This window comes from Firmicutes bacterium HGW-Firmicutes-1 (assembly GCA_002841625.1).
Lineage (GTDB): Bacteria > Bacillota > Clostridia > Lachnospirales > Vallitaleaceae > HGW-1.
The window spans coordinates 1-57,671 of the sequence record PHAG01000002.1; the positions used below are offsets into that span (position 1 = coordinate 1).

The following is a 57,671-nucleotide window of genomic DNA, read 5'->3' on the forward strand; positions in this document are numbered from 1 at the left end:
AACATCACATAACAATATATTGCCAACATTCATCAGCTTGAAGTGTTATAAAGTCGAAAGTACTTGATCTGATGAACGTCGGCAATACGCGAACGTTATGCGACAGTTCACACTAGGTTTTTATTACACACGATAGAGTTTATACAAGGAGAGAAATAAAATGGACAGAGCTGTAATTTGTATAGTCGAATATGACATAAAATATGCAAAAGAGATATCAAGTCTGATTATTCGCAATCTGAAGGAGGTCAATTCAAAGGATTATCCGATTTCAGAGATAGAAGCACTTGCAGAGAGATTTAGTGAAGTTAATATAGATAATTTACTTAGAGATAGAAAAGTGTTTGTGGCTGTTTGGAATGAAAAGGCAATAGGTACTCTAAGTGTTGTAAATAAACGGGGAGGAGAAGTTTTTGATTATATATTTCTAACAATTTTTGTTAATCCGGATTTTCATAGAAGAGGAATAGGTAAAAAATTAATGTACGAAGGCGAAACATATGTGAAGGGTCTTCAAGGAAAGACAATATCTATTCCTTCATCAATCACATCAAGTGAATTTTACGTACGAATGGGATACGAGTATATTGAGGGCATAAAAAAATTAGATGATAGTGGACATTATTGGATGGTAAAGAAAATTTAAAGATTTTCTATTGATTATTGTTGTGGCTGTTTCCGTGCGAACCATCGCATAACAAGTTGTTGCTAAAATTTATCAGTTTTAAGTTTTTGAAGGTCGGGAATTACATGAGCTGATAAACTTCGGCAACAACGAAGACGTTAAGTGACATTGCGCGTTAGTTCATAGTAAAGGTACAAGATTGAAGAAATGGAGATAAGGTATATGAATATTACAATTAGAGAATTTCAGAGTGAGGATATTAATTCAATTGTTTCCATTTGGAATGAAGTTATTGATGAAGGCAATAGTTTCTTTTGGAGAAGACATTTTTCTAATGACGAGATGCTACATATAATAAGTAGTCAAAAAGCAGTCTATTGCTCGATGTTTAATGAAGAAGTTATTGGATTCTATATTTTACATGACAACTTTCCTGATAGAGGGAATCACATATCAAATGCATTATATGCCATAAGAAAGAAATTTAGAGGGAATGGTATCGGTAAAATGTTAGGGGAACACTCTTTGAGAATTGCTAAAGAATGTGGTTACAAGGCGATGCAATTTAACTCTATTGTATCAACAAATACTGTTTCAATACATTTGTGGGAAAGTTTGGGATTTTCTCGTGTTGGGCATATATATAAAGCATTTACACTTGATGATATGGAAGCTGTTGACATTTACATATATTATAAATCCCTAAACTAAACATAAGAAATAATTTCTTGAAGATTAATTATTTTATGGCTGTTGGAAGTTTCCACGCGCAACATCACTTAACAATATATTGCCAACATTCATCAGCTTAAAGTAATACTAAGTCGGGAAGTTCTTAAGCTGATGACCGTCGGCAATACGCGAACGTTAGATGACATCCCTCCTCTAGAAAAGTAGAGCTGTATCAAATCTGCAACATCAATTGTTGATGTATAGAGCAAAGTTATATTTAATTAGTAAAATAGGATTGTTTATTGGAGGAAAAAATGAAAAAATCAGAAATTAAAGAAATTATTAACCGTTCTATTGACCAGAAAAATCTTTGCAGAATATTTTTCCGTTATGATTTACATTATTGGTATTATTTTCCGCTAATTTCGAATGATAAGTTATTATTTGGTGCGAAGGAAGATGACTTTATAATCGATGGATACTCAATTCGTCGTTTTGTAGATGTCACTAAAGTTCAGATTAAAGAAGATAAATGTGTTGAAATTCTACAAAGGGAAGGAATTGTCGATAGCATAAAAACACCAAACATAGATATATCAGACTGGGAAACGACTTTTTTGTCTTTAAAAATAATGAATAAAAATATTATTGTAGAAAAAGAAAGTCTTAATGATGATGAATGGGAATTTGTAATTGGAAGAATCGATAGGGTATATAAGAAATTCGTTTATGTTTATCATTTTGATGCAGATGGAATCTGGCAAGAGGAGCCATATAGAATTCCATATACAGAGATTACAAGTGTTTCTTTTGGAACAAGATATGTTGAAACTTTTTCAAAGTATCTTAATGAATTACCGAAGAAATCTATATAATATAAAATTTGAGTTTATTGGCATCTTCCGAGGGGGGACATCATCTAACAAGATGTTTCCGACATTCATTGGCATTATGATTCATTAGCTGGTAAGTGTATGAGCCAATGAACATCGGAAACACGCAAACGTTAGATGACATCCCCCCTCTAGAGAAAGGGCGTAGAAAATGCTGTTGATAGGTTTAAATATTTAATGAAGCAGCAATCTATTAGAATTTAAATTGATTACACTAAAATTTGTTTTGAAAGGGGTTTTACGGTGGACAATTGTTACGGACAATTTGGATGGAAGGAATTTTACAGAAATAGAAAAGATATACTTGCAGAATTTGATAAAATAAAGGAACTGACTATCAATAGACCGGTTCGTGTTGCGCATGGTCAAGCTGTTGAGGCATATATACGAAAATGGTTATCTGAATTTTTACCAAAAAAATATGGCGTCACATCTGGGTTTATTATTCCAGATTTATATGATGATAGTAAAAAGATATATCATTACGACATTATTATTTATAATGTCTTAGAGTCGCCAGTTTTGTGGAGTGAAGGGAATATTGATGATAGCGAACAAGGTAAATATCGGGCTATTCCTGCTAAATACGTAATGGCGGTTTACGAAGTAAAATCAAGGCTAACAAAAGAAAATGCTACCGAAGCTTTGGACAAACTTGATGAAGTTAAGGAGATTTACCATCAGCTTAATTCGAATTATAGTTGTGGAATAATATTTATTGACTTAATGAAAAGTGATAATTACAAAGATTCAATACTCAAGGAGCTCTTTAGAGGAAAAGATATTTATCACTTTACAGGTGGAATAATCCTTAGATTTGAGGGAGATAGTTCTTGTACAGGACTATTAACATTAATGCATAATGATTCAAATGAGAATATTCATAATATAAAGAATGAATGTAAACCACTAGCTAGAGTTATTGATGATTTGGAAATATATATGACTGAGGATAGAAAACTTAAACTTGAGAGTAAAAATTGTGGAGTGACCATAACGAAAACTGATGAAAAAAGTTGGAGTATTTCAAAAATCTACAGTGTAACGTATAGTGAAGAAAATTTATCGCTGTTTTTAAATTGGTCAAGGAATAATTTCACAGAATTTTGTAAGAGATTGCTTGCCAATTTAGAAGGTATTCCATTAATTCATAGTTCAAGTCTTTCATTTGGTACAATATTTGATAGTGTTGAGACTAAAATGGCTCAACCACAGTCTTTAGAACCAATAGATGGGTTCCCATATGTTAAACTTAACCTTTATAAAGGTGGAAAAAATGATGAGTTATATTGCTTCAATGATGACTACAATAATTCGTCATTAACAATTTGGATGAAGTTTGAGAATCATAGTCAAGTAGATGTGATATTATCAGATGATTCTTTTGAGAGCCAACTAGAATTAAAAGCTATGCAATACGGAGTTAAACAATTGAATTTTCATATAAATGTGCCTGCTGATTATGAAAATGTACATTCATTTATAGAGTCAAAAAAGCTAACGTTTAAGTATCGTACCGTTTATTACTTTAATGAAACTGAGAAAGAGTTCTATTCTGTTGAGGCCGAAATTAAGATTCACAAAAATGAAATAAGTATTTTATAGGAATTTGTTATTCAAATTTATAGTATTTCAAATAAAATTATTTCAGCGCTTTCATTAGCCAGTATGTTGAATTAGGGTTAAGTATTTTGAGCTAATGAACATGGAAAAGCAAATATTGTTTGTAAATTAATTACTATACAAAAAAGTACGAAATTGAAAGGGAGATCAAAAATGGTTTGATGCTAAATTTGAGTTGACTGGCAACTTCCGAGGGGGGACATCATCTAACAATATGTTCACAACATTCATTAGTATATAAGGTGACTAAGTTTCAAATGAATGAGCTGATGAACGTCGTGAACACGCAACCGTTATGTGACATTTTTATTAGTATATAAATTGAAAAATATTTTAGGAGGATTTAATATGAGCGAGATTAGTATTGGAGACATACTAAAAGTTTCTATTGTTACATACAAAGAAAGATGGAAGACACTACTATTGATAAGTTTAATTAGTACAATTATTTCTACTTCTACCGGGATATTTAGCATTATTATTACCTCAATAGGAATATCACTGCTACAAGTGTTGTTGTTACTTGTTAATCTAGTTATTATGGTAATTAGTGTATATTTTACATCTAGATTATTCGTAACTTTGATAATTGCTTCAAACAACTCACTAAGTAATGAAGATGTAATTATATTTCATAGTTATGAAGAGGCAAAGCATACAACTTGGAGGTATATTGGAATAACATTATTATTCGGATTGATGTTATTTATACCAATATTATTGATGATATTTGGAATATTTAATGGAAGTTTGATGGATATATCATTACCAATTAGAGGGATACTTGTTATTGTTGGGTTGTTGCCAGCAGTTTATTTAAGTACAACATTCTATTTCTCTATTTATGCAGCTGTTTTATACCCTAATGAAACAAGTGTTTTCTCATACAGTAAACAATTGGTAAAAGGTAATTTTTTTAAAGTGTTAATAATTACATTAATACCTATAGTAATTACAGTTCCAATAATTGCTTCAAGTTTTTACCAAAATATGAATGAAATAAGTGTTGGATTACAACTTATATATTCTCTTGTAAGAAGTATACATGGTATGCTGATTGCACCATTTACAGTGTTGATTTCTATAGTTGCTATGGAAAGATTGGAAAAAACAAAAGAGAATGGCCACTTCCATAAAAACGTCACATAACAGAGTGTTGCCAACATTCACTCTCTCTGGGGGAAGTCTTTGGGGTCAGAGTGAACATCGGCAACACCCGAAACGTTATGCGACAACTGGGCTATAATAAGAAAATGGAAAAGAGATCATTATTCTAGTTCTGATAGGGGGATAATATTTGAAATGAGTTCATTTAAAAGGAAGAAACATAATTACTGTAATAGATTTTTTGTTATAGGTATAATTTGTTTTTTATTTATTAATAGACCAACAATATCGATTGTTCAAGCCAATGGTGGACCTGTTGATGGTAATGGATTAATAGAAGGAGGAAATATTGAATTTATTGGGGTTGATGATATTAGTATCATTGAAGAAAATTTAGATATTGTTATTACTAGAGATTATGTAGATGTCAATGTAGAGTATATCTTATCTAATGAAGGGCAAGAAAGAGAAGTTGATTACATATTTCCAATATTGATTTGGCTAGAAGAACATGGAAACGGTTCGGCTTTTATCGATAATATAAGTATGAAAGATGGAGACAGCGAATTAGAATATAGCATAATAGAAACAGAAATAGATAATGACGAAACCGGAAAAAGATTTAATGATGATTATGGTAGTGCAAAAATACAGAATTTATATAGCCAATTATTTTTCAATGAAAAAGAAATGAAGAAGCTTATTATTTCATATAGAACGAAAGGAATGTTTTTAGATTGGGGCATATCAAATACTTTTTTTCTACACGATTTATCAGATAATTATTTTAGTTATGATTTATCTCCAGCATCTAATTGGGGGGATGGGCAAGCTGATTCATTTTTTCTAACTGTGGATTATTCTGACTTATTACAAGCTGAGGGTAATATAATAAATACAAACTTAACTAATTTTGAAGTTAATAACTTTGATGGAATATATACATATAAAGAAAAAGATTATGATTTCAAAAAGCATTCCATGATTGAAATAGAGTATAGTAATAAAATATATAGAGAAAAGAATTATATGCAAAAAACAAGGCTAGAACAAGATGCATTCAAAGAAGTAAAAGTATCTTCTACACTAGTTGCGCTCGGAGATTATAGTTATCAAAATACAAATTTATTTGACAATAATCTAGATTCTTGTTGGTCAGAGGGAGTAAAAGGTGTTGGAATAGGGGAAACAATAGAATTAACATTTGATCAAGGGATTTATTTGACGGGAGTTGCATTAGTTAATGGGAATATTAGAAATGAGGAGACATATACCAATAACAATAGGATCAAAGAGCTAAAAATAGAATTTATTGATGATTTAGGACAAGTTACATCAGTTAAAGACATTTTATTTGAAGACATAAGCTATAATAATATTGATAAAGATCATATTTACAATAATATGAAAGTAATACTGGATTATGGGGACGGTAGAAAAGTAGAACGTGAAAACACAATTATTAGATTAACTATTTTAGATGTATATGCTGGTAAGAAATATGATGATACATGCATTTCGGAAATACTTGCCTATGGATACTATTCAAATGAAAATGATAACTTTACAGATGTAAATAACTTAGCAAGTGATTTCGTGGAAGGCGAGGATTTGAAAGATAGTTTATCTGATAGTAACGAAATTGATAAATTACGAACGATGAATGAATATCTAGTAGATTATCAAAAAAGCCAAGATGAATTAGCAAATAGTTATAGTTCTGTTGATAAAAAACTAACAGTGGAGTCAAACGAGTATTTATTATTGGTGATTGGTCTAATTGTTATCTTAATTGTTATTATAGTTAGGGTTAAAAAACAATACGATAAAACTAATGGTTAATAATTTGATTTATGCAGATTCATTGCTTTCGTCGTCGCATAACAATATGTTCACAACATTCATCAGCCTAAAGTGTGGATAAATGAGAAGTAATTGATCTGATGAACGTCGTGAACACGCGAACGTTATGCGACATAATCTATTAGTATAAACTCAACTTATTTATACAATAAAATTTCTAAGGGGGAAAAAATGCAAACTAAATTTAATAAGAATTTAATGGTTATAGATGTTGTTAAGGAGTCGTTCAAGGTATATATTGAAAACTTTAATATGTTTTTTGGCATTAATGCAATAGGAGTAGTTATTATGTATTTTACAATAAACTTTACAAAACTTGGGCAGGTTTTCAATATAGTAGAATTAACCATTATTATTAATATAATTGGAATTGTGATTAGTTTGTTTGGTATGTACTATAATACAAGAATAAATATAACGCTTATTCTTGCGATAAAAAGTAGTTATAGTGAAAAACGAGTAGGTATTAAAGAAATTTTCATAAATGCAAAAGAATTTACGTGGGGTTATATTGGATTAGTATTATTAAGTGGATTAATTATATCTATACCGATGATTATTTTGATATTTGGATATTCTAAAGTAGAAATACTTCCATTTAAAGTTGCTATTATGATTATTTCAATAATTATAATACTTTATTTAATAGTGATATACGGATTTGCGCCGTTTACGAGAATATTAAGACCTGAAATTAATAACTGCTTTGCTTATAGCAAGAATCTAGTTAAGAATAATTTTTGGAAGGTATTAATTGTATTAATCATATTAATATTAGTTCAATCACCAATCTATATTCTTAGTATTATAGTAGATGAAAGCAAATTAGGTGGTATTGGCGGATTTATTTTTGCTAATTTAGGGTTATTGTTTAATTTGTTAATAGGTCCATTTACATATGGTTTGACAGTAATATCATATTTAATGCTTGACAAGGAGTAGTGATAACCGATGGTTTCCATAGATTACGTCGCATAAACCAGCTAATATATGTCAAGAAGTATTTTTGTAAGTAAATAAGCGCAATCCAATTAAACCTATAAATTAATAGGATTTTACAACCAAACATGATAGAATATTGTTAATTAACAATAGAAAAAAGCTCGTTTTTGGATAACATAGCAAAAATAATTCTGAGTAATTTATGGGCAGTAGCTATTAATGCAACTTTACTAGGCTTACCCTAACTAACTTTCTTAAGATAATACTCAGCTAGAATCGGATTGATTCTACCTTTTGGACGATTAGATACAGCAGCACAGGTGGCTTGATAGAGAGCTTGTCTCAAATAGGGAGTACCTCTTTTAGAAATCTTATTTCTAGAAGAATTATAAGAGCCTGACTGGAAAATAGAGGCATCTAGGCCTGCAAAAGCAGTAAGCTGTTTATCATTAGTAAACTTTTTAATGTCTCCAATTTCACTCAGAATTGTTATAGCAGTGAGCTCTCCAACACCGGGGATACTGATAAGTAGATGATATTCAGGGAGTGTCTGGGCGTAACTGACCATATGATCCCGTGCTTGATGTAAACCTTCTTGGAAGTCTAGTAATAGACGGATATATGTTTTTAAACATAAAGAGGTTGCATCTTGAGCAAGACATTCCCTTGAATAATTAAGGAGATCATCCAACTTAGCACGACACCAAGAATCCGAGTGTTTTGACTCCTTTAAAATACTTAAGAGATGATTAATAGGTGCCATAAGAATGAGCTTAGGATCAGGAAAATCATTAATAAGTTTCAGGGCGGTAGGGCAACAAGTTTTAGTGAAAACCTTTTTGAAGTTAGGGAAAACCAGTTCAAGTAAAGAAAGATATTTTAATTGCAGCTCACTATATGTATGATTAAGAGAAACCCATTGTCTAGAAAAGGTCTTAAGTTCTTCTAAGGCAGAAGAATTGGGAGAATAATAGGAGCAATCATTAGTATAATAGACTTTAGCAATACGTAGGGTATCAATGGGATCCGTCTTAATTTTACGAATAGATTTGGACTTAATATGGCTAGTTTGTAGAGGGTTAAGTACTACTACGTTATAACCAAGGTTATAGAAAGTGGTTACTAAAGGTTTGGAGTAGTTTCCCGTAGTCTCAAGAACAACATCTGGCTTAGAGCCGGAAGCAACCTCGAGATTAAAAAGAACAGATTGAGCCTTTTTAAATCCAGAAACAGAATGATCGAAACAAAAAGTGTTATCAAAAGTGTGATTCAAAGAAGTAAAGGGAGTAGCGAAGCTAGAAGCTTTAGAAACATCGATACAAAGACTAGAATTACGCATAAAAAACCTCCTTTTTGGATATATCTGGGTACGCTATTTACAATCTTACACAGGTTCGCGATGTAATACGGGGTCAAACCCCAACCAGCTTAATGGTGATAAGAAGATAAATAGGATTAAAATACTTTAGGCGACAGGATCAAAGTCCCAACAAGTTGTACATTTTTCACCCAGAAAGATTATGTATACATAAAAATTATAATATAAAGAACATCATATTTCTTGTCTAACATTAAACTGGTTATGAACCGATTATACGAACAAGTTGTTGCCAACATTCATAGCTTTAAGGTTGGACAAGTCCGAAGTTAGTGAGCTATGAACGTCGGCAACAACGCAAACGTTATGCGAAAGATTAACTCGATATTGGATATAAGAAAGTATATTTATATTTTTTTTTAATTATACGTACTGGCGGTTGTACTGCAATAAACCTCAGAATGAATAAATAACAATAGTTATGGAAAAATCAGATTTAAGGAAAGGGTAGTGATATCTATGCGCAATTATATACAACATCTCTATCGTGTTTTATTGGTATTCTTAATATTAAGTACCTTGTCGGGGTGTTCAAGGGTAGAACTATTGAATCATTTGGAAAGCAGAGACACAAAATACTTTCATGAAATGATGGATAAGATTTTTGAAACATTTGATACGGATGATAAAGAGGGGTTGAAGAATCTTTTCTCTGTCAATGTAAGAAATTATAGTCCGGACTTGGATGAGCAAATCGATTCCTTTTTTGAAGTATATAATAGTCCAACAGAGATTGAAGAGATAAGATACTCAACATCCGGTGGTGAACAGATTGAGTATGGAAAGCGACGTACAGAATTGTACAATTCCTACGATATAATAATCAAAGCGGGTGAGATTCGTTATTATATTGCAGTGGAGTTAGTTTCAAGAGATGATTTTGATCCTGACAACGAAGGAATCCAGACACTCAATATTGCTACCCAAGAGGCTCATGACAGTGAATATTTTGTGAACTATTATAGCAATGAGGATAGGGGTGGGGATAAACCGGGTTTATATTATCAGGATTCTACAGAAATGCGAGATGACATTAGATGGATTGAGGGAAGACCTTGGAGGTATACCGATTATGATAGAGAACTGACAACAGATGACCTTGTATCTGTTGTTGAAATAGATGATGATTTCAATAACTTGGTTTCAGTGTTGGGGGAACCGAATTGCTCTTGGGACAATTATGAGTATTACTATTATGAACTTGAAAACGGCTTATTCGCTGTATGCAAAGTAGAGGGTATAAATAATACTATTCGACCTAGGGTTGACGGGCGTGTTGCCAAGCCTGATGTTGTTGTGGCTATTTATATTGCAGATAAAGAAGAGAATATTGAAACCGTATGGATGGCGGATGATATTGTTCAAGTGCTTGGAAGTTATTATTCATATCATTCTGTTGATAGAGAGTTGACGGAGGAAGTTTTTACCACATTTGCATTACGCAGCAATAAGCTAAGTCAACTGAAAGATGATATTGGACTACCCAATATCGATGAACCAATGTATTGGCACTGTTTTTATGAAATTGCCGATCATCGTTATGTAGAATGCCAATTCTTAGGTGATGATATTAAGGAATTTTCGGTTGTAGATTCAGAGAATAAGATATATATAATCTGGGAAGATGAGGAAGCAGAGAACTAGAGATAGAATATTATATTCTTACACTGAGATAACTATACAATAAAAGATAATATGTGGGAATATTACCAAAGTTATCGTGATAGAGCATTATGGTTGATGGAATTGTATAATATTATAACTTAGGATAATAGTGAAGGAGCATAAATGTTATGTTAAGATGAGCTTCCGTTAATCCTTCGCATAACAGGTTGTTGCCAAAATTCACTGACATTAAGTGTATATAAGTCGGAAGCAATTGAGCCGATGAACTTCGGCAACAACGCAAACGTTAGGCGACAGAATCAATTAGTTCAAAACCGTATTCTTAATAATTTATGAAGCTAGATGAAGGGGATAAAATATGCATACATTTATATTTGTAGTTTTTATATTGATTTTGGTATCTTTAATATTCATATACGAACATAAAACAAAAATCAAAAAACTACGCATTCTAATCAAAAAACAGTATGGTAGAAAGCCTAACATAAAAAAATGTGACAGTTTTAAATTAGGGTATTATTGGAGAGAACATGCAGAGAAAGTAGCTGCTGATGAGAAGATAGATGACATTACGTGGAATGACTTAGAAATGGATAATGTATTTTGCAGAATTAATAATTGCAATTCTTTTGTGGGTGAACAAGTATTGTATTCCGCACTACATTGTATATCAAAAAGCAGTTCCTTTATAGAATTACTGGAATTAAAAATTTCTTTTTTTGCAGCTCACGATAAGGAAAGAGAAGATATTCAATTATTGTTATGTGGTCTTGGTAAAGGAAGTGGTAGTTATTTTCTGCCAAGTTTTATAGCCAAAATGGATGCTTTTAGAATATCGGGTATTTGGAAATATCGTTTAATGCAAATTATCCTTGCATCTTCAGCGCTTCCAGTAATTTTTTATAAAAACACGAACTTCTTATTTGTGACATTGTGTGTATTAATTACAAATATAGTGATTTATGCTATCAATAAAGTGAAGTATGAAGTGGACCTGGATATGCTTAATAGTATTATCAAAGTGGTAAATGTAGGATATCAAATTGCTGATACAAAAAAGTATTCATATGAGAATGAATTCCATGACTTAAAGAAAGAAGCTGCGATATTCAAAAAGTTATCGAGTAGGGTTAACATATTACTAAGAAAAAAACAAGCTAGTCTTTCCGGGGATGTCTTTGGTCTTATATTCGATTATCTTATAGGCGGGACTTTGTGGGACTTTATAAAATATGATCAAATAATACGAATTTTAGATGGAAAACAAAATGATTATACTGAATTATATAAAAAGATTGGAGAAGTTGATATGGCAATTACGCTTGCCTCATTTCGAGAGAGTCTTCCATTAGTTTGTACTCCAACTTTTTGGGGAAAACATATATTACAAGTAGAACAAATATTTCATCCGTTAATTGATGAGCCTATATGCAATACGGTAAACATAGACAAGAGTTGTATTATCACGGGTTCAAATGCATCTGGTAAATCAACTTTCATAAAAGCTATTGCAATAAATGTAATTTTAGCACAGAGCATACATACATGCATGGCGAAAAAGATGAACTTGCCCTATGCAAGAATTATTACTTCAATGGCGGTACGAGATGATTTGATGTCTGGAGAAAGTTACTACATTAAGGAAATTAAGTATTTAAATAGAATTGTTCAAAGTTTATCCGAAGAAAGATTGGTTATCTGTGCAATCGATGAGATTTTACGGGGTACAAATACAGAAGAAAGGATTGCAGCTTCTTCTTCAATATTAAAGTTCATAGACAAAAAGAACTGCATAGCAATCGTTGCATCCCATGACATTGAGTTAACACAAATCTTGGATAAAACATATGATAATTATCATTTTTGTGAGCAAATACAGGAAAAGGATATTGCTTTTGATTTCAAGATACATGATGGGGTGACCACTTCAAGAAATGCTATTAAGCTACTGGAATATGTAGGATTTCCTGATGAAATTATAATTGACGCAAAAAAGCCTTTTTTAGAAACAGAAAAAAAGAAGTAATTAATAAAACGAATAAGTTTTGGCTAGTGGACATTTCCATTGATTCCATCGCCTAACAATATGTTCACAACATTCATCAGCATGTAGGTGGACAAGATTGATAAGCTTATTGAGCTGATGAACGTCGTGAACACGCAAACGTTAGGCGACATTTTACACTGGGTTTACTAATTTTGTTAATTATATATGACCATACAAAGGAGTAATACTAAATGTTGGAACAAGTAATAATGGGTATATTATCAGATCAATTAACAAGTGTTGTAGCAAAAAAAATGACTCGTAGTGTTATTGAGGATTTAAGTACGATGGCCGAGGAAGAAATAGCTGCTACTAATGCAGATGAGAGAAGGGGAAATACTAAAAGTAAAAGTAGGTTTAATTTGTCGGATGAAGTTTTTGCAGACTCCATAAAAAAACTTAGCGATATTAGAGATGGGTTTATCACTAAAGCTAATATATCTTTTGGGATTTGCGTATTTTCTGGAGTTGTAGGCATAATTCTAATAATGATTAGTGTTATAATTTATTTGAATAATGGAACAGTAGGACTTGCAAGTATTTCAACTATCTCAGGTATAATATCAGAGTTCATTGCGGGTACTTTTCTAGTTATGTATAATTCAACAGAAAAAAGAGTAAAAGAAATAGGAAATGACTTACATAATATTGAAAAAGTTAATATTTCGTTTAGATTAATAAGTACGATTGATGATAAAGATAAAAAGGATATAATGCTTCATGAGCTGATAAAAAGCTTTAATGGTAGTATTTAGTAATGGGCAACTTCCTGTAAAACATCGCCTAACAAGATGTTTCAGAAATTCATCAGCTATAAGAGTAAACAGGTTTGAAGAAACTGAGCTGATGAACTTCCGAAACACGCAAACGTTAGGCGACAGAATCAATTAGCATCATATTTATATTTACACTATTTCCATTATTGAAATATTAGGAAGTTGAATTATGTTTGTAATATAGGCTTAATGCTAACAATATATGAAAGGAAGAAACATATGATGAAGATATTTATTGATTCGGACGGGTTTTTCTGGCCTGCTGATATTGAACCTGAATATATGAGTATACAACGTCAATTAATTTCTATTGAAAAAGAGCAAGGGTCTTTTATTGAGTTATTTGAACAATACTATCTAGGGTTTCGATCTGCTATGTTCATTTGTGAAGATAGTATAGAAAGTGAAAGCGAAGCAGAAGTAGCGCTACGAGAATGGCGAGAAGGATGTATACATAGTGCAATGAGTTATATGGAAAGTCATATAAAATCAGAAATATCTTTGCCAGTAGACTTCATGTGGATAGTTAGAGAGGCGATAGTAAGCGTGTTGAAAGAAGAATTTCCAGAAGTAGGTAGTATTAAACTTCGATTATCAATGAAGCCTCGATTATCAGCTAGATCTGCTGGTGAAAATATTATATTTCCCGCACTAATTAGAACTGTGTTAAATCATTGTAATCTAGTTATTATTAATTCGGTTTTTCAAGTTATGAACGAAGAAGGCCAATTAGTAGGGGAAGTAGATAATAAACAGAATGCTCGATTTATATTTCCTTATTTATTGTACTGCCATGATGACTTTTCCGTTAGAAATCTTCCGATAATTGGTGCTCATTCAGAAAATGCTCTACAAACTGCATTACTGTTTTCAAATATCCAGATGATATATATTTTTTCACATGAATATGCTCATATTCTTTTACAACACTTTGATGATAACAGATCGATTCTTGATAAAGAAAATGAGGCAGATGCTTTTGCTCTAAATGTCGTGCTTACATATATTGAAAAAGATTCTACATATTCAAAGCAGGATGTTTTAGCTGCTATTAGATGGCTTTTTAAGTATCAGCTCATTGAAGAAAGCATTGGGACTTTAGTTCGAGGAAAATCGTTAGATTTTTTTGAATCTGAGTTTGAGAAACGACGTGGTGATTTTCAATCAGAATTATTTTTAAAACATGATTTGAAAGGTAGTACATTATTTGAATCAATAGGCTTTTGCATGATTGTTGAGCTACAGGCTATTCTTTATGAGTTTGGTCCAAAACTTATTAATGAGATAATTGATGCTTTTAACAAATCAGAAAAAACAGGAGGAATTGAACCGTGGTGGGAAAAAATAACACAAAAGTAGTTTGCGTAAAAATTGAATTAGAACTTGAATCACTAGATAACATAAACAGTTTATTTAAGAGTAATGGTGATACAAATTCCATTCAATTCTGCGATAAAGAATTTGAACTCACACTATTATCAGCAGGTAATGAGTTATCCTTTGGAGGTGGGGTTACAGCCGAACTTCTCATGACATTTTCCATGGGTGTAGCTTCTGGAGTAGTGGGTAATTTTATATTTTCATATTTATGTAAGCAAGCCAAGAAGCTCTCGTTAAACAATCAGCGAACACTAATAAAAGAGGAAAAGATTACTCAAGTAATAGAAACAACAAAAGTCACTGAAACAAAAAAAATCAAAAAAACAAGAACCAAGAAAAAAGAAGTATCTATCGAAAAAAAGATCGGTTCAAATTAGTTACAGAACAGATTTCGCTGTATATGTTATCATTTTGGTTAATGGCTATTGGCAGTTTTCATTGATTCCGTCGCCTAACAAGATGTTTCAGAAATTCATCAGCGTTTAGTTTGATGAATTGTGAATATGTCGAGCTGATGAACTTCCGAAACACGCAAACGTTATATGACAGAATTGACTAGTTTATTAAGTTCGCTTGTATTATAAGGTAAGGTAAAGGAGAAATCATTATGATAAGGATTAGACATGCTAACATAACAGAAAAGTATAAGACATATGAATGGCTATGTTTGTCTGATACAGCGCATATGCATATGGGTGAACCAGATTATCCTAATAGTCCTATTCCAAGTTGGGAGCAATTTAAGGAAGATTTCGAGGACTTTTATTATGAAGAAGTAACCAGAGATAAAGGATCAGTTATGATAATTCTACATAATGATGAAGAGATAGGTTGCCTATGTTATGCCTGTTTTCATCTCAAACCACAGAAGGCAGAATTAGATATCTGGCTTAAAGGAAAAGAATATTGTGGAATTGGTTACGGTACAAACGCTTTAATAGCTTTATGTGAATACTTAGAATTGAATTATAATATCAAGGATTATATAATTAGGCCATCGATTAAAAACTATCGTGCAATTAGGGCATATGAAAAAGTTGGATTTAAGAAAGTACGAAAAGATGAGAAAGAAATAACTATTAATAATTATTTGCTCCATGAATATTTGGGTGAATAACATTATGTTCACAACATTCATCAGCATGAAATTGGACAAATTGGCAAGTTATTGAGCTGATGAACGTCGTGAACACGCAACCGTTAGATGACATCCCCCCTCTAGAGAAAAAGTGCGTAATCAAAAATATATCATCAATTGAGAATGTCTAGAGCGTTATTGGAAGTCTGATTATTACGGAGTAAATTTTTTTGTAACCATAATAACAAAGGGAGAATATTATGAAGACACCAGTGTTAGAAACGGCAAGGTTGATATTGCGACCGTTTTTTATAGAAGATGCACCGGCAGTATTTAGGTGTTGGGAAAGTGATCCTGAAGTGGCCCGATATATGTTTTGGACTAGTCATAATGACATTAAGAAAACAATTGAATGGGTAAAAAAAGAAATAAGTAGAATTGAATCCGATGATTGGTATATATGAGGAAGATGAATACAATAACTCCGGCTTAGGTTATGGGAGAGGAGGTAGTGGTAGTCTTGATGAAGATACAGGAGAAGTGTTGCTAACATTTTTCTATGACCTAGGGGTAAGTGAAAAAGAACTTTCGAAAACACATCACATGTTAGCCTCGAAAGAGAGTTTAGGAAATTTGTTAGCCAGTGCTGATAACGCAAAATTAATTGTGATGTTAGGCGACAAAGAGATTAAGAGTATTGAACTACTTGAGTAATAAAACAATTGCTGCAATTAGGGCATATGAAAAAGTTGGATTTAAGAAAGTACGAAAAGATGAGAAAGAAATAACTATTAATAATTATTTGCTCCATGAATATTTGGGTGATCCATCATATAACATTATGTTCACAACATTCATCAGCATGAAATTGGACAAATTGGCAAGTTATTGAGCTGATGAACGTCGTGAACACGCAACCGTTAGGCGACAGAATCAATTAGGTTTTTTATAAAATTTTTCTTGTTTTGATTTTGGTAAAAAAATATGGTTTATAAACAGTAATTATAAACCAATCAAAACTTATACCGAGAAGGAAATAATAAAGTGAAAAAGAATAAACTGGTAATTATCATTTTAATAATTGCGATATTGTTAATGATTGGTGGATGTAAAAAATTTGAAAGTGTAGATAATCCTAAGGACTTAACTACTTCACCGTCACCGACTTATACTACTACAGTACCTCCAACCCTCACTCAAGAAGAACTTTCCATGGAAGCCTACAAGAGATTTATGAAAAATGAAACGAAGGTATCATTTGACCGTTTTATGCCAAACGACTATATGGAGGAAGCTCTATACAAAAAGGGAAGTGAATATACACTTTCGGAAGTACTCGACATAGTTACTGCGTATTATTTTAAAAACTCTACAAATAAGAAAATTGAATATATAGATTACAGCTATATCGATTGTGGTGAGGATGGAGTGAATGAATTAGTTCTTCGTTTCAATGGTATGGACATTTATAATAAGGATGATGATAGTGCTCTTGTTTATATCATAAAGTATATCGACGAGAAAATATCTCTTTGTTATTATTACGAAACTTGGGCTAGAAGCGCTTCCACAATGAATGAATATGGATATTGTCAGTCTGGCGGTAGCAATGGAGCCAGCAATCACATGATAGAATATAGTCTAATTGACAAAGAGGGTAACTGGCAGTTTATTGTTTCTATTGAAAGTGAACTCGATATCAATCAGCTTGCTTGGTCGGACGAGTTGGGGCAGATTCCTAAAGTGGTGGAGACAAAGGAAATATCAGGCGAAATTGAGTTAGATACCATATGTTTTGATAATGATGAAAATACGGCTAATTCAGATGAGGGTGGCAATAAAGAGTGTTTCTACACATTTTATGTTTATGACGATAATTCGGAGCCAATCGAGGATGCGTACCTTTATACGAACAGCATATATAAAGAAATCTTCGATGAGGCATTGGTACCATTTATTACGCCAGACGAGGTTTTGAATATGATTTCTGAAAAAGAGGAAAAGGTGGGAGCTACAACTGAAGTTAAAGAAGGGACAGAAATGACATGGAAGACTTTGAATGGAAACATGTTTTCTGATTATGTGGGAAGATAGTTTATAATCCCGAATACGGCGCTTTGTGCCATGCAATTGGTCATGCTGGAGCCACTGGTCATTTACTAAATCCTTTAAATATAGATTTTTCAAAGTACTATATTAAGCACGATGACAGAGATTACACCGCTGAATGGTTATCAATACATATGCCACTTGACTATAAGAGAGAGAATATAACAATCATAGAATTGCAGAACGTCCTAAATAGTATGAGTGATTATGAATTTTCTTTGCAGTATAAGTGGATAAAGTGTTGCATGGATTATATGGTAACGATGTGACAATTTCAGCGATATAAATTTTCCGCTTAATACGTCGCATAACAATATGTTCACAACATTCATCAGCATGAAGCCGAACCAACTCATAGGTAGTTAAGCTGATGAACGTCGTGAACATGCGAGCGTTAACTGACATAATCTACTATAACTTTTTGGAGGAGGATATTTTTTGAAGAATTTAGTTCGATTAATAAGCTTTCTTTTAGTAATCGTTATGATTTCGGGATGTAGTAGAAGAAATAATGATGATAGTACTGGTGACAGATTTGAAGATTTAATAAAGGTATTAAGTGGTGATGTAGTAAGATATAACTCTTGCATTGAAATGAATTTTGGCATTGATAATGATGCTAAATATGAAGATTGCTGGATGGGGAAAATGCCAGATAGAGATAACTTAGGTAAAGAATTGTACTGGTATGGATTAGTGCCAGATGGTTCACAAGCGTATGATTATGCCAAATTAGAGGATATTTTAAATGCTGAAGTATTCCATGGCAAAAGTTTGTGCGATGTAATTGAAAAGGTAACTTGGTACTCATTAGATGGTTGCAGTATTGAGGAGAGGTTGCTTGATTATATCGAAGATAATGCAAAAGGACCTTTGAGGTCTGCACCAAAGTTTATTAAATAGATATAGATTATGGCATGCAATTTAAAATAGGAATTCGCATTCTTCTTATGTGTCGCAGTATTTGTCAGCCCCAAATAACTTATTTAAGGGTTAAGGCTATTGGCTGTTTCCGTGTGCAACGTCGTACAACATTGTACTCCCAACACCCCGCATGGAGTTCGATGGTAGGTAAATGGTAGTGAGCGGGGCATCGGGAGTACGTAGAACGTTATGTGACATTGTGCGCTAGGCAAATAATTCATTATGTGAAATTAGTAAAAAGCAATATAAGAGAAAAGGGGTATAAGTATGAAAAGACCACTAGAAAGAATATTATATATTGAATTAAAATCAGGATATTCAGATGATGGTCCTGCTTGGATTGGCATTGTTAAGTACTCTAAGAGTGGACAAACAATATATTTTAACAATAAGGGATTTCAACAAAGCGCAGACATTTCTTCAAATTATAAAGATATAGAAACAGGAGAAAGGTATTGGATTTCAGGAGTTAAAAAAAATGGAGAAGATAGGCACTGGGCTGGCTCAGGGAAAATTATGATAGATAGAGATATTGTTGATGAATATCTTCAAATTACCGGGCAGAAAAGTATTGATACAAAAAGGTTTGAATTAGTAAGTATTGAGCATGAGTATCCAATTGATAGAATAAATAAAATATTGAATAAGTTGTAAGTTATCTAGGAATATCAGGAGAGCTTTATATCATTCAATACAAGGATTATATTTATAGGGGGAATAATAATTTAAATCAAATTGGTATTAAGAAGCAATTAGTAACCTTTTTGCTAACGATGATTTCCGCGCACAACATCACATAACAATGTATTGCCAACATTCATCAATCTTGGAACGTTCTCAAATCATAAGTGAATGAGTTGATGAACATCGACAATACGCTACCGTTATGCGAAATATAATGTCTGTGAATCGAAAGGAGACAGAATGAGAAAAATAATATTGTTAATGCTAATCCTTGTTTTGTTTGTTATAGGATGTAATTCTAAGGAGGGTTTAAGTGAAGATCAAGGAATACGGGATGAGTTAGAATTTGCAAATTCACTTAATGAATTGGAAGTTAAGAAAGATAAGCTTAATCAAACAATAGCAGAACTTAATAAAAGTATTAATACTAAGAATGAAGAAATTGATACGTTGAAATTAGCTATATCAAATATGGAAATTGAATTGACTCAACAAGTTAAAAGTAATAAGAATACTAACCTTTTTGTGTTTGATTATACTAATGGTATGATTGGAATGGGTGAGAATCATAATGATACTAATACATATAATAACCTTAAGATAATAGGATATAATGATGTACATAGCTGGGGACATGATATTATTGATTTGTCTGATGATGAGACATCTACATTAGCAATAGAGGTAAGTGGTACTCTATATGATTTTAAGATAGAGATTATTGAGTGGAAGGAAGATTTAACTTCATATGAAGTTACGAAAGAAATCTGTTATTTTGAGGAAATAACAAATACAGATGTTTTGTTTAATTCAATATTGTCAGAAGGATTACCTTCTGAATTATTAACATGGAAAGATGTAGATGGTAAGTCTTTTTATTATTTAATCGGAGATACTGGATTAAGTGGTATGGCATTTCCGTATATAATTATAAGTGAAGTAGCAGATTTAGAGCCTTGGTGGGAAAGTAATGAGTGAAGAGGGGACAACATTATACTTCGCATAACACGCCAATTTCCGTCATGCCCGACGCGCATCGTTTTGGATGCTGAACGGGATGGCACGACGGAAACTGCGGGAACGTTAGGCGACATATATTACTTCGGTATAAAACCGAAATATTGAAGACTATAATATATTTATATAATTTTGTCTTCCAGATAAGATTCTCATAATTTCCACGCTAGATAATGTTTCATTTATGATGTAAAATGCAATGTAGGAGTCAATAATGAGCATTCTATAATTTTTTGATTTTAAATTATTATCAGACGGGATAGTACCAGCATGCGGAAACATCGAAAGTGAACCGATTGTTTCATCTATTTTTCCGATAAGACTAATTGCAGCTGATGGATTATCCATAGAAATATAATTAAGAATACCTTTGATGTCGTCTTGTGCTGCGGGGTAATAGACTATTTTTAAGCTTTTAGACATTATATTGACTCCTTAATGAGCTCATGAATTCATCATGAGAAATTGTCGGAGCATTATTAGATTTTTGAGCCTCAGCAACAGAAAGTTTATCATATAAGTCTAATTTTGCTTGAAGTTGTTCGAAATATGCTTGACTCATTACAACAAGATCACCTTTTCCATTTTTAGTAATGAAGATTGGTTCAGCATTTTTGTGGCAGGTTTCTGAAATTTCGTTAAAGTTATTACGAAGATCTGATATAGGAAGAATTTTTGGCATTTGCATCACCTCTATGATTTAATAATGATATAATTATATCATGTTAATGATATGAGGTAAATGGGAAATGTGACTAATAGGAAAATGTATGGTGACGGTAAGATATATTATCAAGGTGGACAAATGTTTATAACAGGTAAAGAGGATTTTACTATTGATACCGTAATAGACTATTATGATATTGAAATTAATGATTACGTAGAAGTTAATAATTTTATCGACAAAACATTTACAGCTGAATGGAATGAATTAGTAGTATTTAAAGAAAAAGAGTATGTTTATGGTGGTATTCACGAGATTATGGATTGGATTCCTGAAGAGCATGAAGATGAATATATTGCAATACTAGATAAAGATGATAAATTTACTGTCTTAAGTATTGATGATGTTTACAATATATATGAGGTTCAGTTGGAAGATGGTCAAGTAGGATGGATTGGAGGGCTTACTTATTATTTAGACTAAAACGACCGTTATAACTTCGCCGAACAAGTTGTTGCCAAAATTTATCAGCTTTTAGTATGTGAAGGATTTAAGTAGTTGAGCTGATAAACTTCAGCAACAACGAAGACGTTAGCTGAATTGTGTACTAGATTTAGAAGGGTATGTACAAGGTCTTGGATTTAGTATATTTAGATAAAACGAGGTATGAAGTTATGAATAGAAGATATATAATTTTAATCCTAATTATTTTATGTGCTACAGGATGCAAATCTAATAATAATAAAATGGATAACATGAAGTTTCAAAACGGAAGTGATGTTGACTTCTATAATATTGAAGAAAAGTATGATTCTATCTTGGTTGATTTGCCAGAAGATTGGCAAGTCAATAATGATTATAAGACGATTTTCAATATCATAGACGAAAAAGGAGATAAGAAGGGAGAAATTTGGGTATACGAGTATAAGAAAGATTTTGACCTTAAGGCACTGCAACCAAACCATAGTAGTATAACGAATGATGAAGAAATTGACTTGTCAATAGGTAAGGGGAGAGTATTAACACTTGATGCTGATAATGGAACAGCGGCATCAGGAATAACTGGTACGCATGATGAATACTTGGCATCAATATCAGTTGATGAAAAGGAAATATATTATATAAGTTTTAATAATAATGATGAGAATGAGATATCAAAAGAGATTTTTATGAGTATATTGAAGAGCATTAGATTAAAATAGATCATACAAGAACTGGGTTAATTGGCTACTTCAGTACACAACTTCAGCTAACAATATGTTTCCGAAATTCATCAGTTTGAAGTGTCATGTTGTCGGGAAATTGTGAGCTGATGAACATCGGCAATACGCAAACGTTAGGCGACATAACTGACTCGGTAACGAATAGATAATGTTATACAAGGAGGGTTTATGAAGAAAATAATGATAGTAATGTTATTGAGTGCTCTGATGACAGGTTGTAAGCAAGATGTTGAAAAAGTAACGGAATTAAATAATATTATCGAAACACAGAATAAAACAATTAATGAGCAAAAAAATTCTATAGTAGATTTGCAATCACGTCTAAAAAATGCCAAAAAGAGAATATCAGAATTTGAAACGATTACTAATAAAGAGAAGATTAACGAAACTCCAAAATCAATCTCTGATTATTACATTGCAACAAATGATGTTGCAGAGAAGTTTATTAAAGCTTATGTTGAAAATGATATTGATACCATGAAGCAATATGTTGCAGAATATATTTCAATTAACCAAGAAGAAATAATAATAGATTTGAAAGATTTAGAAATGTATGGTTTACCGCCTAAAGAAGTGAAAACGATACAAGTCCCCTTTTCATCTGAAGGAGATAAATATGTATTTGAAAGATTTGTTTATGATGAAATTAACAGTATTCAATATTATGAATATGGTTTAATTTATGACGAAAAATATGGGATTGAAGGTGATCTACGGTTGCGAATTAATGCGCAGGGAGTTGTGACTTATTTTGAAGTTTTAGAACGTGGCATATAGTCGCCAGTTACATCGCCTAACAGGTTATTGCTAACATTCATCAGCTTTTAGTTTCAGCGGTAGATAGCGTTTGAGCTATGAACGTCGGCAACAACGAAATCGTTATGTGACATAATTGCTTTCTGTACTGGTATTAACGAAAGTGTAATGTGCTTTGATTGTTTATATTATTGATAGACATGGCTACCTTCCTTTACGCACAGGAGGTTCCAACCGTATATCTATTATACAAGAAAATGGTGTGTAAGACTAATTTATGCACCTATGGAATTTAGTAGTTCAAACTGGAAGTTAGTATTTCACTGTACAAATTTTACTATATGCTTATTAGTTAATTTATAAGATCATTTATATCTAAGGAGGGTGACTTATGAAAATAGAATTAAAAAATGAAATGGAGACTTTGATAATTCCACTTTATGGAAAAGCAAAGATGAGTGAATTGGGAGTTTTTAAAGATCCATTTGCAGAAGAAGCTATTGCCAAACTCATCTATGATTACTCAAAACTTAAAATACAGGATAAAACACAAGTTATGCTTGCAATGCGTGCATCAATAATTGACGATTTCGCAAAAGCTTTTATTGGTAAAAATCGGAATAGCTTAGTTTTACACTTAGGTTGTGGACTCGATGCACGATTTATGCGTCTTGGAATTCAAACTGAAATATGGTACGACTTGGATTTTCCTGAAGTCATCAATATTAAAAAGCAATTATATAGTCAAACTGCAAATTATAGATATATTTCTTCTTCAGTTACAAATCTAGATTGGATAGATGGTATTAGAATGGTCGGAAATGAAGTGCTTATTATTGCTGAGGGGTTGTTTATGTATCTTTCTGAAAATGAGATTAAAGCACTATTAGAAGCTCTTAAATCGAAGTTTAAGAAGTATACAATTATTTTTGATGCGTATTCGAAATTAACAGTAAAAAGTTCTAAATATCATCCGTCCCTAAAAAAAACAGGCGCAAAAGTTAAATGGGGAGTTGATGATCCACGAGAAATTGAAGGTTATATCAAATCAATAAAGCATTTGAAAACGTTATATTTAACTGATAAAAAAGTAGTTGAAAGGATACCAAAGAAGTACCGCATAATGTTCAGGGTTGCAGGTTTCTTTAGAAGTGCAAGAGAGGCACACCGAGTAATTATTATGAAGGTGGACGAATAGTAAAAAATTCAAGTAAATTGGTGTGGTAGTTTAGACTAAATTGAATAAAGGGAAAGGTAATGATAAAGAGGGTTTAAGAAGGAATTTGAAAAATTGAAGCTTTAGCAAAGGGGTCACATGTTCCATCACATAACAAGATGTTTCCGACATTCATTGGTATTAAGATTGATTTGTTAGTACGTGTGTGACCCAATGAATATCGGAAACACGCAAACGTTATCCGCAATCTTCTGTATCTCAAGTATGGAGACATTTTTCAAGCATTCAACAAAGGGAGAGATCATGAGTTTTTTATTATATAAAACGAATTATAGACCTAGTGAAGTTAAAGAAATTTTACAAAAAGAACTAAAAACAAGCCTTTTCTTTAATTGGAATGTACATACTTACATTGGAAAGGTGACAGAAAAAAGATTCTATTATTCTTTTCATTGAGCATATATTAGAAATTCGTTTGAAAAAGTACTTAAAGGAAAAATATTTGAGCACAATGGAATGACTTATATAAAAGTAAAATTTACTAGTGGATTACTGAACTCACAATCAATACTAATAGTTCATTTTATTATGGGATTTTTTATTATGATTGATTATTTGGTGAATGGCTTGAGTATCACATTTGTTGGAGCTTTTCTTAGATTAATTTTTAGTGGTTTTATTTTTTCGGGATTTATTATAATATCAGGTAGTATAGTATCGATTATACCAATATCGAATGCTAATAGAAAAAGATTAATCATCTTAGTAGAGGAAAAATTGTCAGCAGAGAAAGTGTGACAAACAGTTAGACTGCTTATAACAAATTTGTTAGTTTACTTAAGTTTTATAGTTTTATGGTCTTTAAAAAAGTTGAAGTTTGTTATTATTACGCTTGTTCTTGTACCACTAGTAGGATATATATGTTTTTCGCTAGTTTTGAACTATTATAGTACATTTACACTGGTTGTTTCCGTGTACAACGTCCTACTTGAAGAAGGATATAAGCACTTTATAATTTAGGAACTCAATTTTATCATAGGAGATGAATTAATGAAGTCTAATAATCTCAATAGTAGTACTGAGTATATAGTAAAATTAATAGAACAGAATTATTCGGATTTTTATATAGAGATGGCTAAATTAAAAGGTTGTGAATATAAAAAAGGTAATAGTTATAATTGGGTTAGAGGTAATGAAGGAAGTTGGCCAACTGGTATTTTTGATATCAGACTACAAATAGATAGTATTAATAATACAATTAACGATATGGTAACGAGAATGAAAGCAGGATTGTTGCCTAATACAATAATGACAGGTCCATCTAGTATACCTGATAATTATGATAGATATTTTAATGAGTTTGGCTTGATTAGGAAGTATGAGGCTGCTGGTATGGCGATGAATATACCAAATACTAAATTAGAATATTTAAATGATGATAATGATTTAGAAATATGTATTTTAGAAGATGAAGAATTACTATTTAATTGGTGTAAGATAGTAGGTATAGAGTTATTTAGTAAACCTGATAAAAAGTCTATAGAAGATTTTTGCGATTTAATTAGATTGACATTTTCAATTGATAAATTCAGATGTTTTGTTGCTAAGTATAAAGGCAGGATAATAGCTACATCTTTCTTATATTTAAATAAAGGTATTGCTGGTATTTATTTTGTAGCTACAGATAAAGCATATAGAAATAAGGGTGTAGGTAAGCTAATTACTTTGGCTCCATTAATATTTGCTCAAGAAAGAGGTTATAGGATTGTAATATTGCAAGCAAGTCCATTAGGTGAAGTAATTTATAAGAAGATAGGATTTAAAGAATATTGTAGATTGGGAAGATATCAATTAGATTAATGGCAAATGTAAGACGGTTAAGTGCTTACTTCATATAACAATATGTTGCCAAAATTCATCAGCTTCAAGATTGATTTGTTGGTAAAGTACATGAGCTGATGAACTTCGGCAACAACGCAATCATTATATGACATTGCACACTAGTATTTGTATGAGTTAATAGAATTTTGGAATGAAGCCCCTTATTTGATGAAGATTAAAAAAATCAAATTGATAAGAATATTACTATTATCAATTGTCATTTTATTATTTGTTGGATTCTTGATTGGGGTAATTGCTGGTGAAATCATATGATAATGTTTAGGTGTATAGGAAGTAATCAATTAATTACTGAATTGTTTTTTTACTCATCAACTAAGCAACTGAAAGTAAAATCAATTTCGTTTGGTATATTTTTTATTATATTTTCTATTTTTATGCTAGCAATTTTAGTTGGCAAATTAAATTGATATGGCAGTTTCCGTGAGCAAACAATCATCAGCTTGAAGTGTTTTAAAGTCAAAAGTACTTGACCTGATGAACTTCGGCAATACGCGAACGTTGTACGACATTACACACTAGAAAAAGAGCGAAAAAATTTTCTGGTTGAGTTAGTTTTGAAAGAACTATATTGAGATTAAAGGAGTAAATTTTCTATGAGCATTGAAATTTATTATTTTTCAGGAACTGGAAATTCGCTTTCTGTGGCAAGGGATATCGCTGAAAAAACAAAAGGGACTTTGATATCAATTTCATCAGTCGTTGATAAGCAAAGTATAAAAACTGAATCAGATACTATTGGGATTGTATTTCCCTGTTATTTGGCACAGCTCTATGGGATACCTTTGATTGTAGAGAAATTTATCAAAAAGCTAGAAAACATTAACTTAAAATATATCTTTGCAGTTTGTACTTGTGGAGGCTTTGAGAATGTTAATGCGCTCCCAACATTGAAAAATCTCAGTAGAATAATTAAATCAATGGGGGGTGAACTTACAGCTGAATTTTCAATAAAACTGCCGATGAATAATTTAGGTTATCCTTCTAGATTAATAAATCAAAATCAAGAAAAAATGTTCAAAGAATCTAAGGAGAAAATTGACGTTATTTTCAATGTTATAATCAACAGGAAAAAGAATAAATATAAAAAAATAAAGGCGCTATTTAATGGGCTGATGGTTCCAATATATTTAGTCTTGCAGAATTTTTATATAAGTCACCTCAAAAAAATGTCGCAGGAGCCAAAAGATACAAATCTAGATTTTCGCCAAATGATACTATTAAGTGATAAAAGTATTTACGTAGATGATAAATGTAATGGTTGTACAACATGTGCAAAAGTTTGTCCGGCTCATAACATTGAAATGATTGAGAACAAACCAGTTTGGCAGCACCACTGCGAGATGTGTCTTGCATGTGATGAATGGTGCCCAACAAAGGCTATTCATCATTGGTGTAAACATGAAGGAAAAGATTACCATCACCCCAATGTAAAAATCTCAGATATGTTAAGACAAAGCCAAGATAGATGAGCTTTTATATAGGGTTTAGGGCTATCGGCAATTACCGTGTGTAACGTCGTACAACAAGATGTTTCAGAAATTCATCCTGAAGGATTTTCGTCAACATATTTTGTTGACAACTTTGAAGTATTTGAAAAAGTTTATGGTATAGCCGAGAGTGGAAAGGTTTCAATGAGCATTTCTGGACTGATATATGCTGTATCCGTAGACAAGCATATTACTAATAGAATTACATTTCTGAATATTTCATTAAGAAATGACTAATTTATGATGCTCGGAAGTTACCGCGCTGCGCGTCATATAACAAGACGTTTACGACATTCATCAGACTTTAGGCAGACTAGGTTTGAAGTGTGAGATCTGATGAACGTTGTAAACACACGAACGTTAACTGACATAATCTACTAGAGGTTGGTAGTTTATAACTTTATGAAGGAGGATATTTTTTGAAGAATTTAGTTCGCTTAATAAGTTTTCTTTTAGTAATCGTTATGATTTCGGGATGTAGTAGAAGAAATAATGATGATAGTACTGGTGACAGATTTAAAGTATATATAGGGGATACGACGGACTTATCTAGTGAATATGTTATTAGAGACAAACCTATCTTTACAGATAATGATATTGAGTATTATGATTGGGATAATCAGAAAATAGTGTTTAAGGATGAGTATTTAGAACAATTAGATGTTCCTTTTGTAGAAGAGAAAAGATATATTGGAGGTTCAAGGCTGTTGGGAACTAGTTCGATAGATAAGTTTTATGTTTATGTAGATGACGAATTAATATATGATGGTTGTTTTGCTCAATCAATGTTATCTTCATTTTTACCGCAGGGTGCTATTATTTCTGATATTAATGATGGTGTATATATTAAATTTGTTAATCTATGTGGTGACCAACTTGATAAAAGATATGATGAGCGAATTTTAAAGTTATTGGAAAAGAAGGCGTTAATTAAAGAATAACGATATATTCAGTAGATTACGTCAGTTAACAAGTTGTTGTCCACATTCATCAGTTTGAATAATATGAAGGTCTGAAGTACTTGAGCTGATGAACATCGGCAACAACGCGAACGTTATATGACATTGCACACTAGGTTAAAAACAACTTTATGATTATCATATTTTCATAGGGGGTATACATGAAGGATTATAACGAGTATTCAAAGATTGCCTACAATAACAAAGCAGATAATTATGATGATACACCTGAAGGTAAATTTACTAAAAAGTTTAAAGATTTATTGTGTAAGATTATAGTTCTGGAGAAAGGCATAAATATTTTAGATGTTGCTTGTGGTAACGGAACTTTATTGAAAATGCTATCAGCTAAGAATGAAATTCATGGATATGGTATCGATATATCTGATAAGATGGTTAGTAATGCAAAGAAGAATTGTAGAGATATGGTATTTAAAGTGGCCGGTTGTGAAGAGATACCCTTTGAAAGTGATTTTTTTGAATCAATGACAGTTTGTGCTGCATATCATCATTTTCCAGATACCGATTCTTTTGCAAGGGAAGCAGCAAGAGTATTAAAGAAGAATGGCTATTTATACATAGCTGAGATTTATCTCCCGGCTGTTATAAGGGTTTTATGTAATCCATTTGTCAAATTATCGAAGGAAGGTGACGTCAAGTTTTATTCGCCGAAAGAAATAGTGAGCAATTTTGAGATGCATGGATTTCAATGTAGTAAGGTAGTGAGAAGAGAAAATGTACAAATCGTTTGTATGCAGAAGAAATATAGAAGCTAACAAGGAGTTTATAGGTAGCTTCCGTGTGCAACATCAATAACAGGTTGTTGCCAACATTCATAGCCTGAAGGTTGTTTGAGTAGGAAGCAATTGAGCTATGAACGTCGGCAACAACGAACACGTTATGTGACATCCACCCTCTAGTTGTGAAAAAGGGTGTTATAGATGAAAAGTAATATTAAGGAGGAGATTATTTGAGGAGAAAGGTAAGACTAATATTATTATTGATAAGTTTGCTGTTTATTATATCTAGTTGTAAGAACAAAACAGAAAAGGATAGTATTGAAAAGATTAAAGATGATTACGAAATTTTAAAAGAAAAACTAGAAAATGCTGAAACGGAAAACAAAAGTCTCAAAGTACAATTAAATGATCTAATTCAGAAAACGAATTTGAATCATACTTCTTCTAACACAGAATACGAGATTCAATATGCGATTAAGAAGAGTGAGATTCTGGGAGGATTTGATGAAATTATTTTATGCCAAAATTATATACAAGAAAATGGTATAATATCAATAATTAATTCTTATAATAACATCTTTAATCCTCAACAAGTCAAAGCTAATGATATGATTGATGGATACAAGGTAAAGGAAGTAAAGATTAGTGATGATGGACAAGAGGAAGTTAGTTTTGAGGGCAGTTGTATTCTAACTGGAGAATTAATAATAAATGAAGTGGGAGGAAGTTACTTCAGTTTATTATGTGATAACACTGAAATTTCAAGAAGTATACCCATTTCAACATCATGGATAGATATGAATATTTTTTATGATAGAGCACATGTGTTTTTTCATTTAGCTAATGATGATAAAGTTATTGAAGAGATTGGCGTAGATAGAAAGAATAAAATGCTTGAATACCAGGATGGAGGATCAACAATTACATATAAAATCACAGCAACCTTTAAAAATTTTTACTATGCTTTTAAACCTAATACGGATTTAGGAAGTAGAATAGAATTAGTTGAGATACTGGCTATTGAGGAATTAAACCAATGAGATATTTACAGACGGATGACTGTAGAAAGCTTCTGAGGGTGGACATCACATAACTATATATTGCCAACATTCATCAGCATTGATTGGAAGTAATTGAGCTGATTGAACGTAGGCAATACGCGAACGTTATAAGAACCCCTCTTTGTAGAAATGATGATTATTATAATACATTTATTAAATGCATATTATGGCGGAGAATATGAACGGTGATTATACAGTAAGAATGATAAGAAAAGAAGAGCTAAGAGACTTGCTTGTAACTTGTACAGGCATTTAGAAAATGGAGATTTAGAATTAGAAGATAGTAAATCTTTATATGATCTTTGGGATAAAACTGAATGATTAGAGGTGATTGGAAGAGATGAAGAATAGAATAATATTATTACTAATTCCAGTAGTTTTGATTTTATTGATTTTAGTTTTTATTAAATTAAACGCAGATAAAGAAGATAAATTTGAAGAGTTAGTGGGATTACAGGTGATAAATGAAAGTGGTTCCTATGATTCAGAGGCCGAAAAGAAATCGAATTTTATTATAGTTTTAACTAATCAAAGTTTCCTTAAACCTGAGATGGAGTTTAGCGTTTATGTTGACGGAATTAAAATAATCACCCAAAATTGCAAGGTAGAAGGTCAGCATCAATCATATAATTATTATTATTTTTTAGAAGGTAAACATGAGATTAAAGTTAAGACAGCAGATGGGACTGAATTAGTTAGAATTATTGATTTGAATGCTAAAATGCCAATATGGAATATATTTACCTACTGGAATAGTGAGAAGGATGGGGCTAGTTTGATGTGCGATAAGATGGAAACACCCTTTATATGGGACTAGAACTTTCGCGCCATCCATCATATAACAATATGTTTGCAACATTCATCAGCATAAGACTGATCAACTGGAAAGTGTGCGAACTGATAACGTAGTAAACACGCAAACGTTATACGACATCAAAAGTTGGGCTGAAGGGCATTCGACAAACATTGTTTAAAATGACAGAGTAGAAATGTGTCATAAAATATTAGCCTTTTAGAATGGGGAATTTTTAGTCAAGGTAGTTGCACTCAGAGGATTAAGGAGGCGATGATATGTTTGAATTGGTATTAATGATTTTTTTAGGAGCACTATTTGATTATATAGGATGGCAAATCTGGAAAAAGGAACACATAACGCTCATACATAGTTATCATTATACAAAGGTTAAAGATAAAGATAAAAAACCATATACAAAAGCAATGGGTAAAGCGGTTATTACAATGGGAACTGGAATGATATTGACAGGTCTAATAGATTTTATAACAGGGACTTCATATGGTTGGATTTTCTTTGGAATATTCTTTTTGTTGGGTTTCATTATGATGCTTATTGCTCAGAAGAAATATAATGGTGGGTTATTTTAATAAATTATTATGTTGCTTTACCTTTCGCGTTTGACTTCGTATAACACGGCGTTACCAACATCGCCAGCCTTGAGGTAACCGTAATCAGGAGAAATGTTGGGGCTATGTGACGTTGGCAACGCCCAGAAAGTTATACGAAATAATCTGTTAGCGATATGTTGGTAGGTATATGGTAGAATTATATGCAAACTTATTGAATTGAAGGTAGCCAAAGCTTCCACAGATTACTTCGTATAACAATATGTTTCCAACATTCATTGGCATTAAGTAAGAAATTATTAATTAAAAAGGAGTGAAAGAGCATGAAATTGAAACATACAAAGTTACAATGGGCGATGGAAGGTATAACATTTATAATTTTAATAGTTATGTTTATCTACGTTATAACTATGTGGGGTAATATACCCGAAAAAATTCCAGGACATTACAATATCGCTGGAGAAGTTGATAGATGGGGGAATAAAAGTGAAATTTTGATTTATCCAATTATTAGTCTGGTCTTATATACTTTATTAGTAATAGCAGCTCGCTTTCCTGCTATTTGTAATGTTCCAATTAGAATAACGGATGACAATAGAGAGTTTGTTTATAAAAATATCAAAAGTATGGTTATATTCCTTAAAATGGAGCTGATGATTATGTTTTTGTATATGATGATATCGGGTTTGAAGATGCTATTATTAGGAAAATGGTTTATTCCAATATTTATAATTACTCAATTATGCACACTAACTTACTATCTTATTAAAATGTACAGAGGGAATAAAGACCTTCAAAAATATAAAGAATGAGATTCGTATAATTATTGAACTATTTTTCGTATGCAAAATCACTAAACAGTGTATTGTAAGCATTAATCAGCATAGAGGTTTTAGTTGGGAAGAACATGAGTTAATGAACATCGGAAACACGCAAATGTTAGGTGAAATTCTGTACTAGTGCAGAATGAAATATTAAGAACAATTTTTTCATATTGAGGGAGGGAAAAAAATGAGTAGGTTTCAGTTTATTGCAAGTGATAGTCCATTAAAAGATGTAAAAAATCCATATATAGAGTTTTTATCAATTAATATGGCATTAGCTAGAGGAATCCAATTGGATGATTATATATTAGATGATCCCGATATTGATAGAGATGATGTGAAGAGGATGTTCATTTGCGATTCTGAAGAACATATGCATGAAATTGAAATAAAACAAGAAGAATCACCATCATATGCAGAAAAATATACACAAAAAAAGTATGCGTCTGAATTGAGATGGATATATTCAGAGGAAAGAGCATTGCAGTTGTTAGATTATATAAAGGAACATCTCAAAGATTCAAATGAAGTTGAATTGTGGGATACATGGATGGATGATGAACAGTTAGCTACAATTCCCCACTGTACTTTTGAAAACTTATCGTTAGAAGATATCAAAAATATTTATGGGGGAAATTTTTTCAAACCAGAATACATAGTAATAAGATTAGGCAATAGTTAATTATAAACCAATAAGGAATGATACAGCTGGTAGTATACTTCCGTACACAACTTCACCTAACAAGATATTATCAACATTCATCAGTTTGTAGTGTAGTGAAATTTAAGTGGATTGTTCTGATGAACGTCGGCAACACGCAAACGTTGTGTGACATTGAATAGTAGTAATTTAAAATGGAGGTTTACATATGTATATTGGTATTCTAGGTTTTGGTATAGTAGGATTCTTGTTCTGCTTATTTGTGATGTATAGAACAAACCATGGGATTCCTGGTATACAAAAGTATGACCCAAAGTTTAGGCTTCTTGATATGAGATTTCGATACAATAGTAACATTGTATATGATACATTTGAGCGTATAGGTATAGAGGGAAGAAAAGCATACGAGAATTATTTATTGCTTGATTTTTGCTTTATCACTTGTTTTCTTATTGTGATGATAGCAATCACGTTAAAGGTTACAACAGATATGGTCATTAGAAACCTCCTTATAGCTTTTGCTATATCACGTGCCATATATGATGTGCTGGAAAATACAATTTTGATTATTTTATTGAATAGGTATCCCAATCAAAGCAACTTAATGGCAAAATTTTGTTCATTGGCTACTACATTAAAATTTATTTCACTGTATCTATGGATAGCAGGTATTATTATTATTTTACTAATAAGTTACTTTAAATGACAAACAGAATATAAATATTTATTATGTTTGGTTTCTTGCATTCACAAGGAAATGACCATCGGCAGTTTCCGTATTTATCACCTAACAAGATGTTTGCGACATTCACCTACTTAAAGGGTTATTAATCGGCAAACGATTGAGCTGATGAACATCGTAAACACGAAAACGTTAGATGAAATCCCCCTCTAGTAAAATTAGCAATTTATATGTGCATTATTAAGTTTAATTTATTGGTAATAAAAGGGAGAAGTTATGATAGCATGGATAGATAATAACAAAGAATGGATATTTAGTGGTATTGGGATAGCAATAATTAGTTCTCTATATTTTTTTCTAAGGAGGCTGTTTAATTTTATGAATAAAGATAAATCAAATGCAAATAAACATGAACCTGATAGTATAAATTCTGGAGTGATAGTTGGTGATAACACCAACATATCAGGAAATGTTGCGGGTCGTGATATCATTATAAATAACAACTATCATCAAAGAGAAATTGATGAGCTTGTAAGAATATTAGATTTACGAACAGAACGAATAAATAATAATTTATCAATGCATTTTAAATATGCTGAGATAAAAATCTATCTAGATGAATTTAACATTCTACATAAGTCTCATATAGAATCACTCAAAAAAGGCGATTTTATTTATGCTCATGAATTATTAACTCAAATTCATGATTTATCATACAGATTAGAGTCAGATGAATTCTGGAGCCGACATCGAATAGAAACTCCATTTTTGCTCTACAGCTTACGCCCGGATTCATTTACGCGTGGAGAATTAATATGTGCATATATTGTTGGTGATATGAGAAAGTATTCAGATAAATACTTAGGTACTGAACTTAGTGATCATAATGCAAGCAAGAATAATAAGGATATAATAATGATATATAAGAAGATAACTCAAAGTGTTTAATGAGTATTATAACAACCAATGATTGTGTAGTTTGGTAAACATAAACTTACATAAACGCTTTAAATTAGGGGGACATCACCTAACAGGCTGTTGCCAATATTCATCAGCTTTGAGTGCAACGATGATAGGAGAGCTGAGCGGATGAACTTCGGCAACAACGCGAACGTTAGACGACAGAAAAAGGCTATAACATTAAATCGAAAATGGGAAGGGGACACAAATAAGATGGATTTTATTTTTAAGGACATCAATGTTGATGAATTGGATTTAATAAAACCATTATGGGATAAGTTGAATCAATTACACTTGCAAGATTCGAAGTATTTTAAAGAACATTATAAAACAAATACATTTGAGAAGAGATGCAAGAAGTTTTTGCAGATGGGCAAAAAAGATATTAGAATTGAGATTGTCGAAGACGATAATGCTGTAATTATAGGATATTGTATTTCAACTGTGGAGAAAGAAAAAGGTGAGATTGAATCGTTATTTATTGAAGAAGAATGTAGGAAGAATAAATTAGGTAATAAGTTAATTACTAATGCAATTGAATGGCTAAAGGAAAGAAGATGTAATAAGATTTTAGTATCGGTAGCGGATGGACATGAAGACGTTTTTAATTTTTATATGAAGCAAGGATTTTATCCAAGATTGACCTATTTAGAACTAAAAGAATAAGTTACAATTTAATAATAAAGGGAGGCAAAAACATGTTAGAATTATTTCCGGAACCTATTTTAAATTTACCAAAGGCAGATATACCAATAAAAGGAATTGATGCATATCTATCACAAGCTAAAGATCATCAAGTTATATTTATGAATTTTAGTGAAGATGTTGATTTACCCGAGCATTCACATGAATCCCAATGGGGAGTAGTACTTGAAGGTAAGATAGATTTAATAATTAATGGTATAAAGAATTCGTATACAAAAGGTGATAGGTATTTTATTCCACAAGGAGTAAAGCATTGTGGAAGAATATATGCTGGGTATGCAGATATAACATTCTTTGACCAGAAGGATAGATACAAAGTTAAGGTGAAGTAACATAAATACCATTTGATAGGAGATTTTTATGAATTATTATATAATTTCAGGAACCTCGAGAGGTTTGGGTGAAGCAATAGCAAGAAAATTGTTAAAGGAAGATAATTATTTGATATGTATATCTAGGACTACAAATAATAATCTTGTAAAAACGTCGAAAGAGAAAGGTTACAAGTTATGTTATATTGAATTTGATTTGTCTAGAGTAGATAAACTCGATGAAATAATGACACGGATTTTTGAAAATATTAAATTAGATGATGCTGAAAAAATTTGCTTGATTAATAATGCTGGAACAGTAGCACCAATTAAAACTATAGATGATAGTAGTACATCAGAAATTATCAGCAGCTTCAATGTTAATACTTTAGCTCCAATAGTGTTGACTTCTAATTTTATCGCGATGTTAAAAGAGTTTAGGTGTGAAAAGAGAATAGTCAATATTTCTTCGGGAGCAGGGAAGAAACCTTACGATGGTTGGAGCTGTTATTGTAGTACTAAAGCAGCGTTGGATATGTTTACAAGATGTGTTGCCATTGAGCAAGAAAAGGAAGAATTCCCAGTAAAAATAATATCATTTGCACCTGGAATAATTGATACCGACATGCAAAATGAAATAAGACAGGCAAGTATTAAACATTTTTCACAATTAGAAAGGTTTATTGGGTTAAAAGAGAATGGATCTTTAATGTCAGTAGATTTTGTGGCAGATAAAGCAATTGATTTGTTAGATAATATAAAATTTATTCAAGGTGGAGTGATTGATATTAGGGATAAATAATAAAACGATCACCCAGAACTGCGTATAACAGGTTGTTGCCAAAATTATTAGCATGAAGTATGACAAAGTTAGGAGTACATGAGCTGATAACTTCGGCAACAACGAAGACGTTATATGATATAATTTATTTGTTTTATAAATAAGGTTTACTATATTCATCATGAACTTTAGAAAATTATTAATCCGATTACTTGTAAAAATATTTCGATTATTTCTATTATAGTATTAGTACTTTTGTATATGAAATTATAAGTGAGATTCAAGAAGGTATTTATATAAATGATGAATTGATTTTAGAATATGGTTGGATGGTTAGCCCCTCTAGATCGAGAGGCGGGGTAGAGATTCATTAAAGGAGAAGTAATGGCAAATTCCGTAATCTACATTTGAGCAGTTGATTTTGGATAGACCTGCGATAATGAATAAGTGTCGTGGTTGTTTATTAGATGACTAGGCTAAAGGGATTTGATTGAGACTATCTATGGCATGAAAACTAATTGTGACATTACAGGATATAATGACGCTATTTTAGTATGATTTGAGGACAGATATGTTTGGGAGGAGAAGAATGTTAGAGAAGATTAAGAAGATTTTTAGAACTAAGTGGGAGATAATATATATCACTCAAAATCAAAGCAAGTATTTTCAAGTTATAGGTAGGCTATCAGATAATCATATTGAACACAAAACTGCATTTGATGCTTCAACAATTAATCCAGGTAGAGGAATGGGTAGATCAACAAGAACTTATACAATCCTTGTTAGGGTTGAAGAAGCTTATAAAGCTAGTAACATACTTAATGAGATAAGGCATTAGTAAATCCAGGCATGATAATGGATGTATTTGGAAATTTCCGCACCATCAATCATATAACAATTGTTTCCGACATTCACCAGCTTTACGCTGGCGAGAAGTTAGTGTCATTGAGCTGATGAACATCGTCAATACGCGAGCGTTATGTGACAATGGGCACTATTATAAAGAGAGGTAATTATGAAATTATTAGTAATGTATCATTCGGGTGTTGGAAATACAAAACTGATTGCGGAAATGTTAAACAATAGGCTCAAACAATCATTTGTAACTGAGATAATGGCAATTGAGAAAATACAAGATAAATTTTTCTTAGACAATTATGATGGATATATAATTGGATTTCCTACACATCATACGCACCCATCTATCAGTATTATAGAATTTATAAACAGTATGATGACGTTATGTAAAAGAAAACCAGCATATATTTTTACTACGTGTGGGTGGTACTCAGCCAATACTTTAAGAATATTTGCTAAAATATGCGCAGTGAAAAACATAATCCCTGTATTACATCAATCTTACAGATGTGCTGCAACTGATGGCACCTTGCTTGTGCCATGGATAAAAGTATTATTTACATTTGAAAAGAATTTAGAGAAAAAAGTTGAAATTGAAGCAGAGAAAATTAAAGATGTGTTCAATAACAAACAATATAATGTGAATTTACCACAATTTAAATTGATTAGCATTATTAATTATCCCAATAAGAAAATGGGACAATTAATAACATTTAATATTTTTTTACATAAAGATAATTGTACTAAATGCGGCAAATGTATAAAAAATTGTAATATGAATGCTATGAAATTTGATGAAGATAAGTATCCTTTATTTGATAAGGGAAAATGCGAAAAATGCTATAGATGTATACACCACTGTCCTAATAAGGCATTATCCTTAAGTAGGAGAAAAGTTCCCAAAAAACAATTGACACAAGACTTCTTTGATTTTAACAAAAGAAAATGATCAAAATTTTTGTATTAGGTTTATGCTAACAATTATGGCTAATAGTAATTTCCGTGCCCAACATCAGCTAACAAGTTGTTGGCAACAATCATCATCTTTTTAATGATTTGTAAAATGCTGATAACCGTTGAAAACAAGTCTTTAAAGCTTGTTGACCTGTACTTTGCCACAGGTCATCCTGCGGAAAGAGAGATAAACAACCTCGATTTATGGGAAAACGAGGAATGGGTAAAGGGTGTTTTTGATAAATTAGAAGATTTCGAGGAAAGGATTGGCTCTTGATTTCACAAAAAGTTTTGAGCATTAATAAGAAGAATTAATCGAAGGAGGGAATAAATAAATGAAGCAATCAATTGTGCACATAGCCTTAGTTGTAAATGATTATGACGAGGCAATAGAATTTTATACGAAAAAGTTGAATTTTACTTTAATAGAGGATACTTATCAACCAGAGCAAGACAAACGTTGGGTTGTAGTATCTCCCCCTGGATCTATAGGTACAACTTTACTATTAGCTAAAGCATCAAAAACTGAGCAAGAATCTTTTGTTGGGAATCAGACTGGAGGAAGAGTGTTTTTGTTTCTCAATTCTGATGATTTCTGGAGGGATTACAATGATATGATTGCAAACGGAGTAGAGTTTGTAAGAGACCCTAAACAAGAATCATATGGTATGGTAGCTGTATTCAAAGATTTATATGGAAATCTATGGGACTTGCTTGAGTTAAATAAAGATCATCCTATTTCCAAACGAATATTATAATTTGTTCTGCTGATGAATGTGTCAATACGCGAGCGTTAGGTGACATTGCGTACTACTAAAAAAGCACAAATTTAAATTGTTTTTTATTGGGAGAGGTAATTATGAGTATTTTAGAGACTGAAAGATTAATTTTAAGGCGATTTGTACAAGAAGATTTGGAGGATTTTTATGAATATTGTAAAAATCCTAGTGTTGGTCCGAATGCAGGCTGGAAACCTCACAACAACAAAGAAGAATCAGCTCAAATACTAGAAGGTTTTATTACTGGTAATGAGGTGTTGGCACTCATTGATAAAGAGAAGAATAAAGTAATTGGTTCAATCGGATTACATAATGATGATATGAGAACAACAGCTAAAGTTAAGATGGTTGGTTTTGTACTTTCAAAAGAATATTGGGGAAAAGGTATTATGACAGAAGCTGTGAAACGAATTATGGAATATGCCTTTTTGGAACTAAAGCTTGAATTATTATCAATAGACCATTATTCATTCAATACTAGATCAAGACGAGTTATTGAGAAATGCGGGTTTAAGTATGAAGGTACATATAGATATGCTAGAGAAATATATGATGGAACTGTGAATGATATTGTATGTTATTCCATAACGAAAGATGAGTGGTACGAATTAGTGAGTAGAAATAATCTATAACCTTAAGTTATGGCTATTGGCAGTTCCGTACGCAACATCAGCTAACAATATGTTGTCTAAATTCAACATTCATAGCACTAATGATAACTTAACGTAAGTATTTAAGCTATGAACGTCGGGCAATATCAACAAAGAGCATAAATGATTTTTGGTATGGTATTAAACTTTTAATTAAAAAAAACATAGAGGTAGATAGATATAAATTGAAAGAAAGTATAAGTATATTTAATTTACTGCAAAAATCTACAATAGGTATCAGTGTAGTCGGATTCCTAATAGGATTAATAAGTATGCTTCATAATTTAACTGAGCCATCAAGTGTTGGACCATCTATGGCAGTTGCATTGATAATTGTATTTTATAGTACAATCTTATGCTTAGTAATTTTAAGTCCAGCGAAATATATTCTTTCTAAAATTGAAAGAAGAATCAATAATAATACATAATGCTTTACAGTACGACGTCAGCTAACAAAATGTTCATAACATTCATCAACTTTGTATTAGTTTCTAAGAGAAGTGAATGAGTTGATGAACATCGTGAATACACGAACGGTATGCGGAATAATACTGCTTTTTTTTACACTTACATTATTTAAAATAGGGGAGGGTCACTATGGCGAAAATATTGGTGTTTATTTATGATGGAATGGCAGATTTTGAGACTTCACTATTAACTCATCTACTCGGTGCAGATTGTGGAAAGGAATTACTAGTTGTATCTAATGATGTAGGGATTGTTAAAAGTAAATCGGGAATGTTATTTGTACCTCATATAGAATTAAAGAAGGTAATTACCGATGAAGTAGATGGAATAATAATACCAGGAGGCTGGCTTGCCAACCTTGATGAGAAATTGATAGATATTATTAGAGAATTACATGATGAAAATAAACTTATTGCAGCAATATGTGCAGCTCCATGGATTTTAGCTAAAGCAGGAGTTTTGTATAATAGAAAATATACAACTTCAATTGTAGAATGGCAAGATAAGCATCTGGAATTTTTTGGAATAGATGATCCATTTCCTAGGGAGTGTTATGTTGAAGGCAGAGTAATAAGGGATGGCAATATTATCACAGCAAAAGGGATGGCATTTATTGATTTTACTATTGAAGTATGTGATTACTTTGGTCTTTTCAAAGATGAAACAGAAAAGAAGGAATTTGAAAATGATATAAAGGGTTATTAATTGGCTATTTCCGTAGATAATATATGTCAAGAAAAATATTCGCAAATAAAAATGCGTAATTCAAGTATACCTACAAATATAGGTTTAGATTATCAATTCATTTTTGATAAAGATAAATCCATTAGTTATGTACTAGCAAAAAGATTTGTAGATGAAGGGGTTAGTCAATTAGTTTAGAAGCAGACTGAAAGGATAAAAACATGAAATTTAGATGGATGTTAATTGTTTTATTTTTAATAGTATTTACGGCTTGTAATCGAGATGAAATAAAGTCTAAGAGTGTTACTGAAAGTAAATTTAATTTAGTAGAAGCTAAAGATATTCTTCGCGAGACATATAAATCCATCAATGTAATGACAAATAATGAATTAGAAACTAAGCCAGAAATTAAAGTTAAATCATATGAAGAATTTATGGATACGTTTGACTTTTCATTGTTTGATGAAAGCGTTAAAAGAAGCTATATATTTGAAACTATAGTAGATTTTGGTAATGACGGAAATCCTGTCAAAGATGAAGATGGTTTTTTGGTGTATGGAGAAGGCAATATAATTAGCTATATTCCATCGATTTTTGACAAAGGAGTAGTTATTGAAAAGGCGTTTATTCGAGATGTTGATTATGGAACGAAGTATTCAAGTATGAATTTTCAGGAACTTGTAATTATTGAAACGAGGGATGAATCAATTGACTTGATGGCATCAGGATTTAACAGAATTAATAGATTTAAAATGAACACAGATGGGAAATGGATACTGTATGCAGTTGAGGGCACAACGTCTTTTGTATGGGAAAGATAATTGCGATTTTCATTGATTACGTCATATAACAAGGTGTTGCCGACATCCATCAGTATCAAGTATAACGTTTATAACAGAATTTTAATATTTAGAGGGAGAAGATAAGATGAAACTGATTAGAATAATTATTTTACTTATTTTTAGTATATGCCTTATTGGAGGATGTCAGGGGTCGAACGAAGATATAGTCAAAGTAGATAAAGTATTGGTTGGAGAAAGTGAACATTGGAAAGCGAGCTATAAGGCAAAAGGTTTCTTAGAATTTTATGAGCAGGATGAATCATTACAGACAAAGTATGACGGGAGTGATGAGTTAACAATCGAATACAAGGGTACATTAGAAGAACTTAATTCGATGAAAAAGTTAAAAGTTGAATCTCCTTCGGGAAGTACTTCTACTTTTGAATATGGCTTAGATGAAGCACCATATAGTGTGATATTTGAATATAAGGGTGACCTGAATCCCCGAATTATACAAAAAATATCACAAGGGAAAAAGATTGAGTTTGTAATAATGTGGGACGGAACAAATGGAAGTACTGAAATAATTCAAGTTAAGTAGATTTACTGTGGTAAGATAATGGTAATTTCCGTGCTTTATATCAGATAACAGGTTGTTGCCAACATTCATCAGCTTAAGTGCAACAAAATGGAAGTAATTGAAGCTGATGAACATTGGCATTTGGAGTAGCCCCCGACATTCAGCATCATAGATAGGCCTCCACCTTGGAAACAAAGGGGGTGTTTACAAGAGATAGCATATATTAATTTATTTTGTTATAATAAAGATTGAGTTTATTGGAGGACGATTATGAAACTAAAAACAATAAAAAAGAATGATGTAGAAATCGCGGTTGTAAGTAGTAGCGCAATATTGATAACTGATGTTCAAACTGCAATGGATTTTATAGCAACCGTAAACTTTGAAGCAGGTTGTGATCATATAGTTTTGAATAAGTCAGCACTATGTGAGGAATTTTTTTCTTTGAGAACCCGTATCGCAGGGGATATTTTGCAAAAATTAGTTAATTATCGGATTAAAATTGCAATTGTAGGGGACTTTTCTATATATTCAAGTAAGAGCTTGCATGATTTTATCTATGAGTGCAACAAAGGAAAGGACATATTTTTTATGCCAAATGAAGAAGAAGCTATTGAAAAGTTGAGCAGGTTTAGGTGTAATATTTTTATATAGAACAGTATTTGCAAATTAAAATTGTATAGACTAATTAACAATGTAGTAAGGAGGATGATTACATGAAAAGATGGATTTATAAAGTCATTGAATTTGATCCAAAGAAGTCATTTATGGGAGGTAAGGTTGATTGTAATAACATAGAACAAAGACTAAATGAACTAGGTCGACAAGGTTGGGAAGTGATTAGTAATTTTACTACTAACGAGGGATATGGGAATACAAAGAAGTTAGTATATACGTTAAAAAGGGAAGAAATGATAAATGACGAGGTATAGAAATAATATTTGTAGCCACTTATAAATATGCAATTAGATATCAGGAGGAAACATTAATGAGTGATGCAAGAATCATAGGTTTTGATAAACAATTATTAATTCAAACGGGTATTCATTTTTCTACATTATTGATTTGTGTGGCTTTAACTGGGATTTTAATATATTGCTTAATATTATTTATAAAACTTGCGAGACGTGGAATAGTTGCATTAGATATATATATCGATCAAAATAAAATTAAAAACAAGGTCTAAAGCGCTTTTAAGCTAGATTAGAACACGACTACGAAGTGATATTTTTTTGTAACTACAATTACGGGTATTATGAGGGTTCCATTTATATGAAGTAAACGAACAAGTTAATAGAGGAGTTGATATTTAATGAATAGAAAAGATGTAGTGCTACGATATGAAACTGTATCAGACTACAGTACGGTTGAAGAACTGACAAGAGAAGCATTTTGGAATCACCATGTTCCTGGATGTGATGAACACTATCTATTACACATCATCAGAAAGGCTGATTCATTTATTCGCGAATTGGATATTGTTGCAGAGGTGAATGGGAAAATCGTTGGTAATATAGTTTATACCAAAGCAAAAATAGTTGATGATAATGGTGATTACCACAATGTGATTTCTTTTGGTCCCATTTCTGTTTTACCTGCTTTTCAGGGAAAAGGAATTGGAAGTATTTTGATAGAACATACAAAGACAGTGGCAAGAGAGCTTGGTTACACAGCAATACTTATTTACGGTGACCCAGACTATTACAGCAGATTTGGATTTACTGCAGCAGAAAACTATAAAATTGGGACATCTGACAATATGTATGCAGTTCCACTACAGGCACTTGAATTATATCCTGGAGCCTTGTCTAACATAAGTGGCCGTTTCTTAGAAGATGAAATTTATGACATAGATGAAGTGGAAGCTAAGGAATTTGATAAAGGATTTTTACCTAAAGAGCTACTCAGTGACCTTCCAACACAAATAAGATTTCGTCATTTGGTGGAAATGAGGACCACAAGATGATGATAATAAACGCTATTGGCAACTTCCGTGTATAACATTAAGGTGTAAGTACGTGGAGATTTGGAGGGAAACGAATGACTAACTATATTATAAGAGCTATTAAATCAACCGAAATATATCTTCTCAAGAATTTTTTATATGAAGCAATTTTTCAAAGAGATGAAACGAATTTTTTGCCCAAAGATGTAATAAATGAACCTGAATTAAAGGTGTTTATTGAAGATTTTGGGAAGACAGATGATTTTTGTCTTGTTGCTGACGTTAAGGGAGAAGTTGTTGGAGCAGTATGGACAAGGATTTTATCAGGGGAAATTAAAGGATTTGGTAATCTTGATGGATATACTCCAGAATTCGCAATTTCTTTATACAGAGAATATCGAAATAAGGGCATTGGTACCGCACTTATGAAAAAGATGTTACAACTTTTAAAAGAACAGGGATATAAGAGAACATCTTTAGCAGTTCAAAAAGATAACTATGCTGTTAGAATGTATCAAAATGTTGGTTTTGAAATAATAGAAGAATTGAAAGAGGAATACCTTATGGTTTGCGATTTGAATTAACGTAAAGGCAATGAACTTGTGGCTATTGGTACCTTTCCGTACGAAACATCATATAACAACATGCCAATATTCATCAGCACTAAAGGCCAATGAAGTACCGAGAAATTATGTTGATAAACGTGATATATACATTTATTATAAATCTCTAAATTAGCAAGTGATATAATTGTTGTATCTATCTTTAATCACAAATTTCTTAATCTAGTATTAAACTGTTTAGTATGATAAAAAAACCGGGGGGTTATAGCATGGTAGTCAAGTCTTTGGATGATGTTATGTCTTATTTTGAATTTGTATTTTTTGCTTATATAGTGTTGTTGATAATTGTAAGCTTGAATTTTTATAAAGCACTATATATTAGAAAGAATTTTACTGTTGGTAATTCTATTGGAAAGTTAATTCAAAAACTTGACTTAGTTATTGGTGTTTTTTGTGGTGTAGCAATGTTTGCAGGTTTAATATTTCAAGGAGTATTGGCAGACAATAATGCATTAGGGTATAATGCTTGGTTTAATAGACTTTTAGGTATATCGATTGTAAGCTTTATTATTTTTGCATTAAATGTAATTGTAGTTTTGAGAGAAAGACAGGAGGAAGTATCTTAAAAAAGGTTGAAGCAAAAGTATGATGATTTAACGTTATCAGCATTTTTTTATGGGCATTGTTGATTTCCATGCTTAATATCACGTTAGATGACATCCACCTTAGTAAAAGAACAGTAGAATATATTTTGAATGAAGGAGGTAATACCATGATAGAGGTGGAGATAGGTAGAGCTAAATTTGAAGATATAGAACTTATAAATGAGCTTTTCGAAATTGTTCTTATCGATACGTTTCAACTAAATGGAATTTCAGATTTAATAGATACATTCAACAAAGAAATAAATGATAAGAGGCAATGCTTGAATCAAGATTTTGAAAGTGGGGGTAAAAGCCGGTATTTTCTGATAGCAAAGTATAAGGATATAATTGTAGGGTCAGTAGAATATGGACCAGCGAATGAATTGATAGTTTCATGTACCAATGGTGAATTAAAAGAGCTAATGGAGATTGGAACAGTCTTTGTGCATCCAGATTATCAGAGGATGGGGATTGGCCGCAGGATGCTCAATGCAATCATTATGGAATTAGAAAAAAATGGCATTGAAGAATTTTGTTTGGATAGTGGATACAAAAGCGCACAGAAAATATGGATAAATAAGTTTGGTTATCCACATTATTTTTTGAAGGATTATTGGGGTAAAAATGTAGATCATATGGTTTGGAGGATACAGATAAAAGAAGTATTAATCTTATAAGGAGTCTAAATAGTAAATGAATAAAAAAATTTCATTAATACATTCATAAAAATTAGTTAATGTGTTGTACTCAATGGAAAGTAGTCAGATAACACACTTTTGAATAAGTAAGAGGAAAAAGGAGTGGGTGATTCATGAGGAGAATAAGAATAATATACTTTATCGTAATTTGTGCCATCATATTAGTAGGATTAATATCGCGACAGATATCATATGTCCCATTATTTATAGGCGATATATTATGGGCAATAATGATGTTTTTCATAATAAGATTTATTTTCATTAAGTCTAAGTTGAAAGCTTTGTTTTTAATAAGCTTGATGATATGTTACATGGTTGAGATTAGCCAGTTATACCAAGCAGAATGGTTTAATGCTATTCGAATTACGATGCCAGGGCGATTAATATTAGGACAGGGATTTTTATGGAGTGATATTATTTCGTATACTATTGGTATAAGTATTGCAGCTTTTATTGAATCTTTTAAATTTAAACGATTTGTTGAAAAGTACACGAGATGATGAACAACGTAAACAACAAATGAAATTTTTTACATAATTAGTTTGTGGTTTTCAGATAAAATGAATTGGGTTCCACAATTAATAATAATATGGTGGTTGAATAGTTGCAACGCTCATAATAGATAAATGATAGGGGGATTGAGTATGGGTTTATAAGAAATTGTTTTGGGGATTTATTTTTTTGTTTGACTTTAGGTTATTTGGGTTTGATATCTTACCTGATTTTATTGCATATATTTTATTCGTTCAGGGGCTGAGTATTTTAGCTGAAAGAAGTAAGAATTTTATAGGGGGGAAGCCAGCCTCAGAAGTTAACCTTGGATTTAAGATAGATGTTTAAGTATTAATGTAATGATGTAGATTATGCTTGTTTACTAGTTATTATTAATAAAAAGAGGAGAGAAATTATTATGAACTTAGAAGCAATAAGATTAAACTGTGCGATGGAACAGAAAAGAGGGCTACATTTTATATTGACTTCAGTCATTATTTGGTGTTCTATTACAATAATACATATGACTGATATGCCAATATCTTCAAAGAATTTATTCACATTTTGTTCTACAACAACATTGTTACCAGTATCATTTATGATATCAAAGATAATTGGAGTTAGATTTAGTAATAAAGACAATCCATTGAATCATTTAGGATTTATTCTCTCAATGAATCAAATGTTATACTTGTTAATTGCAATGTGGGTATATGCTGCTGTACCAGAAAAGTTGGTAATGGTATTAGCAATGATTTTTGGTGCACATTTATTACCATTTGGATGGTTATACAAATCTATGAGTTATAAAGTGGCAGCAATAATGATACCAATATTTTCTTTGGTTATCGGGAATACATATGAAACATATAAACTTGGGGTTATGATGATTATCATTGAGGTTGTTTTTAGTATTGTACTTATTATAGAAGTCAAAAAAGAGCATGGAGTAAATAGCAGGCTTGAATAAGCATGGCACCCCTGTATTGCATTATAAAGAAATTTAATATGATTTGGAGGAGAACGCAAATGGATACTAGATCTATTTCAACGGCTTACAATTTGGTAGCAGAAGAATACGCTCAGAAGTTTTTAGATGAGTTAGAGAGGAAAAACATGGATAAAGTTGTTCTCGATTGGTTTGCTACCCAAATACCAAATAATGAAGTAGTATTAGAAATTGGTACTGGGCCAGGTGAGGTCTCAGGTTATTTAGATAATTTGGGAATTAAGTGTATTGGAACAGATATTTCACCTGTAATGATTGAGAATGCCAAAAGAAATTTCCCTTATATTATGTTTGAAGTACAGGATTTTTTTGATATTACATATCCAGAAAACACATTTTATGGAGTAGTAGGATTTTATGCCATTGTAAACTATCACCCAGATGATTTGTTGCCAATCTTTAAAAATATAAAGAGAGTATTAAAAGAAAATGGGTTATTTTTATTTACATTTCATGTTTTTGAAGGTGAAAGAAAGACATATGTTGAGAAGTTTTTAGAGAAAGAAGGTAGTAAATTAACCTTTTATTATTATGAAGTTGATGAAATTAAAAATATAGTAGAAAATTTAGGGTTTGAAATAGTAGACATTATAATTAGATACCCATATGAAGGATTTGAATTTCCAAGTAAAAGATCATATTTTATATTAAGGAATAGCCAATCGTTTTAATTACATGAAAAAATTCAAAAACGTCATATAAACAATATGTAGCCAATGTTATGGGAAAAACAAGGGAGAATTAATCAAATAAACAATAAAATAGCAGGCTTAATTTTATTATTATTTATGTCAACATCTTTTTATACCATGATTACATTTGAAAGGATGATTTAATGCCATTTACATTTGCCCACCCCTTAGCAGTTTTGCCGTTAGGTAAAAAGAAAAACAAGTATTTTGATTTTACTGCATTAATTATAGGATCAATGGCTCCAGATTTTGAATATTTCATTCATTTTAAGCCCTATCAAATGTATGGACATACTTTATTGGGACAGTTGTTTTACAACATGCCATTAGTTATAATCATTGCGTTTATTTATCATTATATCTTAAAGGAATCAATAATTATAAATCTACCTAATCCATATAGTACATATTATAATTATTTGATTAAGAAGAGATGGACAATATTCTCTAAAAGAGCGTTTATTATGTTTGTGTATTCTGCTTTAATAGGAATGTTCACACATTTGATTTGGGATAGCTTTACACATATAGAAGGCTATTTTGTAACTAAAATAGTAATCCTTTCTAAAAGTATTACTTTGATTAATTACAAAATTCCAATCTATAAGATATTACAACATGGAAGTACAGTCATTGGGTTGACGATAATAGTATTTTGTTTATGGAAAATTAAAGAGATAAATCCCATAAATAACTTAGATAATATAAGTAAAGTTTCAAAAGCAAGGTTTTGGATTGGTTTTATTGTAATAAGCATCTTTATTGAAATTATTGCAATATTTTTGCTGAAGGATTTTTCTATAGGTAGTGTGATTGTAGGGTTTATAAGTAGTGGATTCATAGGTATTACTTTGAATTCCTTGATAAATAAAAGAATCAGGTAAGAAGTGATTGATATAAACCTGAGTTTGCATTAGTTAATATTATAATTAAATGGAATGGAGAGAAAAATTATGGCTTGGTGTCAACGCTGTGAATATGAATATGAAGAATATGTAAAGAAGTGTACTGAATGTGGAGATGAATTGGTAAGTAATTTAACAGAGGACAATAAAAAAACACAAAATAATTACGAGTATTCAATACTAATGAATGTGGCTAATACAATGGAAGCTGATTTGATTATTTCTCAACTTGAGGCATATAGCATTCCATCATACAAGGGTTATCAATCAAGTGGGGGATATTTGAACATTGCAGCAGGATTTAATTATCAAGGAACAGATATTTTCGTGCCAAAAGTATTTTTAGATGAGGCAAGGGAGATCGTGACTGAGAATCAATCTAATATCATTGAAGATATGAATGCCGAAGAGGTTAAAGAACTTGAAGAATTTGAGAGAGAGTTTAATGATAAAAGAAATAGTAGAGTAAGTTTATTCTTTATAATAGTAGTTGTAATTCCAATACTACTTGCGTTGTTATATAATTTGTTAGAATTTGTTTGAATAGATTAACAAATAAATATGGAGTATGTTATAGAAAGTGTAGATTTAAGTGATTTAATTATTTATAAAATGAGGTGATTGATTATGAAGATTGTTGTAGTTGCAGGTGGATTAAGCCCTGAGAGAGATGTGTCACTTTCATCAGGCAGTCTTATTGCCAATGCACTTAGAGAAGCAGGACATTATGTGTTTTTGATTGATGTATATGAGGGTGTTTTGATAGATGAAAGTTCTATCGATCATTTATTTGAAGATAAGTCGGGTTCTCCGTATACACATGTAGTTCCAGAAGTAGCGCCTAACTTAGATGAAGTGAAATGCAGAAATAATAATGGAGATTCACTTATTGGACCTAATGTATTAAAAATATGTCAAGTTGCAGATATTGCTTTCCTAGCTTTACATGGTGCAATGGGTGAAAATGGCCAGATACAAGCTACTTTTGATGTTTTAGGAATTAAGTATACTGGAACAGGCTACATGGGAAGCCTTTTAGCAATGGATAAGGATATAAGCAAGAGACTGATGTGTCAAGCTGAGATTCTAACTGCGGAATGGTGTGTTTTTGAAGAAAGTACAATGACTCAAGCACAAATTATTAATACAATTGGATTACCATGTGTAGTAAAACCATGTAGCTGTGGATCAAGTATTGGTATATCAATGGTAGATTCATATGATGAATTAGAAACAGCTATTTTGATTGCTAAAAAAGTGGAAGCCAAAATACTTATTGAATAAAGAATTATTGGAAGAGAATTCTCCATTGGAATTTTAGATGGAAAGGCTTTGCCAGTTATTGAGATCATTCCTAAATCTGGATTTTATGATTATAAGAACAAATATCAATCAAATTACACCGCAGAAATCTGTCCAGCGAAGTTATCGGATTATGATACTGAAAGAGTGCAAAATCTTGCATTAAAAGTGCATGAAACATTATATTTAGAAACATATTCTCGAATTGATTTCTTACTAGATGAAAATGGAAATTTCTATTGCCTTGAGGCAAATACTCTGCCAGGAATGACACCAACTAGTCTAATACCACAAGAAGCACTTGTTTCTGGTATTTCATATGTAGAATTATGTAATCAAATAGTTCAATTAGGACTTCAAAAGTAATTTATAAATACTGACACCATTTACATTTGTTTTATGTGAAAGGAAAAAATACAAATGAATAATATATCAAATATTGAGGTTAAAATGGATTATTTTCATGTTGATGTTTTTACTGAAGAAGTATTATCAGGGAATGGGCTAATAGTTGTTTTTTGTAATCAGGAATTAGAAGATCATCTTATGTTAAACTTAGCTAAAGAGTTTAAACAATTTGAAACAATATTTCTAAGAAGAAAAGAAGATCATATCTTTTGTGCTAGGATTTTTACAGTAGATGAAGAATTGGATTTTGCAGGACATCCGATCTTAGGAGCGGCAGCCACAATACATAGTCATTTTTTCGAAAATAAAGAAGATCTTGTAGTAACTTTTCAATTAAATAACAAAACGGTATTAACTACCTCCAAGAAAAAGTCGAATTGCTATAATGTCCAGATGAATCAAGGGAAACCACAATTTATTTGCAATTTACTTGAGGAAGATAATGGGAAATATGTACAGGCATTGAATTTGTCAGAAGAGAATTTAAGTAAAGAATTTCCGCTAGAAGTTATATCAACTGGATTACCATATTTGTTAGTACCATTAAGATCCGGAATAGAAAATGCAAAGATAATTTGTTCCAATTTTGAAGTGATGCTAGAGGAAGTAAATGCCAAGTTTGCATATGTATTTGATGTCAATAATATGGAGGGAAGAACTTGGGATAATCAGGGAAAAGTTGAAGATGTTGCAACAGGAAGTGCAGCAGGACCAGTAGGTGCATATTTATATAAGCACAGTATAGCAAATGCCAACAAGGAGATTATAATAAATCAAGGGAGATTTGTTGGAAGACCTAGTAAAATTAAGGTTTATAAGAGTGCATGTGGAGAAGAAATTATAGTAGAGGGAGATGTAGCGATATTGGCAAAGGGAATCATTTTACCATTTTAAAGTGGTATAGATGTAGAAAGGTCATTCACATGAAGAAAAAAGGATTAAGAATAAGTATTTGTATAATTGTAATTGTTTGTATACTTGGAACCCTTGAGTTTTCAGGTATTATTTGGCATACAGAATACTTTGCTCGAACTTATAAAATCAAAGGTTTAGATGTTTCTCACTATCAAAATACGATTGATTGGGATAAAGTCTCCAAAGAATATAAGTTTATATTTTTAAAAGCGACGGAAGGAGAAGACTTTATTGATAGAACATTTGACGATAATTGGGAGGGTGCTAAAGATAACGGCTTCTTAGTTGGAGCCTATCATTTTTTTGTAACTTCTAGTTCTGGAGAAGATCAAGCAAACAATTTTATTAGAACTGTACCAGTTGAAACGGGTTCTTTACCAGCTGTAATAGATATTGAAGTAAGCAAAAATGAGGATAAAGAAATGGTTAGAGAAAATCTAACAGTTATGATAAATATGATCGCAGAAAAATATGGAAGTACGCCTATTTTATACGTAACATATGCAACATATGATGCATTTATCATGGGATACTTCGATGAATCTAAAATATGGATAAGAGATATTTTGAGGACACCCAAATTAGAAGATGGACGAGAATGGGTATTTTGGCAATATTCTAATAGAGGCAGAATACAAGGTATCGATACGTATGTAGATATAAATGTTTTCTATGGTAACGAGGATGAGTTGATTGAATTAACGAATTAAGTAATTGAGTAAAAAGAAATCAGAATTCTATTTAGCATAAGGAGAGTATAATGAATGAAGTAATAAAAACCATACTTGGATTGAAAACAACAAGAAAATCAGATTTTAGCAATAGAATAATTGAAGATGAAAAAATAGAATTAATCAAACAGGCAATTATTAGAACGTCAAATGCCTCTAATAGACAATCGTATTCAATTATTGTTTTAGACGAGGAAAAAGCAAGGGAAGCCTCATTACCGGGTAATAGAGTATTTGTATTTTGTATAGATTTTTTAAGACTACATAAGTGTGCTGAACAATTAAAGTGTGAATTAGATAGTCAATACTTTATGCAATATACAACAGCTTTAATCGACATAAGTTTATTAATACAATCAACGGTTATTGCTGCACAATCACTGGGGATAGATACTTTAATTACCAATGAAATATATCAAAATAAATTGGACACTATTTCTCCTATACTCAATATTCCAGAAGCGTATGTTTTTCCAATGATTGCTGTCTGTATGGGTTATTCAAAAACAGAAAAGAAAGTAGAAAAAGGCAGAATCGATAGTAAATATATATTCTTTGATAATGAATACGGAAAATGTTCAATCGACGATATTAAAAGAATTATTAATGAAACAGATTCGGAAGAAAGAAACATAGGTCTAATTCAAAAATGGAATGAAATGGGATATAATCATTACTATGAATGGTTTTTCAATAAGTGGTCACAAACAATTGGTACAAAAAGCGAAAGTGAAGCATTAGAAAAGACATTGAAAGCACATAAGATATTATAATGTGAATAGCTTTAAACATCTATCAATTTTTAGCGCGTTCTTGACAAAATCCAACAAAAGGACTGTCTTGACATAATTGTTGCCCTGTGATATAGTATAAATTGCAATTAAACAGGTTAAAATTATAATTATATTATATTTCATATATGAAGTAGATGAAATGAGTAGCTGGTTTGTGAGCTAATTCACGTATTCATAGAATGTGGGAATAAGTAAGTTAACCAATAGTACATAAAGTTAATCCTAGGATTGACTTAACATACTATTAAAAGCAAAAGTTTAATTGAAAAATAATATTTAGAACTGGGGTTTGATTAGGATCAAATGGTCATGATCTTTACTATATTTTTTATGGTATAAAGTGAACTGATAATCAGGTAAGCTTAAACACTCTAACTCTATGGAAACATAGATTTAGAGTGTTTTTTATTTTTTAATAGAAAACATATAGGCGATTATAGTGAAAAATGGAGGAGAAATGATATGGAGATGCTAGATTTAATGAACCAAAAAATGAATGATGAAAATTTTACGGATAGTGCCACAAAACTGTGGAGTGATTGGAAGTGGCAAGTAAGACACGTTATAAGAGAAATTGATACGGTAGAAAAAGTATTAGGTATTCATTTTACAGAAGAGGAAAAAAAGAACATTGAGGAAACGATAAAAATTTTTCCTATGTCAATAACACCTTATTATTTATCCCTAATTGATACGGAGGACTATAAGAATGATCCCATTTTCAAACAAGCCTTCCCAGACAAAAGAGAATTACATATAACTAAATATGATATGGTAGATCCATTAGCTGAAGAAAAAGATAGTCCAGTAGCTGGTATCACTCACAGATACCCAGATCGTGTTCTTTTTCATGTTAGTAATGTATGTGCCATGTACTGTAGGCATTGTACAAGAAAGAGAAAAGTTGGAGATAACGATTGCATTCCATCAAAGGAAGCGTTGCAAGAAGGAATAGAGTATATTAAAAACACCCCAATTATAAGAGATGTTCTAATATCAGGCGGCGATCCATTTATGTTGTCTGACGATTTAATAGATTGGGTTCTTGGTGAATTGAATAAAATTGAGCATGTTGAGGTAATTAGAATTGGTACACGAACTCCAGTCGTTTTACCGTATAGAATTACTGATGATCTAGTAAATGTTTTGAAAAAACATGGGAACATATGGATCAATACACATTTTAATCACCCAAAAGAAATCACTGACTCGTCAATGGAAGCTCTGAGAAAATTGGCAATGGCAGGTATACCTCTTGGCAATCAATCTGTTTTACTATCTGATGTAAATGATTGCCCTAGAATCATGAAACGATTGGTTCATAAATTAGTTCAAAACAGAGTCAGACCTTATTACATCTATCAATGTGATTTATCAGAAGGCCTTGAGCATTTTAGAACTTCTGTGGGTAAAGGTATTGAAATAATGGAAAGTTTGAGGGGACATACAAGTGGATTTGCAGTTCCTACCTATGTAATAGATGCGCCAGGTGGAGGTGGTAAGATTCCCGTTATGCCTAACTATCTTATATCGTGGTCAACAAATAAAGTTATACTTAGAAATTATGAGGGAGTTATTACTACATACCAAGAGCCAAATGATTACCATCATGATCTCTGTGATTTAAAATGCGACACCTGTAATTTGCAACTAAAACTACAAAAAGGTGAAGAAAGCAAGATTACTGGTATTGCAAAACTGATTGCTGATTACAACGAAGTCATAACATTAACACCGCGTTAATAATATTAACAAAAGGAGGATAAGTGGATGGATGCAATAACTAAGATTGGTAATTCGATAATCCATTTTGGTAAAAGTAATAATAGAATTTATCTAATGTCCTTAGATTATATGGATTTACCTATTATTGTTGATCAGTTAGATCGATTAGCTAATGAAAATGGCTACACCAAAATAATTGCAAAAGTACCAGCGTATGCAAAAGAAATTTTTGAAAATAGTGGTTATTTAGAAGAGGCCACTATTCCGGACTTTTATTGTGATAAAGAAGATATTTGTTTTTTTTCTAAGTACCTTGATTGCAATAGACAAACTGATCCCTTTAATGAATATTGTATACAAGTGTTAGAAAAGGCAAAAAGTACTAAAGTAGTACAAGAGAAAAAAACTTTAGATGAGGATATTTGTTGTCGTAAAGCCAATGAAAAAGATGTAGAAGATATGGCATTAGTTTATCAAGAGGTTTTTAAATCCTATCCATTTCCTATTCATGATAAGAGCTATTTGCTAAAGACTATGCAAGAGAACGTAATTTACTTTGGTATTTGGTGTGGGAAGCAATTAGTCGCCTTGTCTTCAATAGAAGTAGGGAAAGATAATTCAAACGCCGAAATGACTGATTTTGCTACTATTGAAGCCTACAGAGGCAAAGGTTATGCTTGCTATTTACTAGATGAGATGGAAAACGAATCATATTCCATGGGGATAAACACAGCCTATACCATTGCAAGAGCAAAGTCTTATGGTATGAACATTACCTTTGCTAAACAAGGATATATCTATGCTGGTACATTGATAAATAACACAAATATTGCTGGTCACATTGAAAGCATGAATGTTTGGTATAAGTCTTTAATATAGTCCATAGCATATATATGCTATCAATTATTAGATTAAAATATAAATAAGAAGTAATAATATCCACTTGTAATAGAGTCATGCATGTTTTCATGTATTTGCTGCTAAATTATGAGTGGATAGTTTATTATAGAATTATGGTGTTGTATTAAGAAATACATTGGGTAATGATTGTAATTAGGTTGATAATCGTGATAATATTCATTCTATTTTCTTGACAATAATTTTTATGAAAAACACTAATAATTGTTGATAAAAATATAATTTTGTTATAAAATGTAGAAAGAGATAAAGAAGACTTAATATGTTTTCATAAAGGAATGAGGAAAATAGAGTATATAATATGATTGGGATGAGTAAAGCAATACTTTTTAAGTATTCTATAGTACTATTGAGCAGGATCTATCAATAGTGCATCTAAAAATATTATTTTAAACTCTATAAAATTCAGACGACATAAAATTGAATAGGTTAACCACCATGAAAAACCATCGGATTTTTGATGGTTAAAGAAATATGTGGAAATTTACTATCCCACTTTATTATTGGTTGTAAAGCCAATAAATCTCTTAACATGGGAAGTAGAAAATGGTATTTGGTATTCATGATAAAAGGGAATGCCAACAAAATTTATACTAAAAGGATAAGGTAGGAGAAAATTATGAAAAAATGTATGATTATTGTAATAAGTATATTTATTTTAATTCTTAATGGTTGCACTATGACATCAAGAATTAATAAAACAGCATTTATGGAACCAATTAAGTTAACAAGTTCACAGAAAGAACTCACAAAAGGATTAGGTATAAATAATAGTGATATAATACACTTTAGGTTTGCTGATATCCCAACAAATATTAATAACATGGAGCTTTGGTGTGAGTATTACGATAGCGGTAAGCTCGTAAATAAATTATTTTGTCTGGAACAAGGAATAGATAAAAAAGGAACTATTATAGGTTCATTTTATAATATTAATGGAATCGAACGATTCGTAATCAATGGAAGCAGCTTTACTCGAGAGGAAGATAAATTTGATCAGAAAGTATCAACATCTATGTTAAATGACAAACGAGTAGCAATTAAAGAAGGACAAGAGATCATATTAATGGTCAAAGTAGAAAATGAAGGGAATATATCACCAATAAGTGACGATGTTTTTAGCGATTTTAGCAATGAGATTGAACAGTTAATAGAAAATGATCATGTCTATGTTAT

The 57,671-nt window shown here is 31.5% G+C and carries 71 protein-coding genes and 1 pseudogene (1 of these 72 running past the window's edge); 69 read left to right on the plus strand and 3 right to left on the minus strand.

The window, feature by feature from the left end; genetic code table 11:
* The first annotated feature begins 160 nt into the window (after positions 1–160).
* From CVU84_01910 to CVU84_01940, 7 genes are all read left to right on the plus strand, one after another.
* Positions 161–646 carry a GNAT family N-acetyltransferase gene (locus tag CVU84_01910; GenBank protein ID PKM95579.1) on the plus strand — a complete coding sequence of 162 codons (486 nt, stop codon included), beginning with the start codon at positions 161–163 and terminating at the stop codon, positions 644–646.
* Between the two features lie 201 nt (positions 647–847).
* Positions 848–1,336 carry an N-acetyltransferase gene (locus CVU84_01915; protein PKM95580.1) on the plus strand — a complete coding sequence of 163 codons (489 nt, stop codon included), beginning with the start codon at positions 848–850 and terminating at the stop codon, positions 1,334–1,336.
* 275 nt (positions 1,337–1,611) lie between these two features.
* Positions 1,612–2,172, plus strand: a complete 561-nt coding sequence (locus CVU84_01920) for a hypothetical protein (GenBank protein ID PKM95581.1) — start codon at positions 1,612–1,614, stop codon at positions 2,170–2,172.
* 261 nt (positions 2,173–2,433) lie between these two features.
* A complete protein-coding gene (locus CVU84_01925; GenBank protein ID PKM95582.1) occupies positions 2,434–3,795 on the plus strand; it encodes a hypothetical protein in 1,362 nt (453 codons plus the stop codon).
* 366 nt (positions 3,796–4,161) lie between these two features.
* Positions 4,162–4,962, plus strand: a complete 801-nt coding sequence (locus CVU84_01930) for a hypothetical protein (GenBank protein ID PKM95583.1) — start codon at positions 4,162–4,164, stop codon at positions 4,960–4,962.
* Between the two features lie 153 nt (positions 4,963–5,115).
* The gene (locus CVU84_01935) at positions 5,116–6,762 is read left to right on the plus strand and encodes a hypothetical protein (protein PKM95584.1); all 1,647 of its coding nucleotides are present in this window, start codon (positions 5,116–5,118) and stop codon (positions 6,760–6,762) included.
* A gap of 192 nt (positions 6,763–6,954) precedes the next feature.
* Positions 6,955–7,725 (plus strand): hypothetical protein, encoded by a 771-nt coding sequence (locus CVU84_01940; protein PKM95585.1) that lies wholly within the window; start codon positions 6,955–6,957, stop codon positions 7,723–7,725.
* A gap of 241 nt (positions 7,726–7,966) precedes the next feature.
* Here CVU84_01940 and CVU84_01945 read toward each other — a convergent pair whose 3' ends face one another.
* The gene (locus CVU84_01945; protein PKM95586.1) at positions 7,967–9,064 is read right to left on the minus strand and encodes an IS110 family transposase; all 1,098 of its coding nucleotides are present in this window, start codon (positions 9,062–9,064) and stop codon (positions 7,967–7,969) included.
* 498 nt (positions 9,065–9,562) lie between these two features.
* On the opposite strand from CVU84_01945, the gene CVU84_01950 reads away from it, so the two are divergent.
* From CVU84_01950 to CVU84_02010, 13 genes are all read left to right on the plus strand, one after another.
* Positions 9,563–10,747: a hypothetical protein gene (locus tag CVU84_01950; GenBank protein PKM95587.1), complete on the plus strand. Its 1,185-nt coding sequence runs from the start codon at positions 9,563–9,565 to the stop codon at positions 10,745–10,747.
* Positions 10,748–11,087: 340 nt separating this feature from the next.
* A complete protein-coding gene (locus CVU84_01955) occupies positions 11,088–12,755 on the plus strand; it encodes a hypothetical protein (GenBank protein ID PKM95588.1) in 1,668 nt (555 codons plus the stop codon).
* A 212-nt stretch (positions 12,756–12,967) separates the two neighbouring features.
* Positions 12,968–13,531 carry a hypothetical protein gene (locus CVU84_01960; GenBank protein ID PKM95589.1) on the plus strand — a complete coding sequence of 188 codons (564 nt, stop codon included), beginning with the start codon at positions 12,968–12,970 and terminating at the stop codon, positions 13,529–13,531.
* Between the two features lie 210 nt (positions 13,532–13,741).
* The gene (locus CVU84_01965) at positions 13,742–14,911 is read left to right on the plus strand and encodes a hypothetical protein (protein ID PKM95590.1); all 1,170 of its coding nucleotides are present in this window, start codon (positions 13,742–13,744) and stop codon (positions 14,909–14,911) included.
* Entirely contained in the window at positions 14,884–15,309 is a 426-nt protein-coding gene (locus tag CVU84_01970; GenBank protein ID PKM95591.1) for a hypothetical protein, read from the plus strand. The genes CVU84_01965 and CVU84_01970 overlap by 28 nt, the downstream gene beginning before the upstream one ends.
* Before the next feature lie 230 nt (positions 15,310–15,539).
* Positions 15,540–16,049 (plus strand): N-acetyltransferase, encoded by a 510-nt coding sequence (locus CVU84_01975; GenBank protein PKM95592.1) that lies wholly within the window; start codon positions 15,540–15,542, stop codon positions 16,047–16,049.
* 221 nt (positions 16,050–16,270) lie between these two features.
* Positions 16,271–16,474, plus strand: a complete 204-nt coding sequence (locus CVU84_01980; GenBank protein PKM95593.1) for a hypothetical protein — start codon at positions 16,271–16,273, stop codon at positions 16,472–16,474.
* On the plus strand, positions 16,458–16,724 hold the full coding sequence (locus CVU84_01985; protein ID PKM95594.1) for a hypothetical protein: 267 nt from the start codon (positions 16,458–16,460) through the stop codon (positions 16,722–16,724). The genes CVU84_01980 and CVU84_01985 overlap by 17 nt, the downstream gene beginning before the upstream one ends.
* Positions 16,717–16,902, plus strand: a complete 186-nt coding sequence (locus tag CVU84_01990) for a hypothetical protein (GenBank protein ID PKM95595.1) — start codon at positions 16,717–16,719, stop codon at positions 16,900–16,902. Before CVU84_01985 ends, CVU84_01990 begins: the two co-directional genes overlap by 8 nt.
* Positions 16,903–17,054: 152 nt before the next feature.
* Complete coding sequence (locus CVU84_01995; protein ID PKM95596.1) at positions 17,055–18,104, plus strand: hypothetical protein; 1,050 nt, start codon at positions 17,055–17,057, stop codon at positions 18,102–18,104.
* A gap of 453 nt (positions 18,105–18,557) precedes the next feature.
* A complete protein-coding gene (locus CVU84_02000) occupies positions 18,558–19,022 on the plus strand; it encodes a hypothetical protein (protein ID PKM95597.1) in 465 nt (154 codons plus the stop codon).
* A gap of 288 nt (positions 19,023–19,310) precedes the next feature.
* A complete protein-coding gene (locus tag CVU84_02005) occupies positions 19,311–19,697 on the plus strand; it encodes a mannose-1-phosphate guanylyltransferase (protein PKM95598.1) in 387 nt (128 codons plus the stop codon).
* Positions 19,698–19,967: 270 nt separating this feature from the next.
* Positions 19,968–20,705, plus strand: coding sequence for a hypothetical protein (locus CVU84_02010; protein PKM95599.1), 738 nt, complete (start codon positions 19,968–19,970; stop codon positions 20,703–20,705).
* Between the two features lie 150 nt (positions 20,706–20,855).
* Here CVU84_02010 and CVU84_02015 read toward each other — a convergent pair whose 3' ends face one another.
* Both CVU84_02015 and CVU84_02020 read right to left on the minus strand, forming a co-directional pair.
* Positions 20,856–21,167: a type II toxin-antitoxin system mRNA interferase toxin, RelE/StbE family gene (locus CVU84_02015; protein PKM95600.1), complete on the minus strand. Its 312-nt coding sequence runs from the start codon at positions 21,165–21,167 to the stop codon at positions 20,856–20,858.
* Entirely contained in the window at positions 21,160–21,426 is a 267-nt protein-coding gene (locus CVU84_02020) for a prevent-host-death protein (GenBank protein PKM95601.1), read from the minus strand. The genes CVU84_02015 and CVU84_02020 overlap by 8 nt, the downstream gene beginning before the upstream one ends.
* A gap of 60 nt (positions 21,427–21,486) precedes the next feature.
* On the opposite strand from CVU84_02020, the gene CVU84_02025 reads away from it, so the two are divergent.
* The 49 genes and pseudogenes from CVU84_02025 to CVU84_02265 all read left to right on the plus strand — a co-directional run.
* The gene (locus CVU84_02025; protein PKM95602.1) at positions 21,487–21,891 is read left to right on the plus strand and encodes a hypothetical protein; all 405 of its coding nucleotides are present in this window, start codon (positions 21,487–21,489) and stop codon (positions 21,889–21,891) included.
* A 191-nt stretch (positions 21,892–22,082) separates the two neighbouring features.
* Positions 22,083–22,610: a hypothetical protein gene (locus CVU84_02030; protein ID PKM95603.1), complete on the plus strand. Its 528-nt coding sequence runs from the start codon at positions 22,083–22,085 to the stop codon at positions 22,608–22,610.
* A gap of 189 nt (positions 22,611–22,799) precedes the next feature.
* On the plus strand, positions 22,800–23,408 hold the full coding sequence (locus tag CVU84_02035) for a hypothetical protein (GenBank protein PKM95604.1): 609 nt from the start codon (positions 22,800–22,802) through the stop codon (positions 23,406–23,408).
* Positions 23,409–23,778: 370 nt separating this feature from the next.
* Positions 23,779–24,585 (plus strand): class I SAM-dependent methyltransferase, encoded by an 807-nt coding sequence (locus tag CVU84_02040; protein PKM95605.1) that lies wholly within the window; start codon positions 23,779–23,781, stop codon positions 24,583–24,585.
* Positions 24,586–25,080: 495 nt separating this feature from the next.
* Complete coding sequence (locus CVU84_02045) at positions 25,081–25,362, plus strand: hypothetical protein (GenBank protein PKM95606.1); 282 nt, start codon at positions 25,081–25,083, stop codon at positions 25,360–25,362.
* 252 nt (positions 25,363–25,614) lie between these two features.
* Positions 25,615–26,424 (plus strand): hypothetical protein, encoded by an 810-nt coding sequence (locus CVU84_02050; GenBank protein PKM95607.1) that lies wholly within the window; start codon positions 25,615–25,617, stop codon positions 26,422–26,424.
* A 635-nt stretch (positions 26,425–27,059) separates the two neighbouring features.
* On the plus strand, positions 27,060–27,935 hold the full coding sequence (locus tag CVU84_02055; GenBank protein PKM95608.1) for a hypothetical protein: 876 nt from the start codon (positions 27,060–27,062) through the stop codon (positions 27,933–27,935).
* 36 nt (positions 27,936–27,971) lie between these two features.
* Entirely contained in the window at positions 27,972–28,190 is a 219-nt protein-coding gene (locus tag CVU84_02060; GenBank protein ID PKM95609.1) for a hypothetical protein, read from the plus strand.
* Between the two features lie 182 nt (positions 28,191–28,372).
* Positions 28,373–28,894: a hypothetical protein gene (locus tag CVU84_02065; protein ID PKM95610.1), complete on the plus strand. Its 522-nt coding sequence runs from the start codon at positions 28,373–28,375 to the stop codon at positions 28,892–28,894.
* A gap of 179 nt (positions 28,895–29,073) precedes the next feature.
* Positions 29,074–29,688 (plus strand): SAM-dependent methyltransferase, encoded by a 615-nt coding sequence (locus tag CVU84_02070; GenBank protein PKM95611.1) that lies wholly within the window; start codon positions 29,074–29,076, stop codon positions 29,686–29,688.
* 194 nt (positions 29,689–29,882) lie between these two features.
* On the plus strand, positions 29,883–30,692 hold the full coding sequence (locus tag CVU84_02075) for a hypothetical protein (GenBank protein PKM95612.1): 810 nt from the start codon (positions 29,883–29,885) through the stop codon (positions 30,690–30,692).
* 361 nt (positions 30,693–31,053) lie between these two features.
* Positions 31,054–31,530: a hypothetical protein gene (locus CVU84_02080; GenBank protein PKM95613.1), complete on the plus strand. Its 477-nt coding sequence runs from the start codon at positions 31,054–31,056 to the stop codon at positions 31,528–31,530.
* A gap of 254 nt (positions 31,531–31,784) precedes the next feature.
* Positions 31,785–32,096 carry a DUF3784 domain-containing protein gene (locus CVU84_02085; GenBank protein PKM95614.1) on the plus strand — a complete coding sequence of 104 codons (312 nt, stop codon included), beginning with the start codon at positions 31,785–31,787 and terminating at the stop codon, positions 32,094–32,096.
* Between the two features lie 302 nt (positions 32,097–32,398).
* Entirely contained in the window at positions 32,399–32,887 is a 489-nt protein-coding gene (locus CVU84_02090; GenBank protein ID PKM95615.1) for a hypothetical protein, read from the plus strand.
* A gap of 199 nt (positions 32,888–33,086) precedes the next feature.
* Positions 33,087–33,581, plus strand: coding sequence for a hypothetical protein (locus tag CVU84_02095; GenBank protein PKM95616.1), 495 nt, complete (start codon positions 33,087–33,089; stop codon positions 33,579–33,581).
* A gap of 187 nt (positions 33,582–33,768) precedes the next feature.
* The gene (locus tag CVU84_02100; GenBank protein ID PKM95617.1) at positions 33,769–34,266 is read left to right on the plus strand and encodes a hypothetical protein; all 498 of its coding nucleotides are present in this window, start codon (positions 33,769–33,771) and stop codon (positions 34,264–34,266) included.
* A 354-nt stretch (positions 34,267–34,620) separates the two neighbouring features.
* The gene (locus tag CVU84_02105) at positions 34,621–35,190 is read left to right on the plus strand and encodes a hypothetical protein (GenBank protein PKM95618.1); all 570 of its coding nucleotides are present in this window, start codon (positions 34,621–34,623) and stop codon (positions 35,188–35,190) included.
* 141 nt (positions 35,191–35,331) lie between these two features.
* A complete protein-coding gene (locus CVU84_02110; protein ID PKM95619.1) occupies positions 35,332–35,868 on the plus strand; it encodes a GNAT family N-acetyltransferase in 537 nt (178 codons plus the stop codon).
* Positions 35,869–35,900: 32 nt separating this feature from the next.
* A complete protein-coding gene (locus CVU84_02115; protein ID PKM95620.1) occupies positions 35,901–36,239 on the plus strand; it encodes a cupin domain-containing protein in 339 nt (112 codons plus the stop codon).
* 28 nt (positions 36,240–36,267) lie between these two features.
* Entirely contained in the window at positions 36,268–37,020 is a 753-nt protein-coding gene (locus tag CVU84_02120) for a short-chain dehydrogenase (GenBank protein PKM95621.1), read from the plus strand.
* A 568-nt stretch (positions 37,021–37,588) separates the two neighbouring features.
* Complete coding sequence (locus CVU84_02125) at positions 37,589–37,837, plus strand: hypothetical protein (GenBank protein PKM95622.1); 249 nt, start codon at positions 37,589–37,591, stop codon at positions 37,835–37,837.
* A gap of 177 nt (positions 37,838–38,014) precedes the next feature.
* Positions 38,015–38,806, plus strand: a complete 792-nt coding sequence (locus tag CVU84_02130) for a 4Fe-4S ferredoxin (protein ID PKM95623.1) — start codon at positions 38,015–38,017, stop codon at positions 38,804–38,806.
* Between the two features lie 102 nt (positions 38,807–38,908).
* A complete protein-coding gene (locus CVU84_02135; protein PKM95624.1) occupies positions 38,909–39,088 on the plus strand; it encodes a hypothetical protein in 180 nt (59 codons plus the stop codon).
* Between the two features lie 58 nt (positions 39,089–39,146).
* A complete protein-coding gene (locus CVU84_02140; GenBank protein ID PKM95625.1) occupies positions 39,147–39,569 on the plus strand; it encodes a hypothetical protein in 423 nt (140 codons plus the stop codon).
* A 101-nt stretch (positions 39,570–39,670) separates the two neighbouring features.
* Positions 39,671–40,222 carry a GNAT family N-acetyltransferase gene (locus CVU84_02145; GenBank protein ID PKM95626.1) on the plus strand — a complete coding sequence of 184 codons (552 nt, stop codon included), beginning with the start codon at positions 39,671–39,673 and terminating at the stop codon, positions 40,220–40,222.
* A gap of 122 nt (positions 40,223–40,344) precedes the next feature.
* Entirely contained in the window at positions 40,345–40,668 is a 324-nt protein-coding gene (locus tag CVU84_02150) for a hypothetical protein (GenBank protein ID PKM95627.1), read from the plus strand.
* Positions 40,669–40,837: 169 nt separating this feature from the next.
* A complete protein-coding gene (locus tag CVU84_02155) occupies positions 40,838–41,413 on the plus strand; it encodes a thiamine biosynthesis protein ThiJ (protein PKM95628.1) in 576 nt (191 codons plus the stop codon).
* Between the two features lie 200 nt (positions 41,414–41,613).
* Positions 41,614–42,213, plus strand: a complete 600-nt coding sequence (locus tag CVU84_02160; protein PKM95629.1) for a hypothetical protein — start codon at positions 41,614–41,616, stop codon at positions 42,211–42,213.
* Positions 42,214–42,319: 106 nt separating this feature from the next.
* Entirely contained in the window at positions 42,320–42,775 is a 456-nt protein-coding gene (locus CVU84_02165) for a hypothetical protein (protein ID PKM95630.1), read from the plus strand.
* Positions 42,776–43,024: 249 nt separating this feature from the next.
* Positions 43,025–43,408 (plus strand): DUF4180 domain-containing protein, encoded by a 384-nt coding sequence (locus CVU84_02170; protein PKM95631.1) that lies wholly within the window; start codon positions 43,025–43,027, stop codon positions 43,406–43,408.
* Between the two features lie 62 nt (positions 43,409–43,470).
* Positions 43,471–43,686, plus strand: coding sequence for a DUF4177 domain-containing protein (locus CVU84_02175; GenBank protein PKM95632.1), 216 nt, complete (start codon positions 43,471–43,473; stop codon positions 43,684–43,686).
* A 56-nt stretch (positions 43,687–43,742) separates the two neighbouring features.
* On the plus strand, positions 43,743–43,940 hold the full coding sequence (locus tag CVU84_02180) for a hypothetical protein (GenBank protein PKM95633.1): 198 nt from the start codon (positions 43,743–43,745) through the stop codon (positions 43,938–43,940).
* A 126-nt stretch (positions 43,941–44,066) separates the two neighbouring features.
* Positions 44,067–44,720, plus strand: coding sequence for a GNAT family N-acetyltransferase (locus CVU84_02185; protein ID PKM95634.1), 654 nt, complete (start codon positions 44,067–44,069; stop codon positions 44,718–44,720).
* 74 nt (positions 44,721–44,794) lie between these two features.
* Positions 44,795–45,283 carry a GNAT family N-acetyltransferase gene (locus tag CVU84_02190; GenBank protein PKM95635.1) on the plus strand — a complete coding sequence of 163 codons (489 nt, stop codon included), beginning with the start codon at positions 44,795–44,797 and terminating at the stop codon, positions 45,281–45,283.
* Positions 45,284–45,531: 248 nt separating this feature from the next.
* Positions 45,532–45,888: a hypothetical protein gene (locus CVU84_02195; GenBank protein ID PKM95636.1), complete on the plus strand. Its 357-nt coding sequence runs from the start codon at positions 45,532–45,534 to the stop codon at positions 45,886–45,888.
* A 146-nt stretch (positions 45,889–46,034) separates the two neighbouring features.
* Complete coding sequence (locus CVU84_02200; protein ID PKM95637.1) at positions 46,035–46,583, plus strand: GNAT family N-acetyltransferase; 549 nt, start codon at positions 46,035–46,037, stop codon at positions 46,581–46,583.
* 134 nt (positions 46,584–46,717) lie between these two features.
* The gene (locus CVU84_02205) at positions 46,718–47,104 is read left to right on the plus strand and encodes a DUF2809 domain-containing protein (protein PKM95638.1); all 387 of its coding nucleotides are present in this window, start codon (positions 46,718–46,720) and stop codon (positions 47,102–47,104) included.
* Between the two features lie 160 nt (positions 47,105–47,264).
* On the plus strand, positions 47,265–47,444 hold the full coding sequence (locus tag CVU84_02210) for a hypothetical protein (protein ID PKM95639.1): 180 nt from the start codon (positions 47,265–47,267) through the stop codon (positions 47,442–47,444).
* A 70-nt stretch (positions 47,445–47,514) separates the two neighbouring features.
* Positions 47,515–48,066, plus strand: a complete 552-nt coding sequence (locus CVU84_02215) for a hypothetical protein (protein ID PKM95640.1) — start codon at positions 47,515–47,517, stop codon at positions 48,064–48,066.
* Positions 48,067–48,068: 2 nt separating this feature from the next.
* Positions 48,069–48,776, plus strand: coding sequence for a hypothetical protein (locus CVU84_02220; protein PKM95641.1), 708 nt, complete (start codon positions 48,069–48,071; stop codon positions 48,774–48,776).
* Between the two features lie 164 nt (positions 48,777–48,940).
* Positions 48,941–49,681, plus strand: a complete 741-nt coding sequence (locus CVU84_02225) for a DUF4184 domain-containing protein (protein ID PKM95642.1) — start codon at positions 48,941–48,943, stop codon at positions 49,679–49,681.
* 69 nt (positions 49,682–49,750) lie between these two features.
* Positions 49,751–50,245 carry a hypothetical protein gene (locus tag CVU84_02230; protein ID PKM95643.1) on the plus strand — a complete coding sequence of 165 codons (495 nt, stop codon included), beginning with the start codon at positions 49,751–49,753 and terminating at the stop codon, positions 50,243–50,245.
* 84 nt (positions 50,246–50,329) lie between these two features.
* Positions 50,330–51,370 (plus strand): annotated as a pseudogene (locus tag CVU84_02235) (D-alanine--D-alanine ligase).
* Between the two features lie 84 nt (positions 51,371–51,454).
* Positions 51,455–52,306, plus strand: a complete 852-nt coding sequence (locus tag CVU84_02240; GenBank protein ID PKM96105.1) for a PhzF family phenazine biosynthesis protein — start codon at positions 51,455–51,457, stop codon at positions 52,304–52,306.
* A 29-nt stretch (positions 52,307–52,335) separates the two neighbouring features.
* Entirely contained in the window at positions 52,336–53,037 is a 702-nt protein-coding gene (locus CVU84_02245; GenBank protein ID PKM95644.1) for a glycoside hydrolase, read from the plus strand.
* Positions 53,038–53,087: 50 nt separating this feature from the next.
* On the plus strand, positions 53,088–53,831 hold the full coding sequence (locus tag CVU84_02250; protein PKM95645.1) for a hypothetical protein: 744 nt from the start codon (positions 53,088–53,090) through the stop codon (positions 53,829–53,831).
* Between the two features lie 483 nt (positions 53,832–54,314).
* Positions 54,315–55,595, plus strand: a complete 1,281-nt coding sequence (ablA, locus tag CVU84_02255; GenBank protein PKM95646.1) for a lysine 2,3-aminomutase — start codon at positions 54,315–54,317, stop codon at positions 55,593–55,595.
* 27 nt (positions 55,596–55,622) lie between these two features.
* Positions 55,623–56,456 carry a putative beta-lysine N-acetyltransferase gene (gene ablB, locus CVU84_02260; GenBank protein PKM95647.1) on the plus strand — a complete coding sequence of 278 codons (834 nt, stop codon included), beginning with the start codon at positions 55,623–55,625 and terminating at the stop codon, positions 56,454–56,456.
* A gap of 658 nt (positions 56,457–57,114) precedes the next feature.
* Positions 57,115–57,671 carry the 5' portion of a hypothetical protein gene (locus tag CVU84_02265; protein PKM95648.1) on the plus strand. Its footprint extends 40 nt past the window's final position, so 557 of the gene's 597 nt are visible here — the first part of the coding sequence; the start codon lies at positions 57,115–57,117; the stop codon falls past the right edge of the window.

What these genes read in the sequence shown, in the direction of transcription:
- CVU84_01910 (PKM95579.1), top strand. Translation starts at nt 161, where the DNA reads ATGGACAGAGCTGTAATTTGTATAGTCGAATATGACATAAAATATGCA.
- CVU84_01915 (PKM95580.1), top strand. Translation starts at nt 848, where the DNA reads ATGAATATTACAATTAGAGAATTTCAGAGTGAGGATATTAATTCAATT.
- CVU84_01920 (PKM95581.1), top strand. Translation starts at nt 1,612, where the DNA reads ATGAAAAAATCAGAAATTAAAGAAATTATTAACCGTTCTATTGACCAG.
- CVU84_01930 (PKM95583.1), top strand. Translation starts at nt 4,162, where the DNA reads ATGAGCGAGATTAGTATTGGAGACATACTAAAAGTTTCTATTGTTACA.
- CVU84_01935 (PKM95584.1), top strand. Translation starts at nt 5,116, where the DNA reads ATGAGTTCATTTAAAAGGAAGAAACATAATTACTGTAATAGATTTTTT.
- CVU84_01940 (PKM95585.1), top strand. Translation starts at nt 6,955, where the DNA reads ATGCAAACTAAATTTAATAAGAATTTAATGGTTATAGATGTTGTTAAG.
- CVU84_01945 (PKM95586.1), bottom strand. Translation starts at nt 9,064, where the DNA reads ATGCGTAATTCTAGTCTTTGTATCGATGTTTCTAAAGCTTCTAGCTTC.
- CVU84_01950 (PKM95587.1), top strand. Translation starts at nt 9,563, where the DNA reads ATGCGCAATTATATACAACATCTCTATCGTGTTTTATTGGTATTCTTA.
- CVU84_01955 (PKM95588.1), top strand. Translation starts at nt 11,088, where the DNA reads ATGCATACATTTATATTTGTAGTTTTTATATTGATTTTGGTATCTTTA.
- CVU84_01960 (PKM95589.1), top strand. Translation starts at nt 12,968, where the DNA reads ATGTTGGAACAAGTAATAATGGGTATATTATCAGATCAATTAACAAGT.
- CVU84_01965 (PKM95590.1), top strand. Translation starts at nt 13,742, where the DNA reads ATGCTAACAATATATGAAAGGAAGAAACATATGATGAAGATATTTATT.
- CVU84_01975 (PKM95592.1), top strand. Translation starts at nt 15,540, where the DNA reads ATGATAAGGATTAGACATGCTAACATAACAGAAAAGTATAAGACATAT.
- CVU84_01980 (PKM95593.1), top strand. Translation starts at nt 16,271, where the DNA reads ATGAAGACACCAGTGTTAGAAACGGCAAGGTTGATATTGCGACCGTTT.
- CVU84_01985 (PKM95594.1), top strand. Translation starts at nt 16,458, where the DNA reads ATGATTGGTATATATGAGGAAGATGAATACAATAACTCCGGCTTAGGT.
- CVU84_02005 (PKM95598.1), top strand. Translation starts at nt 19,311, where the DNA reads ATGAAAAGACCACTAGAAAGAATATTATATATTGAATTAAAATCAGGA.
- CVU84_02010 (PKM95599.1), top strand. Translation starts at nt 19,968, where the DNA reads ATGAGAAAAATAATATTGTTAATGCTAATCCTTGTTTTGTTTGTTATA.
- CVU84_02015 (PKM95600.1), bottom strand. Translation starts at nt 21,167, where the DNA reads ATGTCTAAAAGCTTAAAAATAGTCTATTACCCCGCAGCACAAGACGAC.
- CVU84_02020 (PKM95601.1), bottom strand. Translation starts at nt 21,426, where the DNA reads ATGCCAAAAATTCTTCCTATATCAGATCTTCGTAATAACTTTAACGAA.
- CVU84_02025 (PKM95602.1), top strand. Translation starts at nt 21,487, where the DNA reads ATGGGAAATGTGACTAATAGGAAAATGTATGGTGACGGTAAGATATAT.
- CVU84_02030 (PKM95603.1), top strand. Translation starts at nt 22,083, where the DNA reads ATGAATAGAAGATATATAATTTTAATCCTAATTATTTTATGTGCTACA.
- CVU84_02035 (PKM95604.1), top strand. Translation starts at nt 22,800, where the DNA reads ATGAAGAAAATAATGATAGTAATGTTATTGAGTGCTCTGATGACAGGT.
- CVU84_02040 (PKM95605.1), top strand. Translation starts at nt 23,779, where the DNA reads ATGAAAATAGAATTAAAAAATGAAATGGAGACTTTGATAATTCCACTT.
- CVU84_02045 (PKM95606.1), top strand. Translation starts at nt 25,081, where the DNA reads ATGACTTATATAAAAGTAAAATTTACTAGTGGATTACTGAACTCACAA.
- CVU84_02050 (PKM95607.1), top strand. Translation starts at nt 25,615, where the DNA reads ATGAAGTCTAATAATCTCAATAGTAGTACTGAGTATATAGTAAAATTA.
- CVU84_02055 (PKM95608.1), top strand. Translation starts at nt 27,060, where the DNA reads ATGAGCATTGAAATTTATTATTTTTCAGGAACTGGAAATTCGCTTTCT.
- CVU84_02070 (PKM95611.1), top strand. Translation starts at nt 29,074, where the DNA reads ATGAAGGATTATAACGAGTATTCAAAGATTGCCTACAATAACAAAGCA.
- CVU84_02080 (PKM95613.1), top strand. Translation starts at nt 31,054, where the DNA reads ATGAAGAATAGAATAATATTATTACTAATTCCAGTAGTTTTGATTTTA.
- CVU84_02085 (PKM95614.1), top strand. Translation starts at nt 31,785, where the DNA reads ATGTTTGAATTGGTATTAATGATTTTTTTAGGAGCACTATTTGATTAT.
- CVU84_02090 (PKM95615.1), top strand. Translation starts at nt 32,399, where the DNA reads ATGAAATTGAAACATACAAAGTTACAATGGGCGATGGAAGGTATAACA.
- CVU84_02095 (PKM95616.1), top strand. Translation starts at nt 33,087, where the DNA reads ATGAGTAGGTTTCAGTTTATTGCAAGTGATAGTCCATTAAAAGATGTA.
- CVU84_02100 (PKM95617.1), top strand. Translation starts at nt 33,769, where the DNA reads ATGTATATTGGTATTCTAGGTTTTGGTATAGTAGGATTCTTGTTCTGC.
- CVU84_02105 (PKM95618.1), top strand. Translation starts at nt 34,621, where the DNA reads ATGAATAAAGATAAATCAAATGCAAATAAACATGAACCTGATAGTATA.
- CVU84_02110 (PKM95619.1), top strand. Translation starts at nt 35,332, where the DNA reads ATGAACTTCGGCAACAACGCGAACGTTAGACGACAGAAAAAGGCTATA.
- CVU84_02115 (PKM95620.1), top strand. Translation starts at nt 35,901, where the DNA reads ATGTTAGAATTATTTCCGGAACCTATTTTAAATTTACCAAAGGCAGAT.
- CVU84_02120 (PKM95621.1), top strand. Translation starts at nt 36,268, where the DNA reads ATGAATTATTATATAATTTCAGGAACCTCGAGAGGTTTGGGTGAAGCA.
- CVU84_02125 (PKM95622.1), top strand. Translation starts at nt 37,589, where the DNA reads ATGTTAGAGAAGATTAAGAAGATTTTTAGAACTAAGTGGGAGATAATA.
- CVU84_02130 (PKM95623.1), top strand. Translation starts at nt 38,015, where the DNA reads ATGAAATTATTAGTAATGTATCATTCGGGTGTTGGAAATACAAAACTG.
- CVU84_02135 (PKM95624.1), top strand. Translation starts at nt 38,909, where the DNA reads ATGATTTGTAAAATGCTGATAACCGTTGAAAACAAGTCTTTAAAGCTT.
- CVU84_02140 (PKM95625.1), top strand. Translation starts at nt 39,147, where the DNA reads ATGAAGCAATCAATTGTGCACATAGCCTTAGTTGTAAATGATTATGAC.
- CVU84_02145 (PKM95626.1), top strand. Translation starts at nt 39,671, where the DNA reads ATGAGTATTTTAGAGACTGAAAGATTAATTTTAAGGCGATTTGTACAA.
- CVU84_02155 (PKM95628.1), top strand. Translation starts at nt 40,838, where the DNA reads ATGGCGAAAATATTGGTGTTTATTTATGATGGAATGGCAGATTTTGAG.
- CVU84_02160 (PKM95629.1), top strand. Translation starts at nt 41,614, where the DNA reads ATGAAATTTAGATGGATGTTAATTGTTTTATTTTTAATAGTATTTACG.
- CVU84_02165 (PKM95630.1), top strand. Translation starts at nt 42,320, where the DNA reads ATGAAACTGATTAGAATAATTATTTTACTTATTTTTAGTATATGCCTT.
- CVU84_02170 (PKM95631.1), top strand. Translation starts at nt 43,025, where the DNA reads ATGAAACTAAAAACAATAAAAAAGAATGATGTAGAAATCGCGGTTGTA.
- CVU84_02175 (PKM95632.1), top strand. Translation starts at nt 43,471, where the DNA reads ATGAAAAGATGGATTTATAAAGTCATTGAATTTGATCCAAAGAAGTCA.
- CVU84_02180 (PKM95633.1), top strand. Translation starts at nt 43,743, where the DNA reads ATGAGTGATGCAAGAATCATAGGTTTTGATAAACAATTATTAATTCAA.
- CVU84_02185 (PKM95634.1), top strand. Translation starts at nt 44,067, where the DNA reads ATGAATAGAAAAGATGTAGTGCTACGATATGAAACTGTATCAGACTAC.
- CVU84_02190 (PKM95635.1), top strand. Translation starts at nt 44,795, where the DNA reads ATGACTAACTATATTATAAGAGCTATTAAATCAACCGAAATATATCTT.
- CVU84_02195 (PKM95636.1), top strand. Translation starts at nt 45,532, where the DNA reads ATGGTAGTCAAGTCTTTGGATGATGTTATGTCTTATTTTGAATTTGTA.
- CVU84_02200 (PKM95637.1), top strand. Translation starts at nt 46,035, where the DNA reads ATGATAGAGGTGGAGATAGGTAGAGCTAAATTTGAAGATATAGAACTT.
- CVU84_02205 (PKM95638.1), top strand. Translation starts at nt 46,718, where the DNA reads ATGAGGAGAATAAGAATAATATACTTTATCGTAATTTGTGCCATCATA.
- CVU84_02215 (PKM95640.1), top strand. Translation starts at nt 47,515, where the DNA reads ATGAACTTAGAAGCAATAAGATTAAACTGTGCGATGGAACAGAAAAGA.
- CVU84_02220 (PKM95641.1), top strand. Translation starts at nt 48,069, where the DNA reads ATGGCACCCCTGTATTGCATTATAAAGAAATTTAATATGATTTGGAGG.
- CVU84_02225 (PKM95642.1), top strand. Translation starts at nt 48,941, where the DNA reads ATGCCATTTACATTTGCCCACCCCTTAGCAGTTTTGCCGTTAGGTAAA.
- CVU84_02230 (PKM95643.1), top strand. Translation starts at nt 49,751, where the DNA reads ATGGCTTGGTGTCAACGCTGTGAATATGAATATGAAGAATATGTAAAG.
- CVU84_02240 (PKM96105.1), top strand. Translation starts at nt 51,455, where the DNA reads ATGGATTATTTTCATGTTGATGTTTTTACTGAAGAAGTATTATCAGGG.
- CVU84_02245 (PKM95644.1), top strand. Translation starts at nt 52,336, where the DNA reads ATGAAGAAAAAAGGATTAAGAATAAGTATTTGTATAATTGTAATTGTT.
- CVU84_02250 (PKM95645.1), top strand. Translation starts at nt 53,088, where the DNA reads ATGAATGAAGTAATAAAAACCATACTTGGATTGAAAACAACAAGAAAA.
- ablA (PKM95646.1), top strand. Translation starts at nt 54,315, where the DNA reads ATGGAGATGCTAGATTTAATGAACCAAAAAATGAATGATGAAAATTTT.
- ablB (PKM95647.1), top strand. Translation starts at nt 55,623, where the DNA reads ATGGATGCAATAACTAAGATTGGTAATTCGATAATCCATTTTGGTAAA.